This window comes from Corynebacterium sp. HMSC072A02 (assembly GCF_001810085.1).
Taxonomy (GTDB): domain Bacteria; phylum Actinomycetota; class Actinomycetes; order Mycobacteriales; family Mycobacteriaceae; genus Corynebacterium; species Corynebacterium hesseae.
The window spans coordinates 56,804-113,957 of the sequence record NZ_KV799847.1; the positions used below are offsets into that span (position 1 = coordinate 56,804).

Annotated in this window: 52 protein-coding genes, 1 pseudogene and 1 riboswitch (2 of these 54 cut by a window edge); of the genes and pseudogenes, 39 read left to right on the top strand and 14 right to left on the bottom strand. The window is 62.4% G+C overall.

What is annotated here, in order from left to right; translation table 11 throughout:
- A protein-coding gene (locus tag HMPREF2698_RS05490; protein WP_070562733.1) for a glycogen/starch/alpha-glucan phosphorylase crosses the window boundary here: on the bottom strand, positions 1-273 show its beginning. It extends 2,118 nt beyond the left edge of the window; 273 of the gene's 2,391 nt are visible here — the first part of the coding sequence; it begins with the start codon at positions 271-273; its stop codon lies off the left edge, out of view.
- Positions 274-418: 145 nt separating this feature from the next.
- On the bottom strand, positions 419-1,627 hold the full coding sequence (locus HMPREF2698_RS05495) for an amidohydrolase (RefSeq protein WP_070562736.1): 1,209 nt from the start codon (positions 1,625-1,627) through the stop codon (positions 419-421).
- 36 nt (positions 1,628-1,663) lie between these two features.
- Here HMPREF2698_RS05495 and HMPREF2698_RS05500 point away from each other — a divergent pair, with 36 nt between their 5' ends.
- The gene (locus tag HMPREF2698_RS05500) at positions 1,664-2,062 is read left to right on the top strand and encodes a hypothetical protein (RefSeq protein WP_070562739.1); all 399 of its coding nucleotides are present in this window, start codon (positions 1,664-1,666) and stop codon (positions 2,060-2,062) included.
- A gap of 31 nt (positions 2,063-2,093) precedes the next feature.
- Here the strand turns inward: HMPREF2698_RS05500 and HMPREF2698_RS05505 are convergent, their stop codons facing one another.
- Positions 2,094-3,212, bottom strand: coding sequence for a glycerate kinase (locus HMPREF2698_RS05505; protein WP_070563155.1), 1,119 nt, complete (start codon positions 3,210-3,212; stop codon positions 2,094-2,096).
- A gap of 171 nt (positions 3,213-3,383) precedes the next feature.
- Between HMPREF2698_RS05505 and gdhA the strand changes: the two genes are divergently transcribed.
- The 20 genes and pseudogenes from gdhA (at position 3,384) to HMPREF2698_RS05605 (ending at position 28,489) form a co-directional block, all read left to right on the top strand.
- Complete coding sequence (gene gdhA, locus HMPREF2698_RS05510; protein ID WP_070562742.1) at positions 3,384-4,730, top strand: NADP-specific glutamate dehydrogenase; 1,347 nt, start codon at positions 3,384-3,386, stop codon at positions 4,728-4,730.
- Between the two features lie 124 nt (positions 4,731-4,854).
- Positions 4,855-5,601 carry a DivIVA domain-containing protein gene (locus HMPREF2698_RS05515; protein ID WP_070562745.1) on the top strand — a complete coding sequence of 249 codons (747 nt, stop codon included), beginning with the start codon at positions 4,855-4,857 and terminating at the stop codon, positions 5,599-5,601.
- 175 nt (positions 5,602-5,776) lie between these two features.
- Entirely contained in the window at positions 5,777-6,316 is a 540-nt protein-coding gene (locus HMPREF2698_RS05520; protein ID WP_070562748.1) for a YceD family protein, read from the top strand.
- Positions 6,313-7,083: a ribonuclease III gene (rnc, locus tag HMPREF2698_RS05525; protein ID WP_070445456.1), complete on the top strand. Its 771-nt coding sequence runs from the start codon at positions 6,313-6,315 to the stop codon at positions 7,081-7,083. The genes HMPREF2698_RS05520 and rnc overlap by 4 nt, the downstream gene beginning before the upstream one ends.
- A 14-nt stretch (positions 7,084-7,097) precedes the next feature.
- Positions 7,098-7,946 (top strand): bifunctional DNA-formamidopyrimidine glycosylase/DNA-(apurinic or apyrimidinic site) lyase, encoded by an 849-nt coding sequence (mutM, locus tag HMPREF2698_RS05530; protein WP_070562751.1) that lies wholly within the window; start codon positions 7,098-7,100, stop codon positions 7,944-7,946.
- Between the two features lie 34 nt (positions 7,947-7,980).
- Positions 7,981-9,507 carry an alanine/glycine:cation symporter family protein gene (locus tag HMPREF2698_RS05535; RefSeq protein WP_070562754.1) on the top strand — a complete coding sequence of 509 codons (1,527 nt, stop codon included), beginning with the start codon at positions 7,981-7,983 and terminating at the stop codon, positions 9,505-9,507.
- Positions 9,508-9,816 carry an acylphosphatase gene (locus HMPREF2698_RS05540; RefSeq protein ID WP_070445466.1) on the top strand — a complete coding sequence of 103 codons (309 nt, stop codon included), beginning with the start codon at positions 9,508-9,510 and terminating at the stop codon, positions 9,814-9,816.
- A gap of 10 nt (positions 9,817-9,826) precedes the next feature.
- Positions 9,827-13,330, top strand: a complete 3,504-nt coding sequence (smc, locus tag HMPREF2698_RS05545) for a chromosome segregation protein SMC (protein WP_070562756.1) — start codon at positions 9,827-9,829, stop codon at positions 13,328-13,330.
- A 74-nt stretch (positions 13,331-13,404) separates the two neighbouring features.
- Complete coding sequence (ftsY, locus tag HMPREF2698_RS05550; RefSeq protein WP_070563158.1) at positions 13,405-15,282, top strand: signal recognition particle-docking protein FtsY; 1,878 nt, start codon at positions 13,405-13,407, stop codon at positions 15,280-15,282.
- Between the two features lie 188 nt (positions 15,283-15,470).
- Positions 15,471-18,452: a DUF4040 family protein gene (locus HMPREF2698_RS05555; protein ID WP_070562759.1), complete on the top strand. Its 2,982-nt coding sequence runs from the start codon at positions 15,471-15,473 to the stop codon at positions 18,450-18,452.
- Complete coding sequence (locus HMPREF2698_RS05560) at positions 18,449-18,886, top strand: sodium:proton antiporter (RefSeq protein ID WP_070519992.1); 438 nt, start codon at positions 18,449-18,451, stop codon at positions 18,884-18,886. Before HMPREF2698_RS05555 ends, HMPREF2698_RS05560 begins: the two co-directional genes overlap by 4 nt.
- Positions 18,887-20,428, top strand: a complete 1,542-nt coding sequence (locus HMPREF2698_RS05565) for a monovalent cation/H+ antiporter subunit D family protein (protein WP_070519994.1) — start codon at positions 18,887-18,889, stop codon at positions 20,426-20,428. It abuts the gene before it with no gap.
- Entirely contained in the window at positions 20,429-20,983 is a 555-nt protein-coding gene (locus tag HMPREF2698_RS05570) for a monovalent cation/H+ antiporter subunit E (RefSeq protein WP_070519997.1), read from the top strand.
- A gap of 14 nt (positions 20,984-20,997) precedes the next feature.
- The gene (locus HMPREF2698_RS05575) at positions 20,998-21,270 is read left to right on the top strand and encodes a cation:proton antiporter (protein WP_029158995.1); all 273 of its coding nucleotides are present in this window, start codon (positions 20,998-21,000) and stop codon (positions 21,268-21,270) included.
- A 4-nt stretch (positions 21,271-21,274) separates the two neighbouring features.
- Positions 21,275-21,643: a Na+/H+ antiporter subunit G gene (locus tag HMPREF2698_RS05580; protein ID WP_070519999.1), complete on the top strand. Its 369-nt coding sequence runs from the start codon at positions 21,275-21,277 to the stop codon at positions 21,641-21,643.
- Between the two features lie 157 nt (positions 21,644-21,800).
- Positions 21,801-23,185, top strand: a pseudogene (locus HMPREF2698_RS05585) (ammonium transporter).
- A gap of 3 nt (positions 23,186-23,188) precedes the next feature.
- Positions 23,189-23,527 (top strand): P-II family nitrogen regulator, encoded by a 339-nt coding sequence (locus tag HMPREF2698_RS05590; RefSeq protein ID WP_070533220.1) that lies wholly within the window; start codon positions 23,189-23,191, stop codon positions 23,525-23,527.
- Between the two features lie 3 nt (positions 23,528-23,530).
- The gene (locus HMPREF2698_RS05595; RefSeq protein WP_070562762.1) at positions 23,531-25,630 is read left to right on the top strand and encodes a [protein-PII] uridylyltransferase; all 2,100 of its coding nucleotides are present in this window, start codon (positions 23,531-23,533) and stop codon (positions 25,628-25,630) included.
- Positions 25,631-25,679: 49 nt separating this feature from the next.
- Positions 25,680-27,284, top strand: a complete 1,605-nt coding sequence (gene ffh, locus HMPREF2698_RS05600; protein ID WP_070562765.1) for a signal recognition particle protein — start codon at positions 25,680-25,682, stop codon at positions 27,282-27,284.
- A gap of 98 nt (positions 27,285-27,382) precedes the next feature.
- A complete protein-coding gene (locus HMPREF2698_RS05605) occupies positions 27,383-28,489 on the top strand; it encodes a TIGR04053 family radical SAM/SPASM domain-containing protein (protein ID WP_083303808.1) in 1,107 nt (368 codons plus the stop codon).
- 9 nt (positions 28,490-28,498) lie between these two features.
- On the opposite strand, the gene HMPREF2698_RS05610 is transcribed toward HMPREF2698_RS05605, so the two are convergent.
- The gene (locus HMPREF2698_RS05610; protein WP_070562770.1) at positions 28,499-30,760 is read right to left on the bottom strand and encodes an acyltransferase family protein; all 2,262 of its coding nucleotides are present in this window, start codon (positions 30,758-30,760) and stop codon (positions 28,499-28,501) included.
- Positions 30,761-31,054: 294 nt separating this feature from the next.
- On the opposite strand from HMPREF2698_RS05610, the gene rpsP reads away from it, so the two are divergent.
- On the top strand, positions 31,055-31,564 hold the full coding sequence (gene rpsP, locus HMPREF2698_RS05615) for a 30S ribosomal protein S16 (protein WP_070520013.1): 510 nt from the start codon (positions 31,055-31,057) through the stop codon (positions 31,562-31,564).
- Positions 31,565-31,607: 43 nt separating this feature from the next.
- Here the strand turns inward: rpsP and HMPREF2698_RS05620 are convergent, their stop codons facing one another.
- Together HMPREF2698_RS05620 and HMPREF2698_RS05625 are read right to left on the bottom strand one after the other, a co-directional pair.
- Positions 31,608-32,276 carry a TetR/AcrR family transcriptional regulator gene (locus HMPREF2698_RS05620; RefSeq protein WP_070562773.1) on the bottom strand — a complete coding sequence of 223 codons (669 nt, stop codon included), beginning with the start codon at positions 32,274-32,276 and terminating at the stop codon, positions 31,608-31,610.
- Positions 32,277-32,299: 23 nt separating this feature from the next.
- Positions 32,300-32,698 carry a cupin domain-containing protein gene (locus HMPREF2698_RS05625; RefSeq protein WP_070562776.1) on the bottom strand — a complete coding sequence of 133 codons (399 nt, stop codon included), beginning with the start codon at positions 32,696-32,698 and terminating at the stop codon, positions 32,300-32,302.
- A 33-nt stretch (positions 32,699-32,731) separates the two neighbouring features.
- Here HMPREF2698_RS05625 and rimM point away from each other — a divergent pair, with 33 nt between their 5' ends.
- Genes rimM through HMPREF2698_RS05645 form a run of 4 tightly spaced genes read left to right on the top strand, consistent with a single transcriptional unit; the run spans position 32,732 to position 36,785 of the window.
- Positions 32,732-33,232, top strand: a complete 501-nt coding sequence (gene rimM, locus HMPREF2698_RS05630; protein ID WP_070533207.1) for a ribosome maturation factor RimM — start codon at positions 32,732-32,734, stop codon at positions 33,230-33,232.
- On the top strand, positions 33,229-34,071 hold the full coding sequence (gene trmD, locus HMPREF2698_RS05635; RefSeq protein ID WP_070562779.1) for a tRNA (guanosine(37)-N1)-methyltransferase TrmD: 843 nt from the start codon (positions 33,229-33,231) through the stop codon (positions 34,069-34,071). The genes rimM and trmD overlap by 4 nt, the downstream gene beginning before the upstream one ends.
- A gap of 1 nt (position 34,072) precedes the next feature.
- Positions 34,073-34,441 (top strand): hypothetical protein, encoded by a 369-nt coding sequence (locus HMPREF2698_RS05640; RefSeq protein WP_070533206.1) that lies wholly within the window; start codon positions 34,073-34,075, stop codon positions 34,439-34,441.
- Positions 34,442-34,481: 40 nt separating this feature from the next.
- Positions 34,482-36,785, top strand: coding sequence for a Tex family protein (locus tag HMPREF2698_RS05645; RefSeq protein WP_070562782.1), 2,304 nt, complete (start codon positions 34,482-34,484; stop codon positions 36,783-36,785).
- A gap of 184 nt (positions 36,786-36,969) precedes the next feature.
- Here HMPREF2698_RS05645 and HMPREF2698_RS05650 read toward each other — a convergent pair whose 3' ends face one another.
- On the bottom strand, positions 36,970-38,109 hold the full coding sequence (locus HMPREF2698_RS05650; protein ID WP_070562785.1) for an HNH endonuclease signature motif containing protein: 1,140 nt from the start codon (positions 38,107-38,109) through the stop codon (positions 36,970-36,972).
- 332 nt (positions 38,110-38,441) lie between these two features.
- On the opposite strand from HMPREF2698_RS05650, the gene HMPREF2698_RS05655 reads away from it, so the two are divergent.
- The gene (locus HMPREF2698_RS05655) at positions 38,442-40,631 is read left to right on the top strand and encodes a YhgE/Pip domain-containing protein (RefSeq protein ID WP_070562788.1); all 2,190 of its coding nucleotides are present in this window, start codon (positions 38,442-38,444) and stop codon (positions 40,629-40,631) included.
- Here the strand turns inward: HMPREF2698_RS05655 and HMPREF2698_RS05660 are convergent.
- The 6 genes from HMPREF2698_RS05660 to thiC all read right to left on the bottom strand — a co-directional run bounded on the left by HMPREF2698_RS05660 (position 40,628) and on the right by thiC (position 46,273).
- Entirely contained in the window at positions 40,628-41,686 is a 1,059-nt protein-coding gene (locus HMPREF2698_RS05660; protein WP_070562791.1) for a ThiF family adenylyltransferase, read from the bottom strand. The two genes, HMPREF2698_RS05655 and HMPREF2698_RS05660, sit on opposite strands and share 4 nt — an antisense overlap.
- Before the next feature lie 25 nt (positions 41,687-41,711).
- Positions 41,712-42,491, bottom strand: a complete 780-nt coding sequence (locus HMPREF2698_RS05665; RefSeq protein ID WP_070562795.1) for a thiazole synthase — start codon at positions 42,489-42,491, stop codon at positions 41,712-41,714.
- Positions 42,492-42,689: a sulfur carrier protein ThiS gene (thiS, locus tag HMPREF2698_RS05670; RefSeq protein ID WP_070533194.1), complete on the bottom strand. Its 198-nt coding sequence runs from the start codon at positions 42,687-42,689 to the stop codon at positions 42,492-42,494.
- Entirely contained in the window at positions 42,686-43,831 is a 1,146-nt protein-coding gene (gene thiO, locus HMPREF2698_RS05675) for a glycine oxidase ThiO (protein ID WP_070533192.1), read from the bottom strand. Before thiO ends, thiS begins: the two co-directional genes overlap by 4 nt.
- Positions 43,828-44,478 carry a thiamine phosphate synthase gene (locus HMPREF2698_RS05680; protein WP_070562798.1) on the bottom strand — a complete coding sequence of 217 codons (651 nt, stop codon included), beginning with the start codon at positions 44,476-44,478 and terminating at the stop codon, positions 43,828-43,830. The genes thiO and HMPREF2698_RS05680 overlap by 4 nt, the downstream gene beginning before the upstream one ends.
- A complete protein-coding gene (gene thiC / locus HMPREF2698_RS05685; protein ID WP_070533188.1) occupies positions 44,471-46,273 on the bottom strand; it encodes a phosphomethylpyrimidine synthase ThiC in 1,803 nt (600 codons plus the stop codon). The genes HMPREF2698_RS05680 and thiC overlap by 8 nt, the downstream gene beginning before the upstream one ends.
- Positions 46,269-46,383, bottom strand: a riboswitch (TPP riboswitch). (Overlaps the previous gene by 5 nt.)
- 173 nt (positions 46,384-46,556) lie before the next feature.
- Here thiC and rplS point away from each other — a divergent pair.
- From rplS to HMPREF2698_RS05730, 9 genes are all read left to right on the top strand, one after another.
- Positions 46,557-46,901 (top strand): 50S ribosomal protein L19, encoded by a 345-nt coding sequence (gene rplS / locus HMPREF2698_RS05690; RefSeq protein WP_070533187.1) that lies wholly within the window; start codon positions 46,557-46,559, stop codon positions 46,899-46,901.
- A gap of 228 nt (positions 46,902-47,129) precedes the next feature.
- A complete protein-coding gene (gene lepB / locus HMPREF2698_RS05695) occupies positions 47,130-47,825 on the top strand; it encodes a signal peptidase I (RefSeq protein WP_246819444.1) in 696 nt (231 codons plus the stop codon).
- Positions 47,803-48,504: a signal peptidase I gene (gene lepB, locus HMPREF2698_RS05700; protein WP_070562804.1), complete on the top strand. Its 702-nt coding sequence runs from the start codon at positions 47,803-47,805 to the stop codon at positions 48,502-48,504. Before lepB (HMPREF2698_RS05695) ends, lepB (HMPREF2698_RS05700) begins: the two co-directional genes overlap by 23 nt.
- Positions 48,501-49,151 (top strand): ribonuclease HII, encoded by a 651-nt coding sequence (locus HMPREF2698_RS05705; protein WP_210386590.1) that lies wholly within the window; start codon positions 48,501-48,503, stop codon positions 49,149-49,151. The genes lepB (HMPREF2698_RS05700) and HMPREF2698_RS05705 overlap by 4 nt, the downstream gene beginning before the upstream one ends.
- 87 nt (positions 49,152-49,238) lie before the next feature.
- Positions 49,239-49,544, top strand: a complete 306-nt coding sequence (locus HMPREF2698_RS05710) for a DUF2469 domain-containing protein (RefSeq protein WP_070562810.1) — start codon at positions 49,239-49,241, stop codon at positions 49,542-49,544.
- A gap of 221 nt (positions 49,545-49,765) precedes the next feature.
- On the top strand, positions 49,766-50,203 hold the full coding sequence (locus HMPREF2698_RS05715; protein ID WP_070562813.1) for a YraN family protein: 438 nt from the start codon (positions 49,766-49,768) through the stop codon (positions 50,201-50,203).
- On the top strand, positions 50,190-51,713 hold the full coding sequence (locus HMPREF2698_RS05720; RefSeq protein ID WP_070562816.1) for a YifB family Mg chelatase-like AAA ATPase: 1,524 nt from the start codon (positions 50,190-50,192) through the stop codon (positions 51,711-51,713). Before HMPREF2698_RS05715 ends, HMPREF2698_RS05720 begins: the two co-directional genes overlap by 14 nt.
- Positions 51,710-52,888, top strand: a complete 1,179-nt coding sequence (gene dprA, locus HMPREF2698_RS05725; protein WP_070562819.1) for a DNA-processing protein DprA — start codon at positions 51,710-51,712, stop codon at positions 52,886-52,888. The genes HMPREF2698_RS05720 and dprA overlap by 4 nt, the downstream gene beginning before the upstream one ends.
- A 15-nt stretch (positions 52,889-52,903) precedes the next feature.
- Positions 52,904-53,815: a tyrosine recombinase XerC gene (locus tag HMPREF2698_RS05730; RefSeq protein ID WP_070562821.1), complete on the top strand. Its 912-nt coding sequence runs from the start codon at positions 52,904-52,906 to the stop codon at positions 53,813-53,815.
- Here HMPREF2698_RS05730 and HMPREF2698_RS05735 read toward each other — a convergent pair.
- Entirely contained in the window at positions 53,778-54,284 is a 507-nt protein-coding gene (locus HMPREF2698_RS05735; RefSeq protein ID WP_070562824.1) for a M23 family metallopeptidase, read from the bottom strand. The genes HMPREF2698_RS05730 and HMPREF2698_RS05735 overlap by 38 nt on opposite strands.
- Before the next feature lie 394 nt (positions 54,285-54,678).
- Between HMPREF2698_RS05735 and rpsB the strand changes: the two genes are divergently transcribed.
- The 3 genes from rpsB to pyrH all read left to right on the top strand — a co-directional run.
- Entirely contained in the window at positions 54,679-55,506 is an 828-nt protein-coding gene (gene rpsB / locus HMPREF2698_RS05740) for a 30S ribosomal protein S2 (RefSeq protein WP_070533169.1), read from the top strand.
- Positions 55,507-55,760: 254 nt separating this feature from the next.
- Positions 55,761-56,573: a translation elongation factor Ts gene (gene tsf / locus HMPREF2698_RS05745; protein ID WP_070533167.1), complete on the top strand. Its 813-nt coding sequence runs from the start codon at positions 55,761-55,763 to the stop codon at positions 56,571-56,573.
- Positions 56,574-56,817: 244 nt separating this feature from the next.
- Positions 56,818-57,154, top strand: partial view of a UMP kinase gene (gene pyrH, locus HMPREF2698_RS05750; RefSeq protein ID WP_070533165.1) — the 5' end (the start) only. It continues 401 nt past the right edge of the window; 337 of the gene's 738 nt are visible here — the first part of the coding sequence; its start codon is at positions 56,818-56,820; its stop codon lies off the right edge, out of view.

The following is a 57,154-nucleotide window of genomic DNA, read 5'->3' on the forward strand; positions in this document are numbered from 1 at the left end:
AGCGGCGCGGGCCTCATCGACGAGACCGACGTTGGTGAGGTTGTTGAGCAGGGCTCGACCCTGGAGGAACTCAGCAGAGAAGTAGTGCTGCTGGCGGGTGGCAGCGTAGGCGCTGCGGGTGGCCTCCCAGTTGTCAGCAATCTGCTCCATTACTGAAGAAGACAAGCCGGACCAGAACTTGCGGTTGGTCGCGGCAGAGGGGGAGACACCAGCAGCGGCGCGGACGTGTCCGGGAACTGCGGTCTGAAAATCGGAGTGCTGGGGTTGACTCATGAAAATCCCTTCACCTTAGGCATAAAAAATGCGGAAAAATACCAATACCCAAGCTTAACCAGTTCCGTATTCAGCTGCAGGCGAGAGCACTGCCAGCCACCGTGCGCTAATCATCACACACGGCGAAAACGTTGTGCCGGGAAGGTTAGCGCCCCAGAAAAGACAGGACGGCTGCAGCCCCGGCGCGGGTGGCCGAGCGCATGGTGGGCTCATAATCCGGCAGGAAAGTGGATTGGTGGTTGACCGGTGGGTTGTGCAGGAGGTGTTCCGGCGTGGAGCCGATGAACCAGAAGTTATAAGGCACGCCCCAGGCTTGTGGGAGATAGCAGAAATCCTCGGAGACGGTGGATGGGGTGGCGCTCACGGAGAGATCAGCAAAGACTGCGTCGAAGGCCGAGCGAATGGTCTCATGAGTGGAAGCGTCATTATCGGTGACTTCGCCATGGGCAAAGTACTCGAAGGTAGGCTCTGCTGGGCATCCCGAGGCTTCACACTCGGCGCGCACCATGCGCTCGAGGGAGGCATAGACGCGCTGCGCCAACTCTGGCTTGTAATAGCGGGTGTTAAGTACGAGTTCGGCGCTGCCCGGAATGATGTTGTTTTTATCGCCCGAATGCAGCTCGCCCACCGAGATGACAAAGAAATCATGGGGAGGGACTTCGCGGCCGACGATGGCCTGCAGGCGGGTGACCACCATGGCGGCCACGTAGGAAGGATCGATGGCCTCGTGCGGCATGGAGGCGTGCGCGGAGCGCCCCGTAATGCGGATGCGGAGGGAATCGCAGCCGGCCAGGATGGGGCCGGCGGTGGACTGCACCTGGCCGGCGGGGCCTGGCATGACGTGTTGACCAAAGCACACATCCGGTGCGGGAACGCGGTCGGTGAGCCCGTCAGCAATCATGTACTTGGCGCCCATGGATGATTCCTCTGCTGGTTGGAACAGTGCTAGGAAGGTGCCGTGCCAGGCCTCGCGGTGGGCGTCGAGAATCGCGCACGCGCCAAGTAATGCCGTCGTGTGCACATCGTGCCCGCAGGCATGCATCGCGCCATTGGTGGCGGCAAAGGGGACGCCGGTTTCTTCCGCAACGGGGAGGGCATCAAAATCCGCCCGCATTAGGGCGGTCGGGCCATCACCGTTGCGGAAGATAGCGACGATGCCGTGGCCGCCGATACCGGTGACCAGCTCGCACTCGTGCTTGTCTAGCTGTTCCAGAATCCGCCCGGCGGTGCGTTCCTCCTCGTGGGACAGCTCCGGGTGGGCGTGCATGTCTTCATAGAAGGCGCGCTGCCAGCTGAGATCGACGGAATCTTCTTTGAGGAGCGAGCTCAGCCGAGAAAGTGTGGGATCTGCCATAGTTACTGTCCTTCAAGTTTGGGTAGGGTTACCTACATGCCATTGATTCACTTTGATGTTCTGGTGCCGGATGCTCAAGCCGAGCGCGTGGCCGAAATCTTTAGCGCTGCTACCCACAAGCTGGTGGATAACGGCTCCTTAGCTTCTGCTGAGGTTACCCGTGTGCCCGATCCTGCACTCCCGGAGGGGCTGGAAGAACAGCTGCGCCAGACCTACCGCGATGAGCATGAAGAGCGTGATTTAGAGGATTCCAATGTCTACCGCTATGCCATCGATGTCGATGGCGTGAAGGGCTCCGTCAATCAGCTGACCATGGTCCTCGCGCGCCTGTTGACGCCCCATTCGGTCCTGCCGAAGGACCACGTGTTGCTGGAAGATGAGCTCGCCCACGAGCGTCCGGCAATTTTCCCGTGGGCGGTGCAGGTGACCCCGTAGTTCTGCTGAAAGCTATAGCCCTCAGAGAGCTTTAGCTCTGCAGAACGCTGCGGACGAGGCGTTCGGCCGCATTGCTTAAGTGCTGGGCGACGTCCCCGCCTTCCTCCCCGTCGAGTTCTTCCAGCAGTGCGCCCTCCGGCGCCGGTGCGGTTGCGGAGCCGGCGATGATGCCGAGGGTTGGTGGCCCAGTCATCTCAGCCAGCGTGCCTACCACTTTTCCGGTAAGCGATTGTTCGTCGAAGCGCCCCTCGCCGGTAAGGACGAGATCCGCCTCGGCGATACGCGTGGGTAGATTGAGTGCTTGGGCTACATACTGGCCGCCCGGCACGATACGGCAGTGCTCCGAGGTGCCCCAGAGCGTGCGCGAAAGCCAGCTCAGGGCGATGGGAATGCCGCCTGCGGCGCCAAAGAATTCGGCCTGTGGGTCGGTCTCCGTGACTTCGCAGAGCCGTAGCATCGCGCCCGCCAGTAGTGCTACTTGTTCGCCCTCAGCGCCTTTTTGTGGGCCGTACATCGTTGCGGCTTGGACGGGCACGGCGCGAGTATCGGTGACCAAGGTGTAGTCCAGCATGGCCGCCTTCATGTTGAGCTGCGCGGTGTCGATGTGGTCGAGGTTGACCAAAGGTGCGCCGCCCTTGGGCAGGGCGTATCCGCGGGCATCGTGGGCGGCGGCGCCGAGCGCGGCGAGGATGCCGAGACCGCCGTCGATGCTGGCGCTGCCGCCGAGGCCAAGAACGATGTGCTTGGCGCCGCGCGATTCGGCGTCGGCCACCAGCACGCCCGTTCCATAGGAATCCGCATGGAGTGGATCGAGGGCGTCGGAAACGGCAGGAAGGCCGGTGGCGGCGGCGACGTCGATGAAGGCTGTGTCACCAACGAGCTGGTAGCTGGCCTCGGTCAGGCGGCCAATGGCATCGGTGGTAGGCAGCGTAATCGTTTGCCCCGCCGTGCCGTGGCGATGAACAGCGGCGCTGGCGAGCACCTCCGCGGTGCCTTCGCCGCCATCGGCCATGGGCAGGGTCGTTACCTTCGCTGTGTCTGCGTGGGGCGAGGAGCTGAGAGCGCGCCGCGCGCCCAATGCAATGGCGGCGGCAGCTTCGGCTGCAGTAGCGGTGCCTTTAAAGGAATCGGGGGCAACAAGAATGCGCATGCCCATGAGTATATGGCAGAGATACGAGAAAAAATTTTCGCGCTCTGACCAGCCCTTAAGGCACGCCACAGTACGGCCATCTTGCAATTTAGGTCGATTGATAGAAAACTATTGCTTGTTCAATGGATGACGCACCGACCGTGAGGAACGGTGCCCAATGAAAGGATTGCCATGTCCATCGACCAGCAAATCTCCGATTACTACAGCAAGCTTCTCAAGCGTAATGCTGGCGAACCGGAATTCCATCAGGCACTCGCTGAGGTACTCGACTCACTGAAGATCGTCCTCAATAAAGACCCTCACTACGCTGATTACGGCCTGGTCGAGCGACTGTGCGAGCCCGAGCGTCAGCTCATCTTCCGCGTGCCGTGGGTGGATGACAGCGGCCAGATTCAGGTCAACCGCGGTTTCCGCGTGCAATTTAACTCCGCGCTCGGCCCCTACAAGGGCGGCCTGCGTTTCCATCCGAGCGTCAATCTGGGCATCATCAAGTTCCTCGGCTTCGAGCAGATTTTCAAGAACTCCCTGACCGGCCTGCCTATCGGCGGCGGCAAGGGCGGTTCTGACTTCGACCCGAAGGGTAAGTCAGAAGCCGAGGTCATGCGTTTCTGCCAATCCTTCATGACGGAGCTGCACAACCACATTGGTGAATACCGCGACGTCCCGGCCGGTGATATTGGCGTGGGCGGACGCGAAATCGGTTTCCTGTTCGGCCAGTACCGCCGACTGGAGGGCAAGCACGAGTCTGGCGTTCTTACCGGCAAGGGTCTGAGCTGGGGTGGCTCCCTCGTGCGTACCGAGGCTACCGGTTACGGCCTGGTGTATCTGACCTCGGAAATGATGAAGGCCCATGGTGAGTCTTTCGACGGCGCCAAGGTGATTGTCTCCGGTTCCGGAAATGTTGCCATCTACGCCGCCGAAAAGGTGCAACAGCTCGGCGGTACCGTCGTCGCGATGTCTGACTCCTCCGGCTACATCACCACCCCGAACGGTGTGGACCTAGAGCTACTCAAGGAGATTAAGGAAGTTCGCCGCGAGCGCATTTCCACCTACGCCGGCGAAGCGGGTGCGGGCGTGGAGTATCACGAGGGTGGCAACGTATGGGAGGTCAGCGCCGACGTTGCCTTGCCGTGCGCTACCCAAAACGAGCTCGACGGCGAGGACGCCAAGCTCCTGGTCAAGAATCAGGTGCGCTATGTTGCCGAAGGCGCGAACATGCCCTGTACCCCGGATGCCGCCCACTACTTTGTGGAAAATGGCATCGCCTTCGCGCCGGGTAAGGCCGCAAATGCAGGTGGTGTGGCGACCTCTGCGCTGGAGATGCAGCAGAACGCCTCCCGTGACTCCTGGACCTTCGAGTACACCGACCAGCGCCTCCACGAGATCATGTCCAATATCTTCCGCAATATCGATAAGACTTCTAAGGAATATGGCTTGGAGGGTGACTATGTCGCGGGTGCTAACATCGCTGGCTTCAAGAAGGTGGCTGATGCCATGCTGGCGCAGGGCGTGATCTAGCCCCAGCCTTTCCCTATTCCTCTCTATGCCTTGGTTTAACCTCCCCACTGAGTGGGGAGGTTTTCGCCGTTTCTTCCCGCGTGGGATACGTCGCGGTGCGTATGTGCTTGGTTAGGCTGGTGCCATGTACCGCGTATTTGAGTCCCTCGATGAACTTGTTCGCAACCTGGAACAGGCCTATGCCGTTCCCATGACCTCTAATTGCATGGTCCCGCGCCACGAGATGCTGGCGCTTCTCGACGATCTCCGCAACGCTCTCCCGGTCGAAATGGATGATGCCCAGGACGTCTTGGACAAGCAGGATGAGATCCTGCAGGGTGCAGAAGAACGCGCGGAGCAGATTATTTCTGAAGCCAATGCCGAGGCTGATGACACCGTGACCCGTGCGCGTGAGGATTCGGACGCCATGCTGGCCGACGCCCAACATCGCGCCACCACCCTTGTCGCCCAGGCAGAGGACGAGGCCAGCAACCTGGTGGACAACGCACGCTCCGACGCCGAGCGCACCCGCGCCCAAGCAGATGAGGAATACCAGCGTGCCGTCGCTGCAGGCCAAGCTGAACAAGACCGCTTGGTCTCCGAATCCGAGGTCGTGCGCCGCGCCGATGATGAGGCGCACCGTATCGTGGAGACCGCGCACTCTGAGTCCAACCGTCTGCGCACCGAGTGCGATGAATTCGTTGACGCCAAGCTCGGGGAATTCGAGACCACCTTGTCTGACCTCCTGCGCACCGTGAATAACGATCGCTCCGCTCTGCGCCGAGGTGCTGGTGTGCGCTCTCGTGGGGAAGCGCGTGGCGAGGGACGCGGCGCTGTGCGCGAGACTCGGGAACCGGCGCGCCGGGCGCCGCGTGCGCCCCGCGACTACTAGAGGGGACTAATGCGCGGCCGCTCCGCGCGCCAGGAGATGAGTGCAGCAAAAGCGAGAACAGCGCCGAGGACAGAATCGAGCTGTTAGGCCAAGTGCTTAAGCGCCTATGCCCCAGCATTCAGGTCTTTGCCAGTCTAGGGCGCGCGGGCCAGCACAGGGTAAGCTGGTGGGCGCTATGAAATCACCATTGAAGTTCGACGTGACGGAATTGCTCCGCAGCCAAGGAACCGACGCGCTGCCTGAGCACCGCGTGCAGACCGGACCCGCGCCAGAGCGCATCGGCGTGGAAATGATCGGCATCCCGGAAGGTACTGAGGTTAAGGTGGATGCCACCTTGACCCCGTTGGGCTCTGGTGTGTTGGTGGACGCTGATATCACCGGCACCCTCAGCGGCGAATGCGCCCGCTGCCTGGCAGAGCTGCACCCGGAACTGGATCTCCATGTATCCCAGGTGTTTTCCGCAGATGAGTCCTTCGTCAGCGGGGATGAGACCGAGGAGGAGGATCGCGGTTCCGGTGATGAGGTTCCCGAGATCAAGGATGGAATCCTCGACCTCCTCCAGACCGTGATCGATGAGGCAGGTTTATCCCTTCCCTTTGCGCCAACGTGCGAGGATGGTTGCGAGGCGGATGCTCCCGATGGAGTAACCACGGGGGTCTCTGGGGAAGAAGAGCGCGTGGATCCGCGTTGGTCTGGTTTGGAGAAGTTCCTATGAGCAAGAAGAAGAAACTCACTGGTGAACAGGCACTAGCCGCGGCCTTCGCGGAGGTAGATCACGCCCCGCTGCTAAAAGCACTCGGCGTGGAGATCAGCGATGAGCTGCTGTGCTTGGCACTGACCCACCGCTCCTTCGCCAACGAGAACGGGCACCTGCCCAACAACGAGCGCCTCGAGTTCCTGGGGGATGCCGTCTTGGGCTTGTCCATCGCGGCCAAGCTCTACGACAAGTACCCCTCGCGCCCCGAGTCGGATATTTCTAAGATGCGTGCCTCCATCGTGTCGCGCTATGGCCTGTCCGATGTCGCCCGCGAAATCGGCGTGGGTGAGCACGTCCTGTTGGGCAAGGGTGAGCAATCTACTGGCGGCCGTGACAAGGACTCCATCTTGGCCGATACCACCGAGGCCATCCTCGGGGCTATCTACCGCCAGCATGGTTTTGAGGTTGCCCGCGGGGTGGTGCTGAAGCTGTTCGCCGCCAAGATTGACAACGCCGTGGTGTCCGGCCGTCATATGGACTGGAAGACCACCTTGCAGGAGCTGTGCGCGGAGCTGAAGGCCGCGATGCCGGTGTACTCGGCCACCTCGACGGGTCCTGAGCACGATCAAACCTTCAACGCCGTGGCCACCGTGGCCGGTTTGACCGTGGGTAGGGGAACAGGGCATAACAAGAAGCTCGCCGAGCAGCAGGCAGCGGAAGAAGCGTGCCAAGCATTGCGCGAGACACCCTTGCTGGTGCAGGGCACCGCCGGCAAAGAGAGCTAAGCCACGAGAATTCGATGCCAGAACTTCCCGAAGTCGAGTCTGTTCGCAGCGGACTCGAGCCCTATCTTGTGGGGCGCTCCTTTGCTGCAGTAGATGTTCTCCACCCGCGCGCCAACCGGGGCCAGGAAGCCCCGCTGTCCGCGCTGCTGGTGGGCAGGAAGATTGCCGCGGTGGCGCGCCGCGGCAAGTTCATGTGGCTGGAGTTCGCCGACGAGGATCACACCGACCCAGCTCGCGATGTGCTCTTCATCCACCTCGGCATGTCGGGGCAGGTGCGGATCGGCGAGGTGGATTCGCCGCACGTGCGCATCGCCGCCGTGCTTGATGACGCCACCCGTCTCAGCTTCGTGGACCAGCGCACCTTCGGCTATTGGCGTCTCGGGCCGTGGCTGAGGATGGCACATATCGCTCCCGATCCTCTCGAAACAGACTTCGACCTGACCGCGGCAGGGCGGCGCCTGCGCGCGAAACGCACCGCGGTCAAGGTGGCTTTGCTCGACCAAACGGTGCTCAGCGGGGTGGGCAATATCTATGCTGATGAGGCGCTGTGGGCGGCCCAGATTTCTCCGCTGAAGAAGGCTAGTGCTCTGCGGCAGCGCGATGCCGTCGCTGTGATTTCTGCGGCCGCCGACGTCATGCGCTCCGCCCTCGCCGTTGGCGGAACCAGCTTTGATGCGTTGTACGTCAACGTTAACGGCGAATCCGGATATTTTGACCGTTCCTTGCACGTATATGGGAGGGGCGGTCAGCCCTGTGATCGCTGTGGCGAAGAAATCCTGAAAACCGTGCTAGGTGGGCGTGGTACTCACTATTGCCCGTATTGCCAGAGCCGCGCCGCGGGGAGGAAGTTGGCGGCCAACTAGGACGATTCTGGTGTGAGTTATTAATGTGTAACCCATGCAAGAAATCTTCAGCACCGTGATTGGTGTCATTAACGACAGCCTGTGGTCCTATGTCCTGCCATGGCTGCTTATCGCCGCGGGCCTCTTCTTCGGCATCCGCACCGCCGTGGTGCAGGTCCGCATGGTGCCGGACATGTTCAAGGCGGTCGTCGAGAAGCCCAAGGGCGTCGGCGTCGATGAGGATGCCGACTATGGCGGAATCTCTGCCTTCAAGGCATTTACCATTTCAGCGGCCTCTCGTGTGGGCACCGGCAACGTTGCAGGCGTGGCCGTGGCTATCTCCGTGGGTGGCCCCGGCGCGGTGTTTTGGATGTGGCTCATCGCCATCCTGGGTGGTGCGACAGCATTCGTGGAGTCGACCCTGGCGCAGCTGTGGAAGGTGCGTGAGGGGGACGCCTACCGCGGTGGCCCGGCCTATTACATGTCCCGTGGCCTGGGGTGGAAGCCTTTAGCAACCATCTTCTCCGTGGCCATCGCCATTACCTTTGGCTGGTTCTACAATGCGTTCCAGACCAACGCCATTTCCGATTCTTTGGCGGCCTCTTTTGGCCAGGATTCCGCGGCCTTCAAGGCAGGCGTGGGCATCGCAGTCGTCGCCGTGTCCGGGCTCATCATCATCGGTGGCGTGCAGCGCATCGCCTCGATGACCCAGTTTATCGTGCCGTTTATGGCGGGCGCCTATCTCATCTTGGGTCTCATCGTCGTTATTGTGAACTTTGACAAGGTGCCGGACATGGTCGTCTCGATCGTGGGCTCTGCCTTTGGCTTCCGGGAAGCTGCCGGTGCCACCGTGGGCATGGCGATGCTGAAAGGTATCCAGCGTGGTTTGTTCTCCAACGAAGCGGGCGAAGGTTCGGCGCCGAACGCTGCAGCGACGGCGACGGTGTCCCACCCCGTTAAGCAGGGCCTGGTGCAGACCCTCGGCGTGTACTTCGACACCCTGGTGGTGTGTACAATTACCGCCTTCATCATTCTCTTGGGCACCGATTTCGAGCGTTTCGGCTCTGATGCGATTGAGGGCGTGACGCTGACCCAGAATGCGCTCTCCGGCGTGGTGGGTGAGTGGGGCATCCACTTCGTCACCTTCATCCTGTTCTTCCTGGCTTTCTCCTCGATTCTGGGCAACTACTACCTTGCCGAGTCCAACGTGGAGTACCTCTCCGGGAAGAAGTGGGTGCTGTGGACTTTCCGTCTCATCGTTCTGGCCTTTGTTTTCTACGGTGCGGTGGCCCCGCTAGGTACCGTGTTCGACCTGGCCGATACCGGCGCTGCCATCATGGTTCTGCTCAACGTGTGCGCCATCGTGCCGCTGTCTGGCGTGGCTATCAAGCTGCTGAAGAACTACAACGAGCAGCGCCGCAAGGGCCTGGATCCCGTCTTCCACCGTGATATGCTGCCGGAACTGCACAACGTCGAGTGCTGGGATGGTACGGATCCGGTCACGCGCCGCAGCGCGGAGGACCGTCGCCGTCTCGATCACGAATTTGACTTGAGCGACCGCACAAACTTGAGGGAGTACTAGATGGCAGACACGGCAGCAGCCTCTGCAGGCCATGAACGCCTCACAGCTTTCGTTCTTGGACACGTCCAAGGCGTGGGCTTTCGCTGGTGGACGCGTTCCCGCGCCCTCGAACTAGGGCTGGCTGGGCACGCGACGAACCTCCAGGACGGACGCGTCCAGGTGGTTGCTGAAGGCCCGCGTGCTGACTGCGAGAAGTTGCTGGCCTTGCTGCGTGAAGAACCGTCGACCACCCACCGTCCAGGCGTGGTGAACGCCGTGGTGGAGCAGTGGGCCGCCCCGCGCGGTGAGTCGGGCTTCATCGAGCGCTAAACTTATTCGAATGCACCTCAAATCGCTCACGCTCAAAGGATTCAAGTCCTTCGCGTCCGCGACGAACCTGAAATTCGAGCCCGGTATCTGCGCCGTGGTGGGCCCGAATGGCTCAGGTAAATCAAACGTCGTCGATGCGCTCGCGTGGGTCATGGGTGAAGGCAGCGCCAAGACACTGCGCGGCGGCAAGATGCAGGACGTCATTTTTGCCGGTGCCGGGGACCGCAAGGCCCTCGGCCGCGCAGAGGTCACACTGACGATTGACAATTCCGATGGTGCCTTGCCCATCGAGTATTCAGAGGTTTCCGTCACCCGCCGCATGTTCCGGGATGGCGCGAGCGAATATGAGATCAATGGGGCGAAAGCGCGCCTCATGGATATCCAAGAGCTGCTGTCTGATTCCGGCATTGGCCGGGAGATGCACATTATCGTGGGCCAGGGAAAACTGGCGGAGATTCTGGAATCCCGCCCGGAAGATCGCCGCGCCTATATCGAAGAAGCCGCGGGCGTGCTCAAACACCGCCGCCGCAAAGAAAAAGCGCAGCGCAAGCTGACGGGCATGCAGGCCAATCTGGATCGCCTGCAGGACTTGACCGATGAGCTGGGCAAACAGCTCAAGCCGCTGGCGCGCCAAGCGGAGGCCGCCCAACGTGCAGCCACTGTGCAAGCGGATTTGCGCGATGCCCGCCTGCGCCTTGCTGGTGACCGTGTGGTGCGGTTGCGCGCGACATTCGATGACGCTGAGAAACGCGCGGCGGTGCTCGCCGAGCAGGTCGAGGAAGTGACAGCCCAGCTGGAAGAGGCGACCGAGATCCAGCTTGAGGTAGAGGCCGAGTTGGGGGATGTCACGCCGCGCGCGGAGGCCGCGCAGAAGCTGTGGTTCGAGTTATCGACCCTCAGCGAGCGAATCTCTGCCACGCAGCGCATCGCGGCCGAGCGCGCCAGCAACGTTGGCTCACAGGTGGCCTACGCGGGCCAGGATCCGGAGGAGCTCGAGGCACGTGCCCAGCGAGCCGATGAGGAGCACGAAGAGTTGCTGGCCGTGGCCGAAGAGGCTGCAGAGCGCTTGGAATCTATCCGGGAGGAAGTGGCCGAGCGCCGGGAAGCCTTCGAGGCTGCTGATAAAGAACACATGGCGCAACTGCGCGCCATTGCGGATCGCCGTGAAGGCGTGGTTCGCCTCATCGCCGCCGAGGAGAACTTGGCGGGTCAGGTCAGCTCCGCGGAGTCTGAGTTAGCGCGTCAGGAAGAGACTTTAGCGAATACGAAGTCGCGCACTAGGGGAGCACAGACGGAAGCCGATGAGGTGGCGGACAAGCTGGAGCACTTGGCTGCCGAGCGTGAGCCGCTGGAGGAAGCGCATGTGCGCGCGGCCAGCGAATCTGCCGCGGCCGATAAACGCTTGGAGCAGCTGCGTGATGCCCAGCGGGAGCACGAGCGTACCGTCTATAGTTTGCGCGCTCGGATCGATACCCTTGGCCAGACCGTTCCGGAAGCACTCGAGCTGGGGGAGGGATTCAAACCTCTCGCAGAGTTCATTTCTACTCGCTATGAGACAGCCGTTGCGGCAGCACTCGGTTCCTTTGCGGAGGCCCAAGCCGGCGCGGTGAGCGGGGACATCGTGCGCGACTTGGCGCAGGCGAGCCGCACGCCGCTGATCGACGTCGCTGCGGAACCCACCGGTTCAGCCTGGCGCCTTGACGCGGACTTGCCCTCCGGGGCGAGCTGGCTGCTGGATCACATGGTCTTGGTCCCGGAAGTATCGGCGGCGGTGACGCGGTTGCTCTCCGACGTGGTCCTGGTTGATGACTATGGCGCGGCCCGTGAACTTATTGCGGAGGATCCGCGCTTGCGTGCTGTGACCTCTGAGGGCCTGCTCGTCGGCGAAGGCTGGGTGGAGGCAGGAACAGGCGCCGTCTCCACCGTTGAGGTAAGCGGCCAGATTGCGGAGGCCGAGCAACAACTGGAATCAGCCACTCATGAGCTGGAGGAGCTATCCGGCACGCTCGAAGGCGCGAAGCTGGCGGCGGACGATGCACGCGTAGGTGCGGCGAGTGCCAAGGCCGCACTGCGGGAGCACGATCACGAACTCGAAGCGTGGAAGCGCGATCACCAGCGCTTGCTCAAGCAGTACGAGGCAAACAAGGCTGAGCATGAAAAAGCCGCCGCCCGCGCCACGGATATCGAGGTGCAGTTAGCCCGCCTGCGCGAAGAACTGGCGGAGGCGCGTGACCGCTTGTCGCGCGTGGACGCTGAAGAGCAGGCTGATGAACCCTCCTCGGTGGAACGCGATGCTGCCTCGACGGCCCTGGAACAGGTCAAGGCCATGGAGGTAGAGGCCCAGATGGCGGCCCGCAGTGCGGAGGAAAAGGTCGGCCAAGCAGCGGGCAGGGGAGAGGCCCTGCGGCGCCAAGCCCAGCACGAACGCCAGGCCAAAGCCCGCCACGACCAGGCGATGGCCCGCCGGCAAGCACAGGCGCGGTTGGCGGGGACTGTCGACAAGCATGCCCAAGATTTGGCTGCCCGGACCGCGCAGGCACTCGAGCGGGCCGCCGAGGAACGCGATGAGCTGGTCACCCAGCGCGGCGTGCTGCAGGGGCGTGCACAATCGGCGAAGCAGGCGGTCTCCTCGACCCGCCAGCAGCTTGATCGCCTGACCGACTCCGCGCATAACTCTGAGATTGCCCGCAGCCAGGCCCAAGTGCGGGTGGATGAGGCCGAGGGCAAGATCGTGGAGCAGCTCGGCATTGCTATCCCCGACCTGCTCAAGGAGTACACACCGGGTGAGGACTTCGATCGCTCCGCCGAAACCAAGCGGTTGAAGCAAGCCGAGAAGGACCTCAACTCCTTGGGCAAGGTCAACCCGTTGGCCTTGGAGGAGTACAAGGCTCTGGAGGAGCGCTATAGTTTCCTGTCCACGCAATTAGATGACGTGATTCAGGCCCGCAAGGATCTGACTGGCGTTATCGAAGATGTGGATGCGCAAATCTTGCAGCTGTTCACGGATGCCTGGCATGACGTGGAAGCGGAGTTTCCCAAGGTCTTCCAGACGCTGTTCCCGGGCGGCGAAGGTCGTCTCATCCTCACGGAGCCGGATGACATGCTGGCCACCGGCATCGAGGTGGAGGCCCGCCCGCCGGGTAAGAAGGTGAAGCGCTTGTCACTGCTCTCGGGCGGCGAGAAGTCCTTGACGGCCCTGGCTATGCTCGTGGCGATTTTCCGTGCGCGTCCCTCACCGTTCTACGTCATGGATGAGGTGGAAGCCGCGCTTGACGACGTCAACCTGCGCCGCCTCATCGCACTTTTCGAGGAGCTGCGTAAGGATTCTCAGCTCATCGTCATTACCCACCAGAAGCCGACGATGGACGTAGCCAACGTGCTCTATGGAGTGACGATGCGCGGCGATGGCGTGACGCGCGTGATTTCGCAGCGCATGTCCCGTGCTGGTGAGGCGCCGGGCACAGCACAGGCGGCGGAGGACGCCACACGTCTCGGCGTGGATGCCCCGCGCTAGGGTGGGGCTTGCGCCCAGCACTTTTCACCCTCCTTATCGTGCCGGATGTGGACAACCCTGGCACTATGGAGGGCATGAATACTACTTTTATGTGGATTGCGATAGCAGTCATCGTCCTGATTCTGCTCGTGGTCTTGTTCGTTGTCTTGGGCAAGAAGCGCGGCGAGTCAAAGAAGGTTTCCTTCGAAAAGCCTGCGGAGGAGCCTAAGGAGCTGACCCAGCAACAGAAGTCCGGCAACTACCAAGCTAAGTCTGGTTTTAATTTTGCCCCGGCTGGCGGCGGCGCTACCAAGGAACCTGTGCCTGCGGCTAAGACTGAGGAGCCCACACCGGCCGAGCCCAAAGCTCAGCCGCAAGCGGAGAAGAAGTCTGAGCAGCGTGATGCCACCGAGCTAGCGAACGCTCAGCTCAAGGGTGAGGAGGAGACACCGAAGGCAGCGAAGCCTGCGGCAGGACCGACGCCTGAGGCAGAGCCGAAGTCTCAGGCAGAGCCGAAGCCGGAACCCGTCGCAGACGCGAAGCCGGTGAGCGCGCCGGAACCGGCTGCACAGAAGGAGTCGGCAAAGGTAGAAGAAGAGAAAGATTCTTCCGCTGGCGTTGTCGCGGCAGGTGCCGCGGGCACTGCAGCCGCTGGTGCTGCCGTACCCGGTGTCGCTGCCGTTGAGAAGGATGAGAAGGACACGGAGGAAGCTGTCCCGGCCACCGAACCGGAGACTGCTGAACCGGAGATGGCCGAACCGAAACCGGTAGTCGAGGCCCCGAAGGTAGAGGAGGAGTCTCCGGAGGCACCTGAGGTTCCGGCTGAGAAGGAGCCTTCCGTCCAGTCTGAGGCCGACGAAGAAACAGCGGCAGAGGCAGAAGAAGTAGAAGCCGATGCCGATGCAGAGGCAGAGGAGGCTGCCGCGGCGGCGGGGGCCCAGGCGGCGTCGGCAAGCGCGGCACTTGAAGCTGAGCCGGAGGAGCTAGAGGTATCCGACGACGCTGAGGTGGTTGAGGCTCCGGCAGCCCAGCCGCAGGAGGATATTGCGCCGGCTGCCGGCCGCTTGGGCAAGCTGCGCGGGCGCCTGTCGCGCTCGCAAAACGCCATCGGCCAAGGCCTCATGGGTATTCTCTCCGCTGGTGACCTCGATGATGATGCCTGGGAGGAAATCGAAGACACCCTCATCATGGCGGATTTGGGTACGAAGTCCACGATGCAGGTCACTGATTCTCTGCGTGAGAAGATTGCGGAGCGCGGAGTGAGCTCTGAGGCAGAAGCGCGGGCGATGCTGCGCGAAGCCCTCATCGAGGTAGGCCACCCGGAGATGGACCGCTCCATCAAGGCCATGCCGAATGAGGGAAAACCCGCTGTCATCATGGTCGTCGGCGTCAACGGCACCGGCAAGACCACCACGACCGGCAAGCTGGCCCGCGTGCTCGTATCGATGGGCCACAACGTCTTGCTCGGCGCGGCGGATACCTTCCGTGCAGCAGCTGCTGACCAGCTGGAGACCTGGGGCCGCCGCGTGGGCGCTACCACCGTGCGCGGCAAGGAAGGCGCGGACCCGGCTTCCGTGGCCTTCGACGCAGTGGCCGCTGGCGTTGACCAAGGCGTGGACGTCGTTCTTGTTGACACCGCTGGCCGTCTACACACCTCCGTGGACCTCATGGACCAGTTGGGCAAGGTCAAGCGCGTGGTAGAGAAGAAGACGGACGTCGATGAGGTCTTGCTCGTCTTGGACGCGACGGTGGGGCAGAACGGTCTGACCCAGGCCCGCATCTTCCGCGATGTCGTCGACATCACCGGCGTTGTCCTGACCAAGCTCGATGGCACAGCTAAGGGCGGCATCGTCTTCCAGGTACAGGAGGAACTCGGCGTGCCGGTCAAGCTCGTGGGCCTCGGCGAGGGCGCAGATGACCTCGCACCGTTTGAGGTTGAAGGCTTCGTTGATGCCTTGCTGGGGGAGAAGTAAGACCTTATAGATCTCTGGGCTAGACCTAAGTTCTTTCGAGACGCAGCGCCTCCTTTGCGGGGCGCTTTCGTCATCTTCGTCCCATTAAAAATGTGCTTTGGGGGAGGTCACAATGGTAGTCTAGGACAGTCCTGTCTATGTGAGGCTGATTAAACAGCCCTAACAACGGTTCGTGAGGCTACTCTTTCGTGACACTCTTGTATGTCGTCCTCCTCGCAGCTGTCGCAGTGGCGCTAGCACCAGCAGCCGTCAAGGTTGCTGATCGCGCAGCCGGCTACCCGCTAGCCGGCATTTTTATTATCGCCGCGGCACTGTTAGCTAAAGAATTTCCGGCACTGGCCCGTGGCGAAGAACTGTCCTATTCCGTGACGTGGGTGCGTGATGTCATTGCACCTGGCGTCGACGTTAACCTCGCCTTCCGCGGCGATGCGTTGGGCGTTTTCTTTGCGATGTTGGCTCTCGTCATCGGCGCGGTGGTGTTCACCTACTCTGCGGCCTACCTGCCCAAGGGGAAAGGCAACGTCAGTTTTTATGTGCTGATGACGGCGTTTACACTGTCGATTCTCCTGCTCGTGCTGGCTAACGACGTCGTGGTGCTCTTCCTGGCTTGGGAGCTGGTATCGCTGGCGTCCTTCATGCTCATCGCACGCAGCGGTAAGTCCGGCGAGGCCGGTTCGCAGCGCACGCTGATCCTCACCTTCATCGGCGGCCTCACCTTGCTCTCGGGCGTGGCGATTGCCGCAACCGCAGCGGGGACGACGAACCTTGAGGGTATCCTCGCCTCCGACGTGTGGGCGGAACGCCCGGGCTTAACCACCGGAGTTGCCATTCTCATTGCAGCTTCGGCATTCACCAAGTCCGCGCAGTTCCCCTTCCACTTCTGGTTGCCTGAGGCCATGGCGGCTGCCACGCCGGTCTCGGCCTTCCTGCACGCGGCGGCCGTGGTCAAGGCCGGCGTGTACCTGTTGATTCGTTTCTCCACCATCTTCCACGACGTTGCGGCGTGGAACTGGCTGCTCATCGTCGCCGGTATGGGCACCGCCGTAATGTCTGCGGTCTTCGCCGTGCAGAAGACGGACCTGAAGAAACTGACTGCTTATTCCACCGTGTCCCACCTGGGATGGATCGTGGCCACGATTGGTGTGGGCACCCCCTTCGCCATCGCGGCGGCGCTCGTGCACACGCTGGCACACGCGCTGTTTAAGTCCTCCATCTTCATGCTCATTGGCGTGATTGACCATGAGGCTGGTTCACGTGATATCCGCCGCCTCGGCGTGCTGTGGAACAAGATGCCGTGGACCTTCGGCTCCATGCTCATCGGCGCTGCCTCCATGGCCGCGGTCCCGCCGCTCTTCGGCTTCGTGTCGAAGGAAGGCATGCTGACCGCTTTCGAGGACGCGCCCATCGGATCGGCCGGACAGGTGCTCTTGCTCATCGTTGCGGGCGTGGGTGCGTTCTTCACGTTTACCTACTCCGCCAAGATCATCTTTGGTGCTTTCTTCGACGGCCCGCGCGATATGTCGAAGGTCCACGAGGCGCCGGTGCGGTTGTGGCTGCCCGCGGCTCTTCCCGGCGTGATGTCGGTGCCGATCATCTTCGTCATGGGCGCGCTCGATGGGCCGCTTGATGACGTCGTGGCGGCCATCGGCATGGAGGGGCATTCTCACCTTGCTCTGTGGCACGGTCTCAACGTCCCGCTGTTTATTTCCGTCGTGGTGCTCATCGCTGGCGTCGTCGGTTTGTTCTTCCGCACGCCGCTGTGGACCGCGATGGAGGAGCGCCAACTGTTGCCGCGCACTGGTAACCAAATCCTCAAGTGGATTCAGGACGTGTGCGCAGCCTTCGGCCGCTTCGTCGGCCGCATGTCGGATACCCACAACCCGTCGAAGCTCATCCTGCCGATTGTCCTCCTCGTCATCATTCTTGCGGGCTCCACTCTGGTGTCGACGGGTGTCGACGGCGTGGCCTTGAACCCGCGCGTGGATGGCCTGGACAACCCGTGGGATCTGCTGCCGCTGGGCATCGTGGCGCTGTCGATGTTTGGTTTGGTTCGTACCCGCAACCGTCTTACGGGCGCGGTCATGATTGGTACCGCGGGTACCGGCGTGACCTTGCAGATGTTCCTGCTGGGTGCACCGGACGTTGCCTTGACTCAGTTCACGGTGGAGGCGCTGTCCGTCATCGTCATGATGATGGTCCTGCGCTACCTGCCGGAGAAATTCCACCCGGTACAGAACACCAACCGCAAGGTTGGCTCCATCGTGGTGGCGGTGCTCGCGGGTATCACCGCATTCCTTGGTGTGTGGGCGCTGATGGGCCGCCACGAGCGCTCCGACTTGTCCATGTGGTACCTCAATAACGCCCCGGACATCACTGGCGGAGATAACGTTGTGGCCACCATCATCGTGGAGTTCCGTGCACTCGATACCCTGGGTGAGCTGTCGGTGCTTGGCATGGCCGCCGTGGTGATTGCCGCGGTCACGTCGACGCTGCCTCGCTTCCCGTTCACCTCCGGTACGCGTCCGGCACCGTTCGGCCAGTCGCAGCTCAACTCGGTTCCGCTGCGCAAGGGAATTTCCATTGCCATCCCGATTCTGGTGGTCATGTCCTTCATCGTGTTCTACCGCGGCCACCAGGCTTCCGGCGGTGGCTTCCCGGCTGCTCTCATTATGGGCGCGGCCATTGGTCTGACGTATCTTTCTCGCGGCACCGATGAGATCGTCTTCGGCCGCATGACCCCAATTCACCTCACCGGCGTGGGCATCATCGTCGCACTGACGGCTGGATTCATCGGCTACATTCCGACTTCGCACGGCTCCGGTGGTTTCTTGACTGCCATCCACGGCCACGCCCTGGGGCAGCACTGGACCACGTCGCTCATCTTTGACCTGGGTATCTACCTGGCGGTCCTGGGCATGCTCACCATGGCCATCAACGCCTTGGGTGGCTACTTGCGCCCGGGTACTGAGCGGGACTTCCTGCCGTGGGTCCACGACGATGATTCGGCGCTGCCGAACACGCCGCGCGTGGTGATGGAGGACATCGATGATCCGTACCCTGAATCCATCAACCCATCCTCGGATCCACTGGCCTTGCTCAATGAATCCGAGGCGCGCCACCGCGCGTCTTCGCCCCACCACACTCCGGCTACAGAGGAGAAGAATTCATGATCCTCGCACTGACTATTGCACTGCTCATCGGTAGCGCTGTCTACCTCATCCAGCAGCGCGGCTTGGTCCACATCGTGTTGGGCATGATGGCCTTTGGCCACGGCGCCAACCTCATGCTCTTGGCCACCGGCGTGTACTCCTACCGCGGAGAGTCCTTCCCGTCGCAGGTCCCGGCGGACCAGATGGCGGATCCGCTGCCGCAGGCATTCGTTCTGACCGCCGTGGTGATCTCCATGGCCACCTCCACGATTCTGCTGACCATGGCGGCGATGGGCGCCAACGATGACACGGATGTTGTCGAACCGGTGGATGACAACACCATTGACCACGCCTTCTCCACGCTGGGCCGCGATACCCAAAACCGGGAGATTCTGCAGCGTTCGGCCAACAAGATGGACCGTCTGAAGGAACTTGACCACGAGGGGGAGAAGTAAATGTATGACACTGTAAGCGCTCTTCTTCCGCTCTTCCCAGCGGTTCCACTGGTATCGGCGGCGCTGGCGCTGCTCGCGCCGTGGCACCGCGTGCGCGATGCCATCATGCTCATCGTCCCGGGTGTGGGCATCTTCGCCTCCTTCGCGCTGCTGCTCTACACCATGAACAATGGCGTGGTGGCGCACACGGTGGGCAATTACGTGGGCAACGCGGGTATCGCCTTTGCTGCCGACACCTTCTCGGCTCTCATGCTCATCACGACGATGATCGTGGCCTTCGGCGCCAACTGGTTCGCCATCGTTGGCGGTGAGACCAAGTCACGCTATTACCCGTCGCTGACCCTTATCCTGATCACCGGCGTGTGCGGCGCTCTGCTCACCGCTGACCTCTTTAACTTCTTCGTGTTCATTGAGGTCATGTTGCTGCCGTCCTACGGCCTCATCACGATGTCGGGCACGTGGTCGCGCTTGGCCGCAGGCCGCGCTTTCGTGCTGGTTAACCTGTTCGCCTCCACGCTGCTTGTGGTCGGCGTGGGCTATATCTATTCGGTTACGGGCGTGGTCAACTTGGCAGCGCTGACGGGTGCTGCCGCCGGCAACGGTCCGGTGACGGTGGCCTCCGGCATCATCGTTATCGCCATCGCCGCGAAGGCCGGTGTGTTCCCCGTGCAGTCGTGGCTGCCGCGCACCTACCCGGGTACGTCGGCTGCCGTCATGGGCCTGTTCTCTGGCCTGCACACCAAGGTCGCGGTGTACATGCTCTACCGCCTGTGGGTGCAGCTCTTTGATATGGACCAGCGGTGGGGGACACTCATCATCGTCATCATGATCATCTCCATGCTGGTTGGTGCTTTCGGCGGCTTGGCTGAAAACTCCATCCGCCGCGTGCTGGGATACCAGATGCTCAACGGTATGCCCTTCATCCTCGTGATGATGGCCTTCACTACCCACGATGCGCAGCGCGCGTTGGCTGCCGGTATTCTCTACACGATTCACCACATGCTCACGGTGGGCTCCCTCATCCTGGCCTCCGGTGCCATCGAGGAGACGTACGGTACGGGCAGGCTCAACAAGCTTTCTGGCTTGGCGCGCCGTGATCCGATTATCGCGTGGATCTTCGCCGCCGGTGCCTTCTCCGTCGTGGGCTTCCCGCCTTTCTCCGGTATGTGGGGCAAGGTCCTCATCGTCGCGGAAATCGCCCGTACCGGCGGGGGATGGGCCTGGACCGTTATCGCGGTGATTATCATCGCCTCCTTCGCAGCGTTCCTGGCCATGTTGCGCGTGTGGCGCCGCGTCTTCTGGGGCAAGGACCTGCCCAAGGAGAAGGTGCCCGATGAACTTGTGATTCGCAAGAAGCTGATGGCTCCCTCGGCGGCGTTGATCTTGGGCTCGCTGACCATGTTCATCCTGTCCGGGCCGGTCATCAGTGTCACCATGGAGGCATCGGAGGATTTGTTGGACACGGAGGCCTACGCACACGCAGTGCTTGGCGACGACCCCGTAGCCCTACCCGATATCGACTCCCTTCAGGAGGGCCGTTAAATGAAGAGTGCTGTGCATGCAGTTGTCTACGCGCTGTGGCTCATTAAAGAGATCTTCGTCGCGGGCTTTTCGCTCGCCATGGAATCCTTCAAGCCGCATAACAACTATCGCCCAGTGGTGCTTCGGTACCCCTTGCGTGTGACGAGCGCCTGGGAGATCTTCTGGTTCACCTCGTCCATTACCGCAACGCCGGGCACCTTGTCGTTGGGTTTGCGCGAGCCGGTTGCCGAAGGCCTTCCGCGCATCGTGCTGGTTCAAGCCGTGATGGGCGATGACCCGGCCAGCGTCATGGCGGACCTCGCGGACATGGAGGAGCGCCTCGCACCACGAGTGAAGGGCATCGATTATGGCGTGCCTGGCCAGGGACCGACGGAGGAGCTCGCCCCAACGTTCTACGAGTATCCGCTGGATACGCTGGGCCGTCATATGCGCGCCCCCGATATCGCGAAGGCGGACGATACCCCGTTGGCGGCGAACGACGTGGAGAAGTATTCCGTGTGGCCGCTGCGTCAGGTCGTGCCGGGCAAGGACGCCCGAAAGGATGATAAGAAGTGATTGATTTTTCCTCGATGAGCGCCTTTCAATGGGTTGTCTTTGTCTGTGTGTTCCTCATTGGCGCATCGGTGTGCTCAGCGTTGGTGCTGGCGTTGCGCTCCCGCGATGAGCTCACCCGCACCGTGATGAGTGACATGGTCTTCTACGGCATGATGTGCATGTACTTTGCATGGGCCATGACCAATCACGCGTCCATCGTCTACGACATCGCGATGCTCGCGGGCATCGCGGCCGGCGTGCTGCCGACGTTGTCGATGGCGCGCATCATCTCGAAGGGCAGGAGGTAAAACCATGACTATCGCGGAGATTATTGCTTCGGTTTTGCTGGTTGTGGCCACGGTCCTGGTTATCGCGACGGCCATCGCTTTGTGGCGCGCGCCCGATGCTCTGACTCGAGTCAACCTACTGGGGCCGACGGTCGGGTTGGCCGTTCCTCTTCTGCTCGTGGCGAAGCTGGTCGTTGACTTTGCCGAGAACGGGTTCTCGCTGTGGTCGCTGGTCCGTGTCCTCATTGCTTGTTTCGGCGTGTGGATCATCGGTTCGGTGGGCTCTTTTTACATGGGCCGTTCCATCTACGGCGTGACCGTCACGGATGTGAAGTACGCCAAACGTATGCGCCAGCAAGCGCAGACCGTGGAAGCGTCCGAGGAGGAAATCTAGGGCGCACGTTGAAGTGAGCGGCGAGGGCAACAATGTTCTCGCCGCTTTTTTGGATCCCAAATGTGATCTAGGACTCATCCTTCTTCCTAAATCTATAGGCCTACAGGTATTTTGAGAACTGTATCTATCAATCTATAGAAAAGAGGTTAGTTGAAGTATGACTCCTGATGCATTCTCTTCCGGTGATGCAGCGTGGCTGCTGGTCAGCGCATCATTGGTGTTGCTCATGACCCCGGGATTGGCGTTGTTTTATGGTGGAATGGCGGGCAATCGCCATGTCCTTAACATGATGATGATGTCCTTCGGCGCGCTCGCGCTTGTGCCTGTGCTCTATGTCTTGTGGGGCTGGTCCATGTCCTATGCGGAAGCTCTTTTGCAGGTATCGTGGGCAACCCGTTTGAAGCGTGGGGCTTGCGTGGCCAGATTGCAGGACCTTCCAACGAGTATCTCCTTGGTAGTTCTGGTTACCCCGCCGTCATCGATATCGGCTTCCAAGCCACCTTCGCCATTATTTCGACGGCTATTATCTCCGGTGCCATCGCCGGCCGCGTGAAGTTTTCGGCCTGGTTAACCTTCGTGGGTATCTGGGTAACCTTCGCCTACTTCCCGCTCGCCCACATGGTGTGGGGCGGGGGAATTCTCTCCCACGCCCCGCGCTCGCTCGCGGCGTGGCTCTTCGGTGTCTCGAAAGGTGAGGCGCTCATCGCTCCCATCGACTTCGCGGGCGGTACCGTCGTGCACATTTCTGCCGGCGCAGCTGCCCTAGTTCTGGCCATCGTCGTGGGCCCGCGCGCGGGCTTCCCGAAGCACGTCGATAGGCCGCACAACCTCCCGATGGTGATGCTCGGCGCCGCGTTGCTGTGGTTCGGCTGGTTCGGTTTCAATGGCGGTTCTGCCTTCGCTGCGGATGGCCTTGCAGGTGTGGCGTGGTTGAATACCACCGTTGCTGCGGCCGCCGCGATGCTCGGCTGGATGTTGGTGGAGCGAATCCGTGACCGTGCCGCCACTTCACTCGGCGCTGCATCCGGAGCTATCGCAGGCCTCGTCGCCATCACCCCGGCGGCAGGAACACTGAATCCGCTCGGTTCCATCGCCCTCGGCTTCCTCGGCGGGATTATCGCCTGCCTGTGCATCAGCCTGAAGTACCGCTGGGGCTTCGATGATTCCTTGGACGTCGTCGGCGTGCACCTGTGCGCAGGACTGTGGGGCACGATTGGCCTAGCCTTCTTCGCTACGGATAACGGCATCCTCACCGGTCACTTCACTGAAGGGCTCAAGCTGCTCGTCGTTCAAACGCTGATTGCGGTTGTGGCGATGCTGGTGTCGGGGCTCGTCACCTTGCTTGCGGCGCTCCTCATCCGCGCCACCATGGGCTGGCGAATCGAGGATGAAGCGCAGGGCATCGACCTGGGCGAGCACCGCGAGACCGCATATGATTTCCGCGAATCCGTGGCGTCGCACCGCCGCCACGCCCACGACGCTAGGATTAGTCCTGCACCAACCGTCCAGCCGCGGGTCGACACCGCCGGAGCTAAGGAGTAACAGATGAAGCTCATCACTGCCATCGTCAAACCGTTCACGCTGCCGGATATTCGCGAGGCCCTCGAACAGCACGACGTGCATGGCCTGACGGTGACCGAGACCCAAGGATTCGGTCAGCAGCGCGGCCACAGTGAGGTCTACCGTGGCGCCGAGTACGCCACCGATTTCGTTCCCAAGGTCAAGCTCGAGGTGGTGACCTCTGACGAACAGGTGGAGGACATCGTATCCACCATCGTCGACGCCGCCTACACCGGCAAAATCGGTGACGGCAAGATCTGGATCACTCCTGTTGAGGACGTCATCCGCGTGCGCACCGGCGAGCGCGGCGAGGCGGCCCTGTAACACGTGACTACGGCCGCTCAACTGCGTGAGGACGCTTATGCTGCGGCGATGCACCTCACGCAGTCCCTGCAGCTCCCGCCCGGCTGCGCGCTTGCAGCCACCGGTTCCTTCGCGCGCCGCGCGATGACCCCATTTTCCGATCTCGACCTCATCCTCCTTCACCCGGATGACACGGAGCTGCCCGAGGAGGTCGTTTCCGAGGTCTGGTATCCCATCTGGGACGCCAAGTATCGGCTCGATTATGCGGTGCGCACCCCGCGCGAATTCGGCGCCATCGCCGGTTCCGATCCCGCCGCCGGCTTCGCGCAACTGGATCTGGCCTTCGTTGCCGGAGACAAGCAGCTGGTGGATTCCACCCGCGCCCAGGTCTATGCCTCGTGGCGCCGCCTGTTGCAGAGCAATTTCGATGCCTTCGTTGATCTCGCCATTGCGCGCTGGCGCCGTTCCGGCACCTTGGCCACGATGACCCACCCGGATATCAAGAATGGGCGCGGTGGTCTGCGCGATATCCAATTCCTCCGGGCCCTCGCCCTAGGAAACCTCGCGGACGCCCCAGCGCTCGAGGAGGAGCAGGCCCTGCTTCTCGACGTCCGCACGCTCCTCCACGTCACCGCCCGCCGCCACCGCGACATCCTCGACCCAGAATTCGCCGCGGAGATCGCACACGAACTGGGCTTTGCCGACCGTTATGAATTATCAGCGGCCGTCGTCACCGCCGCCGCGGCGGTGGATAGGGCCGTCGAGAGGGCGCTCGCGACGGCTAGGGGAGTGGTGGCCAAGCGCAGCCACAACCGCACCCGCAAGCCACTCGACATCGGTGTCGTGGATGTGGGCGGCGAAATCCGGCTCGCCCGCACCGCAGACCTCGACGAGCCGTGGCTGCTCCTGCGCGTCGCCGCCGCTGCGGCCCGTTCCGGCAGGAGCGTGCCCGCCCACGTTTGGGAACAACTACGCGAGCTGCCAGACCTCCCGCAGCGCTGGCCCGCGGGAGCAACGGATGCCTTCTTCAGCCTGTTGTCCTCGCCGCTCAATACCCCGCGCCTTATCCAAGAGATGGACGCCCATGGTTTGTGGGAGCGAGTTGTTCCGGAGTGGGAGCACATCCGCGGAATGCTGCCTCGGGAGCGCACGCACTCTCATACCGTGGACTATCACTCCATCCTTACCGTCGCTCGGTGCGCCGAAGCCCGCACCTCCGTAGCGAGGCCCGATCTGCTGCTCTTGGTGGGGCTCTACCACGACATTGGCAAAGGTTACGGACGCCCGCACGAGCTGGTGGGGGCGGAGATGGTGGCGCGCGCTGCCGCCAAGCTCGGCCTCGACCTGGCGGATCGCTCCCGCGTGCAAACCGTGGTGGCCGAGCACACGACTCTGGCGCGCATCGTCTCCCGCACGGACCCTTACTCCGACGAAGCCCGCGATGAGCTTCTCGAAGCCGTGCGTTATGACTACCTGACCCTGGCGCTCCTCGTCGTGCTCGCCCGCACCGATGCCGAATCCACCGGCCCAGGCGTGTGGAACCGCAGGCTCGAGAATGGAATCGAGGCGGTCAGCGCCCGCGCTTTTGCGCAGCTGGAGGCCCTGAGTCCGGTGCGGCCGCTGGTGGCCGTTGACCGCGACATCGGCCTGCGCCACAACCCGGAGGATGATAGCTTCACCGTCCTGTGGCGCGGCGGCTACCAGCGGGAGGCTGTGCGTCCACTAGCGCTTATCGCTGCCTTGGGATGGAACATCCTGTCCTCGCGCTTGGTGCGCACGGAGGAGGGCTACGCCGGCGAGTTCGATATCCGCGCGCTCCACGGCGCCATCGATCTCGCGACGGTGGAGGAGCGCTTGGTGCAGTCTTATAAGTCCGGAACCTATACCGTGCTGCCCGATTTCGTACCGGGACCTGCAACCGCCATGTGGACCAGAGGCGTCTTCGAGCTCAGAATCGATGACTACCCGGGTACCCTTGGACACGTGCTCGCGCTGCTTCCGGAGTGCGAGTGGCTATCCACCACCACACCGGGCGCCACGATGGTGCTTCACGCCGTGCCGCTTGGCGACGTCCCCCGTGCCACCCTCGTCCGGAATGTGACCCAAGCACTGGTCAACGGCTAAGCTGGGGAAGTTATAAATTTATCCACGATAGTTGAGGGAGCACTCTAACGTGTTTGAGTCTTTGTCTGACCGCTTGCAATCAGCCCTGTCCGGCCTGCGCGGCAAGGGCAAGCTGACCGAGGCGGACATCAACGCCACAGCGCGCGAAATCCGCCTTGCGTTGCTGGAGGCGGACGTCTCGCTCAACGTCGTGCGCGGCTTCATCAAGCGCATCAAGGAGCGCGCCGCCGGCGCCGAAGTTTCTGAGGCACTGAACCCGGCGCAGCAGGTAGTCAAGATCGTCAACGAGGAACTCATCGAGATCCTCGGCGGCGAGACCCGCCGCCTGAACCTAGCCAAGAATCCGCCGACGGTCATCATGCTCGCCGGCCTCCAAGGTGCTGGTAAGACCACCTTGGCGGGCAAGCTGTCCAAGCACCTGGCTTCCAAGGGGCACACCCCGATGCTGGTGGCCTGTGACCTCCAGCGCCCGGGTGCGGTGCAGCAGCTGCAGATCGTCGGCGAGCGCGCCGGGGTCGATGTCTACGCTCCGGATCCGGGCACCTCCCTGGATTCCCACGAGCATGAGATGGGTACCTCGCACGGGGATCCGGTGGACGTCTCCAAGCGCGGCATTGAGGAAGCCAAGCGCACCCAGCACGACATCGTCATCATCGATACCGCCGGCCGCCTCGGCATCGACGAAACCCTGATGACGCAGGCCCGCAATATCCGCGACGCCGTCAACCCGGACGAAGTCCTCTTCGTCATTGACTCCATGATCGGCCAGGATGCCGTGCAGACTGCCGAGGCCTTCCGCGACGGCGTCGACTTCACCGGCGTCGTTCTGACCAAGCTGGACGGCGACGCCCGCGGTGGTGCAGCCCTGTCCATCCGTGAGGTGACCGGCAAGCCCATCATGTTCGCCTCCACCGGTGAGAAGCTCGATGACTTCGATGTCTTCCACCCGGAGCGCATGTCCTCGCGCATCCTGGGCATGGGTGACCTGCTGACGCTTATCGAGCAGGCGGAGTCCAAGCTGGATCAGTCCAAGGCGGAGGAAGCCGCCAAGAAGATGGGCTCCGGCGAGATGACGCTCAATGACTTCTTGGACATGATGCTCATGGTCCGCAACCTGGGGCCGATGGGCAACCTGCTCAAGATGATGCCGGGCGGTAACAAGATGAACCAGATCGCCGACATGGTCGACGAGAAGCAGCTCGACCGCATCCAGGCCATCATCCGCGGTATGACCCCGGAGGAGCGCGAGAACCCGAAGATTCTCAACGCTTCGCGCCGCAAGCGTATTGCGCTGGGCTCTGGTGTAGCTGTCTCTGACGTCAACCAGCTCATCGAGCGTTTTACCGAAGCCAAGAAGATGATGTCCCAGATGGCCGGCCGTTTCGGCATGCCGGGCATGGGCGGCGGGCGCTCGGCTACCAAGAAAAAGCCGAAGGGCCGCAAGGGCAAGAACGGCAAGCGCAAGCCGCCGAAGCGTCGCGGTGGCGGCGGCATGCCAGGCATGGGCGGCGGTATGCCGTCGATGCAGGAGCTGCAGAAGATGCAGGAGCAGCTCGGCGGCGGCATGCCCGGGCTAGGCGATATCAAGATGCCGAAGGGCATGGAGAATATCGACCTCAACAACCTGGACTTTGGCCAAGGCAAGAAGAAGTAGGCGATTACCCACGCGACATTTTGTCCGACTAAAGTTGGATAAAACTGTTCTCGCGTGGAAAGGTCCTCACTGTGAAGGCCAGCCCTGTGGTGCGCCAGATGCGCCACGACATCACTACCAAACCGTTCATCGCCATCTGGGAGGTCACCCGTGCCTGCCAGCTGGTGTGCCAGCACTGCCGGGCCGACGCCCAGCACGACCCCGCACCGGGCCAGCTCACTACCGCCGAAGGCAAGGCGCTGCTGGATTCCCTGGCCAGCTACGACAAGCCACGCCCGCTCGTGGTGCTCACGGGAGGGGATCCGTTTGAGCGCGGCGATCTGGAAGAGCTCACCGCCTACGGCACGTCCCTGGGACTCAACGTGTCGCTTTCGCCGTCGGTCACGCCCCGTTTGACGCGCGAGCGCCTCGAGGGCCTGCGCGCGGCGGGAGGGTCCGCGCTGTCGCTGTCTCTCGACGGCGCGAGCGCTGCAACCCACGACTACTTCCGCGGCTTCTCCGGCATCTTCGACCGCACGATTGAGATGGCCAGCGTGGTCACCGACGTGGGCTTCCGCCTCCAAATCAACTCCACCATCACGAAGAACAACGTCCATGAGGCCCCGCAGCTGTTGGCGCGGGTTATCGAGATGGGTGCCAAGCTCTGGAGCGTGTTCTTCCTCGTACCCACCGGCCGCGGTACGGGCTTGGAGGCGCTGACCCCGCAGGAGCGCGAGGACGCGATGCAGTGGCTGCACAGCGTGTCCACGCGGATTGCCATTAAGACCACGGAGGGGCCGCAATATCGGCGCATCGTCCTGCAAGCCCAGCGGGGAGAGAAGTACGAGGGCGGCGAACTGTACCGCTTCCTTACCGCGGAGACCGAGCGGATTTTGGGCCCCGATCCCCATACGCGCCGCCCGCGGCCGCCGATGGCCATCAACGCGGGTTCCGGCTTCGTCTTCATCGACCACGTGGGGGACGTCTACCCAAACGGCTTCCTGCCGCTGCACTGCGGCAACGTCAAGAGTCACCTACTGCCGGACATCTACGCCAACTCGCCAGTGTTTAAGAAGCTTAGGGATCCCAATGCGTGGAGCGGCAAGTGCTCCGTGTGTGAGTTTGCTTCTGTGTGTGGCGGCTCGCGGTCCACGGCTTTTGCCATGACGGGCGACCCGCTCGCGTCGGACCCCACCTGCGCCTACGTGCCCGAAGCCCTGCGCTAGCGGCGGCTACTAGATGGCCTCGCCCGCAGGGAAGGCAGGGTAGGGGACCGGGTTGGCGGGAGTCGGCGCCGCCGGGGTGGACGGTGCTGGGCCCGCCTTCGTCGTGGAGGTAGACGTGGCGGTTTCCGGGGGCTGCTGTTGGACGGTCTCGCCATTGAGGAACGGGGTGATCGCTTCACGGATGAGCGGGATGGCCGAATCCGCGAATGCCGTGGTGAAGTGGTGCATATCGCGATACACCATGATATTGCCGATGATGACCGGGCAATCGCCGTTGGCATCGCAGAACCACTTCGAGGTGTCTACGGCCAGCATGTTCTTGTACTGGGAGAGGACCTCTGCGCCCGGATCGTAGGGCGCATAAACCTCCTCGAAACGCATACCGCACCCGAGGGAATCCTGGGTGGCCACGTAACACTCATCAAACTGGCGGCCATTGCCGTGCTCGTCGAATCCCCACGGGTTATCGCGGAAGCCGAGGAAAGGAATATCGTGCTTGGCCAGCTCGTCCCAGAAAGCCTGATATCCCGGCGGGACGGCGTCCGGGCCGTGGCCCAAGGCCTGCCCGGGGCGCGTCGAATTCGACACCACGAGGGCTGGGTCCGCGTCGATGATGCGCTTGACCACTTCCTTGCTCCACTCGGCGCAGGATGGCTTGACGCTGAGCTCATCGCCCAACTCGATGGGGCAACCCACGCGGGTGAGCGGCACCAGCTTGAATCCCATCTCGCGGCCCAAGTGATCCAGGGCTGAGGAATACTGCTCCGCGTGCGAACCGCCCACCAAGTAGACCTCAACGTCGGAGTTGACGTCGCCGAAGACACACGGCGTTACGCCGTCCTTTTGCGTCTCGATGAAATAGTCCGACGGCTCCTGCTCTGGAATGAAGCACCAGTTATCGGCAACCGGTGGCTGGATGCCGCGCGCGAGAATCGGATCTGGCTTAATCTCCACGTTCTCAGGCGGGGTGATGTTCTCCACGAAGGTCGTTGCCCCAGGGTAGAGCTGCGGATCAAGAATCTCTTGGTTTGCCTCCTGGAGGCTGCGCTGCCACAGCGGCTGAACGGCCACGAGCGCAACGGTGCACGCCGCGACGACAACTCCACCGACGCCGCGGAGGGCACCAGTCCGGGTGCGGAGGTCGGCGAGGCCGCGGTGGACGGGGAGGTCGTCGGCAAGCGGGCGTTTGCGGTGCTGGCGCAGGGGCTTCTCGACGAATCTGTGCGTCACATCCGCCAAGCCCAGCGACACCGCGATGATGATGGCTCCGAGCCACCATGGAGGGGTTTCATAGCCGAGGGCGGCGGTGGAGATGATGAGGAGCGGCCAGTGCCACAGGTAGAGCGGGTAGGCGATATCACCGAGCCAACGGGAGGGACGAACCGTCAGCACCCGCGAGAGGGAACCACCGGAACCAATAATGATGAGCACCGCGCCGCCGATGGGCAGAAGCGACAGCGGGCCCGGGAAAGCCAAGCTGTCGGAGATGAGCATGCCGGTGCCAGCCAGGGCGGCTAGGCCGAGGGCGGTGGCGACGTTGGACAAATGTTGCGGCATCTTTAGGCGCGAGCCGTAGATGACGAGGACCGCGCCCAAGGTTAGCTCCCACGCGCGAGACCACGTGGAGTAGTAATTCTCAGGGGTCCCGTAGAGACCGTCGCGCGAGGCGTAGGCAAAAGAGGCGACGGTGATCACGAGGAGGATCGGGCCGGCGATAGAATTTACGGAGGGGAAGCGCTGCGCCTTAAGCCCCGACTTCTTCGGGCGCAACCGCATAAAAGCGGCCAGGCCCAGGGCAAAAAAGATGCCCATGAGATAGAACTGCCCCTGGACCGCCATGGACCACATGTGCTGCAGCGGCGACGTGGTTGCAGAGGCAGCAGCGTAGTCGGCGTTTTGCCGTGCTAGCTCCCAGTTTTGGTAGTAAAAGACTGTCGCCGTGATCTGCTTGGTGAGCTCGGTGTTCATGAGCTTCGGGGTAAATATCCGAACAAGCACATAGCTCACACCGATGACGAGCACGAGGGCAGGTGCCAACCTGCGCAGCGTGCGCCAGATGGGCCACCACGGGTTCAGGGAGGCGTTCGGCCGCGCGGCATAGCGCAGCTGCGAGCCCAGGAAGAAGTACCCGGACAGGAGGAGGAAGACATCGACGCCACCGGAAACACGACCGACGAAGACGTGGTATAAAACAACCAAAGCGATCGCGATGCCGCGGAGGCCATCGAGGTCGTAGCGGTAGCGGAATGTAGATGGGGCTTGTTTATTCATAAAAAGAGGTTTGTGTGGCAGCGAAATAACCGCATTACAGGCTACCCCTTTCGCGGGGTAAGGCCTAACCATGCAAGCGGTAGGGGGGATTTCCTATTTTGCGTGCGTACCGCTAAAATCATTGGGGTTGTCCATGTGCAGCATGGAGGACACCTAAAACTTCATTTCTGCGTAACGCCGGTACCGCCCACGGACGGCCGGCATGTCACGCGCAGGATAAATCCAAGGGTTGAACCGGCGCGCCACCAAGCGGCGCGTGTCTGAACTGCCCGGTGACTAGAAAAGGAGCCAATCATGGCCGTTAAGATCAAGCTGCAGCGTATGGGTAAGATCCGCAACGCTGAGTACCGCATCATTGTTGCTGATGCACGCACCCGCCGCTCCGGCAAGGCTATCGAGAACATCGGTATCTACCAGCCGAAGCAGGAGCCGTCCCTGATCCAGATCGATTCCGAGCGCGCTCAGTACTGGCTGGGTGTCGGCGCGCAGCCGACCGAGCCGGTTCTCGCACTGCTCAAGGTGACCGGTGACTGGCAGAAGTTCAAGGGCCTGCCGGGCGCAGAGGGCACCCTGAAGGTTGCTGAGCCGAAGCCGTCCAAGCTGGATCTCTTCAACGCCGCTCTGGCTGAGGCCAACAATGGTCCGACTATCGAGGCCATCACCGAGAAGAAGCGCAAGGCCAAGGAAGAGGCTGAGGCAAAGGCTGCCGCTGAGAAGGCTGCTGAGGAAGCCGCTGCCGCTGAGGCTGCAAAGGCAGAGGAAGAGGCTGCTGAGGCTGACTCCGCTGAGGAGTCCGCAGAGTAAACTACTCGCCTAACAGAAACTCCCCGCTGGTGCGGGGAGTTTTCTAGTTTTGCGGGGCGGCGGGGCGTGCTTCTAAGGGGTTCTCGAAATCCAAACCGCGGATAGCAGAAGCGATGACCGACTGCGCAATCCTTTCCATCGATTCTTCCGATACTGATGCCAAGTGGCCGCTCAAACACAACACCGTAAAGCCGTGTACCGTGGACCAGCCAGCAAGACAATTTTGCATCATGAATTGCCGGTTAGGCTCCTGCCCAATGTAGCGTGCGTACTGCTCCATGTAGTCATAGAAGTTGAACGTGGCCTGGACCCGCGGATCCTCTCCCGGCCCCTCGGCGGCCGCAGCCAGCGCACCAGGGATGTCAAAGCCGCTCGTGGCCATCATGCACTCAAAGAAGCTTTGCTCCTCCAAGGCATAGTGGTAGTAGGCAAAGCCAGCCGCCATCATCTTGTCGACAATGCTTCCCTCCGTGTCCTGGAAGGCAGCGCTGAGCTTGGTGATGAGTTCGAAGGTGGCGACGTCTGCGACGGCGTCGAGAAGCGCGGCCTGATCCTTGAAGTGGCGGTAGGCGGCGGTGGGGGAGACGCCGACCGCGCGCGTCGCCGCGCGAATCGTTACTGCCTCTGGTCCACCCTCCCGGCCGAGCTTGATGGCCTCCTGGAGGATCTCTTCATGCAAATTTCCATGGTGATACGGCTTTGAACTACTCACAATCTAAAAATAATACTAAAAGTCTAGACATTCACGCCAGTGTTTGGCGTCAACATTGTGAGCAGCATTAGCGCAGGTTGATCGCTGCAGGACACCGCATGTGGGACATACGCTGGAAGGTGTACGATGCGCCCGGGAACGAGCACGTGCTCTTCATCTCCGCAACTAAAAGTCACCGCGCCCTGTAGCACCTGGACGGTGATGGGGTGCGCGGCTTTGTGATCGGGCAGGACCTGCCCGGGCAAGAATGAAAAGAGGATGAGGTTCGCTCCGTCGGCACTGAGGGCTCGCTTAACGGCTGGTCTCGGGCGCGATGGGTTCGGCTTAGGGGCCTCATCGAGCAGATTCAGCGTTGTGAGGGCGGCACTGTTGTGGGAGGCGTCGCCAAAGGTGGTTGCATCATTGATGGGAAGCTCAGTCATGCCACTCCAGCGTAGCCCGTTAAGCTAGCAGTCATGGAACTACTCATTGGTCGCGTGGTGAAATCCCACGGCATTAAAGGCGAGGTCTCCGTCGAGGTGACCACCGATTCCCCCGAGACCCGTTTCGCCGTCGGCGAGGTTCTCCACGGCAAACAAGGCAAGAAGGAACACGAGCTCACCATCACGGCGGTGCGCGCTCATAAGGGGCGCCTGCTCATCACCTTCAAGGAAATCCCGGACCGCACGGCCGCAGATTCCCTGCGCGGCACCCAGTTCTTCGCCGAACCTTTGGATGATCCCGAGGATGACGGCTTCTATGACCACGAACTGGAAGGTCTGCGCGTTCTCCTCGATGGCAAAGAGGTAGGCGAGGTGACCGGCGTGACGCACGGTCCTACGCAGTCCCTTCTGGAAGTCACGCTCACCGATGGCAAAGAGGCGTTGGTCCCCTTCGTTGAGCAGATCGTGCCCGAAGTCGATCTGGAGGCCGGGACCTGCACCATCACCCCGCCGGAGGGGTTGCTCGACCTATGAGGATAGACGTTCTCACCATTTTTCCGGAGTACCTCGACCCGCTGCGCCACGCGCTGCTGGGCAAGGCCATCGAGCAGGGAAAGCTCGCGGTGGGGGTGCATGATCTGCGCCAGTGGGCCACCGACGTGCACAAATCCGTCGATGACTCACCCTACGGGGGCGGCCCAGGAATGGTCATGAAGCCTGAGGTGTGGGGGCCGGCGCTTGACGACGTCTCCTCCGGCACCGCCTCCACCCAGGACCTCCAAAGCGCGCTGCCGCACCTGAGCAAGCCGCGCCACGACGATATCCATGGCGTCGAGGCGCGCTCCTATGGTGAAAGCGAGGGTTCGGATAAGCCGCTGCTCATCGTGCCGACACCTGCCGGAACGCCCTTTACTCAGGCCGACGCGCAAGCCTGGTCTAACGAGGAACACATTGTCTTTGCGTGTGGGCGCTACGAGGGCATCGATCAGCGCGTCGTCGAGGATGCCGCGCAGCGCTACCGCGTGCGCGAGGTGTCCATCGGCGATTACGTGCTCATCGGCGGAGAGGTCGCCGTGCTGGTCATTGCTGAAGCGGTGGTGCGCCTCATCCCAGGCGTGTTGGGGAACCGGCGCTCGCACGAGGAGGACTCTTTCTCCGATGGCTTGCTGGAAGGTCCTAGCTACACCAAACCGCGAGAGTGGCGCGGCCTGGCAGTTCCGGATGTACTGACTTCCGGGGATCATGCCAAGGTGGACCGGTGGCGCCGCGAGCAGTCGCTGGCCCGGACGTGGAAGCGCCGCCCGGAGCTGCTGGACGCGGCGGACCTGAGCGATGCCGACCGCGCGTACGTGGAATCCTTGAAGGAGGAATGAGATGGACATCAGTACTGACTTGTCAATACTTATGACCGAAGCCGAATGGGACAAGGTTCTCAAAGATATGCCGCAGCGTTTGCGCGAAGGCGGCGTCGAGCCGCTCGATATCAACGCAGAGATCATCTCCTTTACCTGCGAGCCCGACAACATCCTGGTCAACGAGTACATGGATAAACACGGCCAGCCGCCGGTGGGTGAGCACGTGTGGAGGGTCATCGTCAACGGCTCCTCTGAGCTGCCGTTGACCAAAGTCACCGCGGCCGTCGCGGACTGCTTGCCGCCGCACACGCTGTGGTACGGCACCTCCGAAATCGGCCACACCGAGTTTGGGTTGGGTACTTCCTGCGCGTGGCAGGGCGGGGTATAGGGTAGGGAGGTCTTTTAGTCCCCGACCAAAAAGAGGTTTTGTGAATATCGCAGCCACCATCGCCGGAGAGCTGGGTGTTAAAGAAGCACACGTTGACGCCGCCCTGAAACTCATGGCGGAGGGCAATACCGTCCCGTTTATTGCCCGTTACCGCAAGGAAGCCACCGGCGGGCTGGATGACTCCCAGCTGCGTACCATCGAGGAACGCTCGACGTACCTGCGCGAGCTGGAAGAGCGCAAGGAAACGGTGCTCGCCGCGATTGAGGAACAGGGCAAGCTCACCGATGAGCTGCGCGCACTGATCCAGGGTTGCGAGACCAAGGCGCGCCTGGAGGATCTGTACCTGCCATACAAGAAGCGCCGCAAGACCAAGGCGGATATCGCGCGCGAGGCAGGACTGGAGCCGCTGACGGACAAGCTCATCGAGGACCCCTCGGCGGACCCGGCCGAGCTGGCGGGGGAGTATCTCACCGAAGGTTTCGAGGAAACGAAGAAGGCCCTCGATGGCGCCCGCGCCATTCTGGTGGACCGCTTCGCACTGGATGCGGATCTGGTGGGCGAGGTGCGCGAGCGCATGTACACCAGCGGTTCCATGAACGCCGGCGTGGTCGAGGGTAAGGAAACCGAGGGCGCGAAGTTCAAGGACTACTTCGAGTTCTCTGAGCCTTTCGAGAAGCTCCCCTCGCACCGCATTTTGGCGCTGCTGCGCGGCGAAAGCGAGGGCGTGCTGCACCTCAACCTCGACGCAGGCGATGACGCCATGTACGAGGGCATGATCGCAGACCGCTTCGACCTGGACGTGTCTACCTCCCGCTGGCTTGCCGACGCCGTCCACTGGGGCTGGCGCACCAAGCTTTCCATCTCTTCCGGTCTGGACGTGCGCATGCGCCTGAAAGAGAAGGCGGAGGAAGGCGCGCTCAAGGTCTTCGCGACAAACCTGCGCGACGTTCTTCTGGCCGCCCCGGCCGGCCAGCGCGCGACGCTGGGCCTGGACCCGGGCTACCGCAATGGCGTCAAGTGCGCGGTCGTTGACCCGACGGGCAAGGTGCTGGCCACCACGATTGTCTACCCGCACCAGCCGCAGCAGAAGTGGGCTGAGGCGGTGAGGGAGTTGGCGTCGCTAAGCGCTGCCCATTCGGTCGACCTCATGGCGATTGGCAACGGAACCGCATCGCGTGAGACGGAGAAGCTGGCGGGGGAGGTCGCCGACCTCATCGCGCAGGCCGGCGGTGCTCGCCCCACGCCGGTGGTGGTCTCCGAGGCTGGCGCGTCGGTGTATTCGGCCTCCCAGTTGGCGGCCGATGAATTCCCCGACATGGACGTTTCCCTACGTGGTGCGGTCTCGATCGCGCGCCGCCTCCAGGACCCGCTGGCGGAGCTGGTGAAGATTGACCCGAAGGCGATTGGCGTGGGGCAGTACCAGCACGACGTCAACCAGGTCGCGCTCGCCCGCACCCTCGATGGCGTGGTGGAAGATGCCGTCAACGGCGTCGGCGTGGACCTGAACACGGCGTCCGCCCCGCTGCTGGAGCGCGTGGCCGGAGTGAACTCCACGATTGCGGCCAACATCGTGGCATATCGCGATGAGAACGGCACGTTTGCCTCGCGCAAGGAGCTGAAGAAGGTGCCGCGCTTGGGGCCGAAGGCTTTTGAGCAGTCCGCGGGCTTCTTGCGCATCAATGGTGGCAAGGATCCGCTCGATGCTTCGGCAGTGCACCCGGAGGCCTACCCGGTGGTGGCGCGCATTGCGGAGAAGACCGGCCTCGAGGTCTCAGCGCTCATTGGTAATTCGCGCGTGTTGTCGAAGCTGTCGCCGGCGGACTTTGCTGACGATACCTTCGGTGTGCCGACGGTGACGGATATCATCGCGGAGCTGGATAAGCCGGGCCGCGACCCGCGTCCGGAGTTCAAGACGGCTACCTTCAAGGAAGGTGTGGACAAGGTCTCGGACTTGAAGCCGGGGATGATTCTGGAGGGCACCGTGACCAATGTTGCGGCCTTTGGTGCCTTCATCGACGTTGGCGTGCACCAAGACGGGCTTGTGCATGTGTCCGCGATGAGCCACAAGTTCGTCTCCGACCCGCACGATGTGGTCCGCTCGGGCCAGGTGGTGAAGGTGAAGGTTATGGAAGTCGACGTGGAGCGTCAGCGCATTGGCTTGTCGCTGCGGCTTGACGATGAACCCGGCCAGCCCGCTCCCAAGCGCCGCAACGGCGGTGGGCGTTCCGAGGGTCGCGGCGGCCGCTCCGACCGTCGCAACTCCCGCCGCGACGGTGGGCGTGGCCGCTCGGACCGCGGCGGCGGTGGTTCGATGGCCGATGCCCTCAAGAAGGCCGGCTTCTAACCGTTCAAACGGTTGGGGGTTTGTGAGTTTTTCGGCGGACTGTTCTGCGCGGACGGTGCATTGGACAAGTCTGTGGGATGAAGCGATCGCCGAAGGCGCGGAAGGCCTCATGAACGTTGAGGTTTCCGCGTGGCGCCGAGCTGAGTCCGGCGTGTGGACGTGCACGGCTAAGCTGCCGCGAAGATTATCCGGGCGGCGGCGCAATGCTGGGTGGCGATGGGTGTATGTCCGGCGGGTCAGGTGGTTGGCTTGGGGGAGCGCCCGTCGGGCTCGTGGCCTGTCGGTTCAAGGCCTCTTGGTAGGCCGGCTGCGCGGTAATCGGCGTTCCCCAGGGCGGGATGTAATCAACCGGTCCCTTCAGCCGAAAGACATAGCCTCTGCCGGTCGGGCTGGTGGGGTCATCGTCGTTAATGCCGTTGTGGTAAGCGCACAGCATGGTGAGGTTGGGCGGATTGGTTTCCCCGCCCGCTTGCCAGGGGACGATGTGGTGGACTTGGCAGTAATCGGCTGGCTTGTTGCAGTCTTCGATCGCGCAGGTGGGGTGCTCCGCGCTGGCCATGATGCGCTGCTCGAGGCTGGCAAAGCGCGAAAGCCGGTGCAGCCACACCGGGCCGATGGTGGGGTGGACCAGAGTGGCGTAGCCAGTCTCGGCGAATTTGTAGGTTAAAAACTCTGCGCCGCTCATGCGCCCGCCGTTGGTGAGTTCGAGCTCGATGTCGTCGCCGTCGTGGTGGATGATTTTGTCAAGCTCGTCGAGTGTTATCACGACGTTTGTTCCCACCGCCGGACGGGAGCCAACGCCCTCCTTGAAGAAGACCTGGCGGGTGGCGTCTAGGAGGTCGGTAGGGTTAATGGATTCCAGGGTGCTGCGCATGGTGGAGATGTTGAGCGCGGAATCAGTAACCGTAAGCGAGTATGGACCATTCTTGCGGTAAGTCAGCCGCACACCTGGCGACGGCACGCGTTTCGGTTTGAGTTCCTTCAAACGCTGCGCCGCCACTGAAGAAACCCGCTCTGAAGGCGTGGATGCGAGCGCAACGCGTAAATTCCAGACGTCAACCTGCTTCTTCAGCTTCGCGGTGTAAGACTCAATCAGGCTCAGCGTGGCCAGGTCGTGGCCTTGGCGTTGAGCCGCCTGGCGGGCTGTGCGCTGCCTACCTGTGAAGCGGGTATCGCCGAAATAGATGGCATGAAGCGACGCCAGCTCCGCCGCATCGCCGTGTGAGGCGCCCAGCGCGCGCAAGCTTTCGGGCGTGCTGGTTGCTGCTTCCACCAGCGCAATCCCCGAGTTGCGAAGGCGGATGTAGGTTTCAATATCCCCCATGTGCACAGAGAATAAAGCGGGTTAGCCCATCCCGCAACCGGAGAAGGAAACGCCCTGCCTACAGACAGTAAAGGACAGGGGCTTGCCGGGTGAAAGCCCGATTCGAATGCACTCGCTCGCCCGTCACAAGGGAGTGCGGGGTGATGTAATTCAGGTGGTGCGCAGCGCGGCACAACATGACGAATGGTTATAAGTTCACAATGCCAACTTATTCGGTGGTATGTTTGTTGAAACAAATGACCTAGTGGCCTCGCTCACGTTTGCGTGCCTAGCTTAAAAGGCTGGATAAACGAATAAAAGCGGACCTCAACCATCACGCTAAGGAGGCGGACATGAGCCGTGAGGCTGAATCCAACTGGGAAGTACGCGCGAATAGCGCTTCGCCCGGCCCGGTGAGTGAGGGGAGCGTGGCTACTCAAAACGCGGCAGGCCACGACAGCGAGGCCATGGGGTGGCACCGCGTCCTCGATTGGCGCCCCACCAGTACCTTGTCGCGCGTGCTCATCGTCTTTCTCCTCGTCGCACCCATCGTTATCGCCGGCACCATGATGTGGGCCATGTGGGACCCTTCCAAGTACATGCGCAACATTGACTTGGCGGTGGTGAATGAGGATGCGGGCGTCGAGAAGCAGGGCACCTACACCAACTACGGTGATCAGGTCGTGGAAGGCCTGATGGAGACGCAGTACCTGAACTTTGCCGAGGTCAACAAGGCGGACGGTGATGAGGGCCTGCTCAAGGGCAAGTACCTCATGGTCGTGACCATCCCGAAGAATTTCTCCGAGCAGGCCGTTACCATCATCAGCGATAAACCGGTCAAGCCGGAGATTCACTTCGCCACCAATGATTACTACGGCACGAATGGCTCGGTGATTTCCTCCAGCCTCATCCCGCAGGTGCAGACCAGCGTGGAGAACGCGATTTCCAAGAAATATGCCGATCAGGTCATCGAGGGGCTGAATAAACTCAGCGATGGCCTGGGAACCGCGGCTAAGGGCGCGGGCCGGCTCGACGAGGGCGCGGGCAAGCTGCAGGAAGGCGGCGGGCGCGCGGTCGAGGGAATTGCCAAGCTGGACGCCGGCGCGGGCGATCTCAACAACGGTACTGGTCAGCTGCTCGACGGCACGACCCGTCTCAACGAGGGCGTGGGGCGCTTGAGCGGCGGTGCCGCGCAGCTGGATGATGGCGCCGCCCAGCTTGCCGACGGCTCCGACAAACTGCTCGCCGGCACCGGCCGCCTGGCGGATGGCGCGGGCCAAATCGATGGGGGCGTCAACCAGCTCACCGGGATGCTCATCCCGCTGCTCAAACAGGCGCAAGCTGTGGCCCCGGCGTTGCTGCAGCTTGTCGACGTCCTCCGCGGTCTCGGCATGCACCAACAAGCCGATCAACTCTATTCCTTGGTCTCCAAGTTGGACCCAGCAGCCAGCGGAAACATGGTGGCGCAACTGGAGAAGCTCTCCGCCGGCACCGGCCAGCTCTACTACAACCTGTCCGATCCCAATTCGGAGTACCTGGGCGGCATGATGGCGCTCAATGACGGCGCGCACCGCTTGTCCGATGGATCGCAACAGTTGCGGGCAGGCGTCGGAGAGCTGAGCAACGGTGCCGTCCAGCTGCAGGACGGAGCATCCCGCCTGCATGAGGGAACCGGCACGTTGAAGGACGGCACGGGCCAGCTGGCTGCCGGCGGCACGGAGCTCAAGGACGGCATGGACCAGCTCAAGGCCGGCTCCAATGAATTGGCCACCAAGCTTGCCGACGGTGCCGCCAAAGCCCCCTCCATCACCCAGCCGGATACGTCGGCGCAGAACATGGCCGTGCCCATCAACTTCACCTCCTCTAACCTCCACCCAGTACAGACGGTGGTCAGCCCGGTTGACCCGACCGAGAAGAACATCACGGGCGGCGCCTCTTTGCTCTTCGTGCTGGTCTTCGGTTTCCTCGTCATGCTGCTCCTGGCGATGACGCTGCCGTATTACCTGGGCCGCCGCGGCGAGGCAGTTACGAGCCCGGTGCGCGGCATCCTCGCGGCCTTCGGCGTGGTGGCGGGCCTGAACTTCCTGGTCTTGGCGTTCATGGGGCTGATGTCCTCCACGATGGGCTGGAGCCCCGCCAGCTGGCCGATGATGCTGCTCGTCATCGCAGCGATTGCCGCCGTCGGTGCGGCGACCTACCAGTTCTTCCTCGTAACCTTTGGTCGCAAGATTGGTGCTGTCTTCGCAGTCGGTGCTTTTGCCTTAGGCGTCATGGTCTTCGGCGGCGTGTGGCCGGTGGCAGCTATTCCGCGGCCGCTGAGTTTGCTGCATCCTTTCCATCCGATGTCCTATGCAAAGAATGCCTTTACCCGCGCTACCGACGGCATCCACGATGGCACCTTCTGGGCGGGAATCGCGGTGCTGTTCATCGTGACCGCCCTGGCGTTGGTGGCCTCCTGCGTTATTTTCCGGGCCCGCCACCATGGCACCGCGCGCATCCTCGACGAGCACCTCTTCCGCAGGCCGGCGGTGGCCGGCGCCTAGAAATCGTGTGCTGCGAGCCCGCCGGGCAGGTTGCGCAGCTCGATGCCCATGTCCGCGGCGAGATCGGCGTAGCGCAGGACAAAGCCCGCGCTGCGCCCGCCGGAGGGGCAGGCCACGTAGACCAATTCGGAGCCGCAGGCTGATAGCGCTCGGCGCACGGAATCGTCATCGGTGACGGTGTGCCAGGGCAGCGACACCGTGGCACGAGGAAAGTTCGGGTCCTCGGAGATATCGAGGAGGGCAGCGCGGCCGGTAATAAGTTCCGGCGGCAGGGTGTGCCGGGCCGGTAGAGCAGTAACGAGGGGGCGGTCGGGATCGGCGCCCACCCGTAGTGTGCGGAAGCTACCGGGGAGCGCGTCGTAGGAGGTTACGCGCCCTACCATGTCCCGATGATCTGGGAGTGCGCCGAGCATGGCGACCGCCGCGGTGGCCATGAGCCCTGCGATCACCGATGTCGTCGCGCCCAGCACCCCGGCTGTCGAGCACTCGAGCGCCTCGCCGCTGGGCGGGGCGGGGAAGAGGTCGCGCAGGCCCACCCCGCGCCCATCTGCGCAGTCTCTCCCAGAGTGCCACAGCGCGGCTTGCCCGCCGTAGCGCAGCACGGTACCCCAGGCCAGCGGGGTAGAGGTGAGCTCGCAGGCATCGGCGACGAGGTATTTCGTGTCGAAGGTATCGGAGCCGTCGAGGACGAGGTCAGCCTCGGAACACAGGTCAAGAACGTTGGAGGAATCGAGGCGTTCCTTAAACGCGGTGATGGTGAGCTCGGGGGAAATCTCGCGGGCGCGCGCGGCGGCTACTTCCGCCTTGGGCTTGCCGACGTCCCCCGCACCAAACAGCACCTGCCTGTGCAGGTTGCTGATATCGATGCTATCGGAATCAATAAGAGTGATGCGCCCGATGCCTCCTGCGGCGAGCTGTTGGATAGCCGGGCAGCCCAGCCCGCCGGCGCCGACGACGAGCACGTGTGCGGCATGAAGCCGCTCCTGGGCCGCATCGCCGAAGCCGGGCAGGAGGCGTTGGCGCGCGGTCCGGGCGCGTTCGGTTTCGCTGAGCATGATGTCTGTCCTTTTAAGCAGTGGGCTACAGGACCTGGTCCGCCCAGCTGGCCAGGCCTTCGAAGGTGGAGGAAGCCTGGGCATGTTCGCGCTGTGGGATGCGCCCTGCACTTCGGGCAAGTCTGCCGGCTTCGACGGCGTGGCGCATGGCGGTGGCCATCGCTTCCGGGTTCTGGCAGCGGTTGACCGCGCTGGCGAGCAGCACGCCGGAGCAGCCGAGCTCCATGGCGAGGGCGGCGTCGGAGGCGGTGCCGATGCCGGCGTCGACAAGCACGGGCACTGAGGCGCGCGAACAAATGAGCTCGAGGTTGTGCGGGTTGAGGATGCCCAGACCGGTGCCGATGGGGGCGCCGAGCGGCATGACGGCCGCGGCGCCAGCATCCTCGAGGCGTTGGGCAGACACGGGATCGTCGCTGGTATAGGCCAGCACGGTAAACCCCTCGGCGGCAAGCAGCTCGGTGGCGTCGAGGGTTTCCACGACATCGGGCAGTAGCGTGTGTTCGTCGGCGATGACCTCGACCTTGACCCACGTGGTGCCCAGTGCCTCGCGGGCCATGCGGGCGGTGAGGACGGCCTCGCGGGCCGTGCGGCAGCCGGCGGTGTTGGGCAGTGGAGCGATGTCCAGGCGGCGCAGCAGATCGAAGATGCTCTCACCGTCACGGGTGCCAGCGTGGCGGCGCATGGCCACGGTGGTCAGCTCGGTCCCGGAGGCGACGAGCGCGCGTTCCAAGGCTTCGTGGCTCGTGGTGCCACCGGTGCCCATGATGAGGTGGGAAGAAAAGGTGGTATCGGCGATGGTGAGCATTTAGCCTCCTTGGACTGCGGTGAGGATTTCCACGGCCGCGCCTTCGTTGAGTGGGGTGGTTTCCCATTGCGAGCGGGGGATGACCTGTTCGGCCACGGCCACCGCAGTGCCGTCAGGAGCGATGTCCTTTTCCTTGAGCAGCTGGGCGACGGTATCGGCCGCCGTGTCATAGGGCTGGCCGTTGAGGATGAGGATCATTGTTGCTCCTTGAGGTGTCGCAATGGGTTACAGGCCGCGAGATCGATGCTGGGATCGGTTCCTTCGATGAGCTCGCGGGCACAGCGCGCGGCCAGTGCCGTGAGCAGGATGCCATGGCGGAAATAGCCGGTAGAGATGACGAGCCGCTCGCTGACGCGGCCAAGATAAGGAAGGTCATCCGGGGTGCCGGGGCGAGCCCCCGCGCTGGCCTCGAGGAACTCGCATTCTTCGACGGCGGGGAGGACGCGGATGGCGTCGCGAAGCAGCGCGTAGACGCCTCCGGCCTGCGCTGAGGACAGGGAATCCTCGCGGGTCGTAGCGCCGACGGCGAGGGTGCCATCGCCGCGCGGGATGAGGTAGATGGGGCGGTCCTCCACGAAGCCGCGCACCACTCGGGTCAGCAGCGGCTGCAGGTGATCCGGAACCCGCAGGCGCAGGATATCGCCGTACACCGGGCGCAGGTGCAGCGGGGACTGTTCAAGCCCAGCTGAGTCAGCCCACTCGATCTCACGCGCGCCTAGTCCGGCTGCGAGCACAACCTGTTCTGCTTCGAAGTCGCCGACGGCCGTGGTGACCACGCCCGTTGCAGCATCAATCGATTGGGCTGCCGTACGGAAGAAACGTACGCCGAGTCCTTGGGCCGCGCTCAGCAGTGCAGCCGCCCATTGGCGGGGGAAGACCTGCGTGTCGCCCGGGATGCTGACGGCACCGGCCAGACGCGGGGACAGCAATGGTTCCGCGCGCCGGGCTTCACGCACGGTGATGCGCTCGACCTCCATGCCGTGGAGGGATTGATACTCGGCCAGCTCGGTGAGGTGCTGGGCATCCGCGCGATCGGCGGCGACGACGAGCGTTCCCTCGGCACGGTAGCCGGTGGGCACCTCTGTGTGTGCGGCGACCAGATCGATGAGCTCCGGGTACCACGCGCCGGAGGCGCGCATGAGCGGGAAGAGCGGATCCTGCTGGTAGACCACCTCGGCGGCGGGGGCGAGCATGCCGCCGGCGAAGTGGGTAGCCCCGGAGGCTGGTGCCGGATCCAGCACCGTGACCTCGTGGCCCCGCGCGGCCAGTTCCACCGCGGTGGCCAGGCCGATGACGCCCGCGCCGATGATGATGACGGATGAATCAGAGCTAGTACTCATCGCGCACCTTCATCGAAGCCGGACAGCAGCTTGCGGCAATAGGCTTCCGGGTCATCGGCATGCATGATGCCACGCACGACAGCTAGGCCGGCCATGCCGGTTGCCGCAAGATCGGCAGCATCCTCGGCGGTAACATCCCCGATGGCCACGAGCGGTACGCGGGAGAGCTTCACCAAATCCGGGTAGGCATCAAGCCCCAACGGGGTGCGCTCGGAGTCCTTCGTCGGTGTGGCGCGGAACGGGCCGCAGCCGATGTAATCAATCAGGTCTGCTACCTCATTTGCGGCCTCGACCAACTCGCGCGTGCCGGTGGTCAGCCCAATAATCGCGTCCGGCCCCAACAACGCGCGGGCGGCGGCCACAGGCAGATCGTCCTGGCCGATATGCACGCCGTGCACCGGCTCGCCAGCGTGGCGGAGAGCGGCGGCGACGTCCACGCGGTCGTCGATAAGCACGCGCGTTTCTGGGTTGGTCTGCGCCACCGCGCGGGCTACGTCGCGGCCCAAGTAGTAGAGATCGCGGGCCGTAATCGGCTTGGAGCGCACCTGTACCACCCCGGCGCCGCCGCGCGCCGCTGCGGCAGCGATGCGCACGACGTCCTCATGCGAGCCCGCGCCCGTGACGAAGTAGCAGCGAAGATCAGGCATGTGCGGTCTCTTCTTCCTGATAGAGCTGTGAGCCCTGGGCCTTGAACTCCTCCGACATCTGCTTCTCGCCCGCGCGGGCAGCTGCCACGACCTCCGGATCGATGGCTCCCTTACCCGGGAAGCTTGGCATCCCTAGCGAATCGGAGAAGGTATCCCGGATGTCCTGGCTGATGCGCATGGAACAGAACTTCGGCCCGCACATGGAACAGAAATGTGCGGTCTTCGCCGGCTCCGCGGGCAGGGTCTCATCGTGGTAGGCCTGCGCGGTGTCCGGGTCGAGGGAAAGCGCGAACTGATCGTGCCAGCGGAACTCGAAGCGGGCCTTGCTCATCGCATCATCCCAGGCGCGCGCCCCTGGGTGGCCCTTGGCCACATCGGCCGCATGGGCGGCCAGCTTATAGGTGATCACGCCGGTCTTGACATCATCGCGGTTGGGCAGCCCCAAGTGCTCCTTCGGGGTGACGTAGCACAGCATGGCCGTTCCTCCCATGGCGATGTGCGCCGCGCCAATGGCGGAGGTGATGTGGTCATAGCCCGGCGCAATATCGGTGACCAGTGGGCCTAGCGTGTAGAAGGGAGCGTCCGAAGCCCAGTCCTGCTCCAGCTCATTGTTTTCCTGAACCATGTTGAGCGGGACGTGGCCCGGGCCCTCCACCATGACCTGGACGTCATACTCCCAGGCGCGCCGGGTGAGCTCACCGATGGTCTTGAGCTCAGCGAATTGGGCGGTGTCGTTGGCATCCGCCAGCGAGCCGGGGCGCAGGCCATCGCCCAGGGAGAAGGCGACGTCGTAGCGCGCGAAGATCTCACACAGCTCATCGAAGTTCTCGTAGAGGAAGGACTCCTTGTGGTGTGCCAGGCACCAGCCCGCCATGATGGAGCCGCCGCGGGAAACAATGCCGGTGACGCGGTCCGTGGTCAGCGGGATATACGGAAGCAGGACGCCGGCGTGGATGGTCATGTAGTCCACGCCCTGCTCGCACTGCTCGATGACGGTGTCGCGGAAAATCTCCCACGTCAGGTCCTCAGCCACGCCATTGACCTTCTCCAGCGCCTGATAGATGGGCACGGTGCCGATGGGCACAGGCGAGTTGCGCAGGATCCACTCGCGCGTGGTGTGGATGTCATCGCCGGTGGAGAGATCCATGACGGTATCCGCGCCCCAGCGCGTGGCCCAGCGCAGCTTCGACACCTCTTCCGCAATGGAGGAGGTCACCGCTGAGTTGCCGATATTGGCGTTGATCTTGGTGAGAAACTTCCGCCCGATGATCATCGGCTCCGACTCCGGGTGATTCACGTTATTGGGCAGGATGGCGCGGCCGCGCGCGATTTCGGAGCGCACAAACTCCGGATCGCAGTGCTCGCGCAGGGCCACGAACTCCATCTCCTTGGTGATGATGCCCTGGCGCGCGTAATGCATCTGGGTGACGCGCTTGCCCTCCTTCGCGCGCAGCGGCTGGCGACGCTCCCCCTTCCATTCCTGGGAAGCGGCACCGCGGCGCTCGGCGGAGCGGCCATCATCGGCGAGGTTGCGGGCGCGGCCCTCATACTCGTCGACGTCCCCGCGCTCCGCAATCCACTCCGCGCGTAGCGCCGGCAGACCTACCTCTGGCTCGCACTCCGGGCCGCGGGTGCGGTAGACGCGGAAAGGTTCATTCGGGCCGGAAGGGGAATCATCCAACTGAATCTCGGTCTCGGGTACCTCGAGGCCGTGCTCCCGGATGGGGGAGTAGGAGTGCTTGGGGTGAATCTCGCCGGAGTCAGAATTGTGAATGGGGGTATGGGTAGCCGTCATGGCTGCTCCTCTCTTCCTTCGCTGGTGCTAACCAGACAGGTTCAAACGGTGCAGGCGCGGTATCAGCGCCACTCTCAGCCCACTTCCCGTGGGCACCCGTGGGGTATCAGTGCGCCACCCACCTTAGAGCCCGCAACGAGGAGATGTCAGGCGTTTGGCACAATTTGTTCTGCGGGGGTGGGGTGTGGAAAGATAGCGATGTTCTGTGTAATAGGCACGAACCGGTCAGCCGCCGCGAGGTGGCGCCAGGGTCCTCTGTCTTAAACTGAAAAGGAAAACACCAATGGCAAACCTCATTGACAAGGTTGATGCAGCTTCGCTGCGCGACGATATCCCGTCCTTCCGCCCGGGCGATACCCTTGACGTCAACGTCAAGGTGATCGAGGGCTCCACCGAGCGTACCCAGCTCTTCAAGGGTGTCTGCATCCGCCGTCAGGGCGCTGGCATCCGCGAGACCTTCACCGTGCGTAAGGTTTCCTTCGGCATCGGCGTTGAGCGTACCTTCCCGGTTCACTCCCCGAACATTGCCTCCATCGAGGTAGTCCGCCGCGGCCGCGTTCGCCGCGCCAAGCTGTACTACCTGCGCGACCTGCGCGGCAAGAAGGCCCGCATCAAGGAGCGCCGCTAGTTCTAGCTGCTCTGTAGCCCTCAGCCCTCCGCTTCCCACCGATTCTTGTGGGTAAGGCGGAGGGCTTTGTGCTTTCAGCAGCCTCCGGCCGAGCCGCATACCGGGATGTCGGCGCGCATTGCTAGGATTTAGCCCGTGGAAAAAGAAAACGACATTACTGAAGGTTCCCAGGGCGTGGGGAAAGAGGCGTCGGAAAGCGCAGCACCCCCAGCTGAGGAAAAGAAGCAGATGCCTTGGTTGCTGGAGACCGCACTGGTGGTGGTTTCCGTGCTTGCGGTCGTTGGTGTTTTCCAAAACTTTGTGGGCCGGCAGTACGTCATTCCATCAGGGTCGATGGAGCCGACCTTGCATGGCTGTGAAGGCTGCAATAACGACCGGATTTTTACCGAAAAGGTCTCGTACTATGGCGACAAGGACCCAGAGCCCGGTGATGTCGTGGTGTTCAAGGGAACGCCGGACTGGGACAGGAATTGGGTATCGCCGCGTTCCGACAACCCGGTCATCCACCGCATTCAGGACGCGCTGAGCTACGTTTCGCTCACCCCGCCAGATGAGAACACCTTGGTCAAGCGTGTTGTTGCTACCGGTGGCCAGACTGTGTCCTGCCAGGAGGGTGATCCGGCGGTCATGGTGGATGGCAAGCCCATCGAACAGGACTATGTGCAGGACCCGCCGACGTATCGCGTTGATGAGACCACCGGTTCTTACGCCTGTGGCGGCGCGTATTTTGGCCCCGTGACCGTGCCAGAGGGCAATATCTGGGTGATGGGAGATAACCGCACGGCTTCCGCGGATTCGCGCTATCACATGCAGGATGAGTTCCAAGGAACGATCCCGCTGGAGAACGTCCGCGGCAAGGTCATGTTCATCTTCTTCCCCTTCAACCGCATTGGTGGAGTCGATGACCCGGACATCCAGTCCTAGAGGGCGCGATGTCCTCACGGCGCTAGCACTCACCTTCGTGGTGCTGGCGCTAATTCAGGCTTTAGTGGGGCGGATGTATCTCATCCCGTCTTCCTCCATGGAACCCACCCTGCACGGCTGCCCGGGGTGCACGAATGACCGCATCGCCGTGCAGAAGGTGAGCTATTACTTCAGCGATCCGCGCCCCGGCGAGGTTGTTGTCTTTGCCGGTCCTGACTCGTGGAACACGTCTTTTGAGGTCAAGCGGTCCCGCAATGTAGTGCTGCGCGGACTGCAAAACATTGGCGCCGTTGTGGGGCTGGTGCCTAATGGCGACAACATCCTGGTTAAACGCGTCATCGCTACAGGCGGCCAGACCGTGTCGTGCCAAGAAGGGGATCCGGCCGTCATGGTGGACGGCAAACCCACTAACCAGGACTTCGTTCTGGATCCGCCGGAGATTCCGATTGATGAACGCGTGGGATCACAAGCTTGTGGCGGCGCCTACTTCGGCCCCGTTACCGTCCCGGAAGGCCATCTGTGGGTGATGGGAGATAACCGCACGAACTCCTTGGATTCGCGCGCGCACCTCGGGGATAACCTGCAGGGCACAGTTCCTGTTGAGAACGTGCGCGGAAAGGTCGCCGCCGTGGTGGTTCCGGTTAGCCGTGCGCAAACTATCGATGACATGCCGTTATAAACGCTATGCGCCGACTGAAACAGAAGAGAACCTATGAGGTCGCGCTCTCCAAGGCAGGGCTCGGTCCAGTTGCAGGGGTGGATGAAGCTGGGCGCGGGGCATGCTGCGGGCCAGTGACCATCGCCGCGTGCATCTTGCCGGAGCGCATCCTGCCCGGCTTGGAACGGCTTGATGATTCGAAGAAACTCACGCCGGCGGCCCGGGAAAAGCTGGAGCCGCTGATTAAACGCCGCGCGCTAGCGTGGTCGGTGGTGCACGTGGGCGCGAAGGACATCGATACCTTTGGCATCCAACACGCGAATGTCTCAGGGATGCGCCGGGCGGTGGCACGACTGGGGGTCCGCCCGGGTTACGTGCTAAGCGACGCCCTCTTCGTCCCCGGTCTGCCCGCCCCGCAGCTGCCGATCATCGGTGGTGATGCCGCCGCACGATGCATTGCGGCGGCAAGTGTCCTAGCCAAGGTGTCCCGTGATCACCTGATGATGGAGTTGGCCAAGCAGTACCCGGGATATGCCCTGGAAAGCCATAAGGGTTATGGCACGGCAATACATCAGGAAGCTATCGCCCGGCTGGGGGCGACTCCTGAGCACCGCATGAGCTATCGCAATGTAGCTGACGCACATGCGCGATTCCTCGCGCGCGCCTGAAGCCTTGTTCAGGACGCGGGAACTAAGCTGGTGCTGATTCTGTGACACCGTGAATCCGGGTAATTGTGAGCGAAGGAGAAGCACACCGTGAGCGCTGAGGAACTCGATAACTACGAGGCTGAAGTCGAGCTGTCGCTGTACCGCGAATACCGCGATGTGGTCAGCCAATTCTCCTATGTAGTGGAGACTGAACGTAGGTTTTATCTGGCCAACGCTGTGGAGCTTATCCCGCATACGTCGGGTCCGGACGTCTACTACGAGGTCCGCATGTCTGATGCTTGGGTCTGGGATATGTACCGCTCGGCGCGTTTTGTGCGCTACGTCCGTGTAATCACCTACAAGGACGTCAATATTGAGGAGTTGGATAAGCCGGGTTTTGTCCTACCGGAATAGAGCTCTAGGTAAGTGATCTAGATATAAGTGGGTGGGGAACGCCACGTTGGTGACCCCGGACTAGTTATCCACAGATTTGCGGTGGCGAGGCATTAAGTCCTCGCCACAACGCAGCTAATGGGGTGTTCTGGAAGTGCCGTAAGGGGGTGTGCGGCACGGGAATTGTCTTGTGTCGTGCTTGCGGCGTGTTGTGTACACGTTCAATTCCAAGGAGCACCATAGTGACAAGAAATCTAGCAACCACTTTGCATTCACCGACAGTGGGCCAGACCATCCGCCCGGCGGATGCACTGGGAAAAGCGGGGGAGAAATTCGCCGCTGACTTTTATCGTGCGCGCGGGGCGCAGGTCATCGCTGCGAACGTCCACTACCGTGTGGGCGAGCTCGATCTCGTCGTGCGTGAACCCGATGGGACCATTGTCTTTTGCGAAGTAAAGACTCGGGCAAACCGCATTTTCGGCGTCGCGGAAGCAGTAACCCCACGCAAGTTAGCGCGCTTGCGCAAGGCGGCCGCGCAATGGCTGAGCGCCGCACGGAGCGAAGGGCAGGCGTTGAGCAAGGTCCGTTTCGACGTACTCGGGCTGGTAGCCACCGGGGCGAAGTCGGGGGAGGCGTTCGAGGTGGACTACTTCCAGGGAGTCGATCATGGCTCTCGGTAGGTGCGACACGATAGCGCTGGATGGGGTCCTGGCCCGGGTGGTCACGGTGGAGGCCAACGTTGGCCCCGGGCTGCCGGGGGTTCACGTGGTGGGGCTGGGGGATGCCGCAATCTCAGAGTCGCGGGATCGCATCCGTACTGCGGTAAGCAATTCGCACTTGCCGTGGCCCAAGACGAAGGTGGTGGTGTCCATGTCACCGGCCTCGCTGCCTAAAGCAGGGGCGCACTTTGATCTCCCGATGGCCTTGGCAATTCTAGGAGCAGGCCAGGCGGAGAAGAGTCGCCTTAGCGGGGCGCTGGTTCTTGGTGAGCTGGGGTTGGACGGGCAGGTACGCCCGGTCTCCGGCATCATCCCGGCCATTCTGGCTGCGCGTTCACAGGGCTATGACACCCTGATCATTCCGGTGGGAAACGCTGCGGAAGCAGCATTGGTGTCCGGCATCACGGTACTCGTGGCTGAAACGCTGTGGGATGCTTTTGCGTGGGCGTGCGGGAGTGATTGCCTGCCGGACGCGCACCTCATTGCGCATGCGGCAGCGCCTGCGTGTGAGCAAGTCGCCGATTTCAGCGAGGTGGCAGGCCAGAAGGAAGCCAAGTGGGCGGCGGAAGTTGCCGCTGCCGGCGGCCACCACGTGATGATGGTGGGTCCACCCGGCTCCGGTAAGTCGATGATTGCCTCGCGTTTGCCGGGGATTCTGCCGCGCCTGAGCACAGAGCAAGCAGTGGAAGCCACGGCCATCCACTCGGTGGCGGGAGCCGTCGGCACCGCCATCTCACGGGCTCCGTTCATTGCGCCGCACGCTTCGGTAACGAGGGCCGCGCTGATCGGTGGCGGCTCAGGGCGCCCACGGCCAGGAGCAGTGAGCTTGGCGCACCATGGCGTGCTCTTCCTCGACGAGGTCAGTGAGGTGCCTGCGCAGGTACTCGATAGTTTGCGCGCCCCCTTGGAAGAAGGACAGGTGCGCCTGACGCGGGCGAGCCGGGAGGTTATCTTCCCCGCCCAATTCCAACTAGTGCTGGCTGCAAATCCCTGCCGGTGTGGAGCCGAAGAACCGGCGCGTTGCGAGTGCCGAGTATCAGACAGGATGAATTACTTATCCAATCTGTCGGGGCCGCTGCGGGACCGCCTCGACATCATCGTGTCCCTGTCGGGGCAATCAGCGGTGCTCCAAGCGGAAGGTGAAGAGACCTCTGAGGTCATCGCTCAGCGCGTGGCCGCAGCCCGGGAACGCATGAAGGCGCGCTGGGAGGGCGACGGGTTGGGAAGCGTGGTCAATGGAGCAGTTCCGGCTTCATATTTGCGGCGCCACCGCCCAGCAGCGGAGTCTGCGATGATCATGCTCGCCGCCTACCTGGCGGAAGGGGAGCTGAGCCAGCGCGGGGTCGACCGTGTTCTGCGCCTAGCCTGGACGCTGGCAGACCTCGACGGCTCATCTCGCCCTGAGCTCGAGCACGTCAGCCGGGCGCTGGATCTCCGCGGGGCTGGGACGATCGAAAGGCTGGCGGCATGAGTGAGCTCAATCTATCGAGTAGCCGGCATACGTGGGCCTATCTCAATCGCGTGGTGGAGGGTCCTTCACCAACTCTTCACGGGCTGTTGACCCAATACTCGGCTGAGGAGATTGCTCGGGGAATCTACAAAGGAGAGGATTGGATTGGGCCCCTGAGGCAAGCCACGGCTTCGCGGCGTGAGTGGCTGCGGCAAGACGAAGACCTGGCTGTAGCAGATGCGGAAGGCGCTCGGCTTATTACGCCCGCGGACGCTGAGTGGCCCGGGGAAGAGTTCTCCCGTGCCTTCGGTTTCTATCATCAAGGGGTGGTTGATGCCCCGGCAACGTTTGATGACCAAGCAGTTCCACCGCACAGTCTGTGGGTACGCGGTGGAAACCTGCGCGAAGCGGTATCTCAATCTGTGGCCCTCGTGGGCACGCGCGCGGTGAGCAGGTATGGCTGGGAGGCTGCGTCACTCTTAGCGGGTGGCCTTGCGGCTCATCAATGGACAGCGGTGTCCGGCGGAGCGGTAGGCGTTGATACGGCGGTCCATGAAGCAGCCCTCGATGCGGGCGGACTGACCGTCGCTGTGGCGGCCTGCGGCATCGATATTTCTTACCCAGCGCGAAATGCGAAACTCTTTGACAGAATCGCCGAGAAAGGATGCATCGTGTCTGAATTCGCGCCGGGCACGCGGCCACAGCGATTCCGCTTCTTATCCCGCAACCGTCTCGTGGCGGCGATGACGAGTGGCACTGTGGTGGTTGAAGCGGGGTTCCGCTCTGGTGCTCTTAACACGCTGAATTGGGCGGAAGCGCTGGGCAGGGTTGCCATGGCCGTACCGGGGCCTATTACGACATCTGGTTCCTTGGGGTGTCATCAACGAATTCAGGATGGGCGGGCCCAATTGGTGGCGTCTGCGGATGAAGTTCGGGGGTTGGTCGGCAAAGCAGGAGAGGTAGATGTGGTGGGACAGTATGAGCTCGAGTTTCAGCCGACTGCTGTGCAGCGCCTGTCCCGCAATGAGCTTCGGGTGTATGACTCCACTCCACCGGAAAGCGCGGAGGAAGGCGCGAGCGCTGAGGACATCGCGGCGGCCGCGGGAATGCGGGTGGCGTTGACCATTCACCTTCTCGTGGCGATGCAGAAGATGGGGGTGATTACTCGCTCGGGGGCGATGTGGCAGCGCACCTGAGTACACTCATGAGACATGAGTGGTGCAAGTGGTAACGGTGAGCGGCACGTGGGCGGACAGCTGGACGAGGCGATCGAAGACTTCGCGGAATTCCAGCGCATCGTCCGCGGCCGTTCCGATGCGACCGTTCGCGGCTATTGCTCCGACCTGCGCTTGCTGGCGACGGAGGTTCCGGACTTCTCAGCGTTCACACTGAATTCCCTGCGCGAATGGTTGGCCCACGCCGTTTCCGAGGGCAAGTCCCGCTCCACACTGGCGCGCCGCACCGCCGCGGTGCGTGCTTTTTCCACATGGGCTGCGCGTGAAGGCTATTTAAAAACTGATGTGGCGCAGCGTTTGGCCACGCCAAAGGTGGGCAAACACTTGCCGACGGTGATGTCGCCTTCAGCGGCGGGGGAGCTGATGGGCAATGCCGTCTCCGCCGATGAGATCCATTTCCTGCGTGATAGTGCCATGCTCGAATTCCTCTACGCCACCGGTGCGCGCGTGGCTGAGCTCGTCGGTCTCAACATCGGGGATATCGATGTGTCCCGGCGTACTGCCCGCGTCACAGGTAAGGGCAATAAACAGCGCGTCGTCCCGTTCGGGGATGCAGCTCACGATGCGCTTTGTGCCTGGTTGGAAACGGGCCGTCCCCAGCTTGCGGGTGATACGGACGCGGTGTTCGTGGGGACCCGCGGCGGGCGTATCGACCCCCGCCAAGTCCGCCGTGTTGTCGAGCGCGCCGCGCAAGTGACGGGAACGCCGGGTTTGACCCCGCACGGATTGCGTCACTCGGCGGCAACGCATCTGCTCGAGGGCGGAGCGGATTTGCGTATTGTCCAGGAGCTGCTCGGGCACTCTTCATTACAGACCACGCAGGTCTACACGCACGTCTCCGCCCAGCGGCTTAAGGACGTCTACGCCCGCGCCCACCCACGGGCTTGAGGCGAATGACAGGTTCCCCAAGCAAATCCAGCGGATTGATGTAATCCTCGCGTCCTTCAATCGCGCCCCAATGCAGTCCCGGATAGCCGTCCACGGACGGAGCGAGGGTGCCAATCACGTCTCCTTCCTGTACCCGGTCACCTTTCTTGACTCTCGCAAACACTGGTTGATAGGTCGTGCGCAGGCCGTTTCCATGAGCAATTGATAGGGCCGGTTTGCCCGCGATCGAACCGGCGAAGTATACGACGCCATCGCCGGCCGCGAGGACCACCCCGCCGACAGGCAGGTCTAGATCGACACCGCGGTGGCCCGCCATCCAGCGCTTTTCGGGAGGCTCGAAGCCGCGCAAAACACGCGAAACGACAGGTTCCCCGGTGGTGGGGTCGACGTAGGCGGCGGCTAGGGGGACGTCGACAAGCGCGGCCCAAGTACACAGCAAGACGGATACATAAAGAAGACGGTGACGCATGCCTCCAAGCCTGCGCTCGGACGCCTCTTCAGAGAAGAGGTGCAGCCACTGTTGTGGATAACCTGTTAAAGAAGAGGCCACTGTTGCAGCAGGGGAGAAGACCGTAGAGTCATCAACAATCCTGCTGAGATAAATCAGGCCCGTCGTTTGGAATCACCATGTGTGCAGTACTAAGCTAGCCCATAGCAGTCTGTGCTCAAGCCTAAAATGCTGGCGCATGGATTGACTACGCGCGGCGAAGCAGTCGCTTCCTGGGTTAAGGAAGAGGCAGCCTGTGGTTGACGTGGTCCCCGCAATAGTGGGGTGTTGACCAGGGCCTTCGTTGCTAGGGTGCGGAATAAAACACCGCACAATTTTTGCAAAACCGAAACAACATATAGAAAGCGAGCGAAACATGGCAGTCGTAACCATGCGCGAGCTCCTCGACGCTGGCGTCCACTTCGGTCACCAGACCCGTCGCTGGAACCCGAAGATGAAGCGCTTCATCTTCACCGACCGTAACGGCATCTACATCATCGACCTGCAGCAGACGCTGACCTACATCGATGAGGCCTTCGAGTTCGTTAAGGAAACCGTCGCACACGGCGGCACCATCCTCTTCGTTGGTACCAAGAAGCAGGCTCAGGAAGCCGTTGCTGAAGAGGCAACCCGCGTGGGAATGCCCTACGTTAACCACCGCTGGCTCGGCGGTATGCTCACCAACTTCCAGACTGTCTCCAAGCGCCTGAAGCGCATGAAGGAGCTGCAGGCTATGGATGCGGCTGAGGACGGCTACAAGGGCCGCACCAAGAAGGAAGTTCTGATGCTGACCCGTGAGCGCACCAAGCTGGAGCGCGTCCTGGGTGGTATCTCCGATATGACCAAGGCTCCGTCCGCACTGTGGATCGTTGACACCAACAAGGAGCACATCGCGGTCAAGGAAGCTCAGAAGCTTAACATCCCGGTCGTCGCCATCCTGGACACCAACTGTGATCCGGATGAGGTTGACTTCCCGATTCCGGGTAACGACGACGCCATCCGCGCTACCAAGCTGCTCTCCGGCATCATCGCCACCGCTGTGGAAGAGGGCAAGAAGGCTCGCGAGGAGCGCCAGCTGGCTCAGGCCAAGGAGGCCGCCGGCGACAGCGCTGAGAAGGACGCCCGCGACGCCGCTGAGGCCGCCGCTGCGTCTGATCCGGCTTCCGCAGAGAAGTCTGAGGACGCTGAGAAGTCCGCAGAGTAATCTGCACACCTTAAGCCCCCGTACCGCACGGCCCACAGTGTCCGCGGCGATGGGGGCTTTTTCTCACGTGTTTTCTTAGCGTGCTAAGACGCGTGGCACATTAAAGGGTTGAAAACACCACGCTGAAGGTCTTCAGATTCTTCGCTGGGGGAGCTGGCGAAAAACTAGCACCCCCTCAACGCGACGTGGTGGTAGTGATTCCGCTACGCTGTTTCAACGAATACCGTTCAATTCCAAGGAGGATCGCTCCAACTATGGCGAATTACACTGCTGCAGACGTAAAGGCATTGCGTGAGGCCACCGGCTCCGGCATGCTCGATTGCAAGAAGGCTCTCGAAGAGTCCCAGGGTGACTACGACAAGGCCGTTGAGTACCTGCGCATCAAGGGCGCAAAGAACGTGTCCAAGCGCGCCGAGCGTGAGGCCACCGAGGGCCTGATCGCCGTTTCCGGCAACACGATGGTCGAGATCAACTGTGAGACCGACTTCGTGGCTAAGAACGAGGCTTTCAAGGCTTTTGCCACCAAGATCGCTGAGGCTGCCGGTGAGGCCAAGGTCAACTCCGGTGAGGAGCTCAACAACCTGGAGATCGACGGCAAGAAGGTCTCTGAGATCGTTGACGAAGAGTCCGCAAAGACCGGCGAGAAGCTGCAGGCCCGCCGCGCAGTCACCATCGAGGGCGACAACGTTGCTGTCTACCTGCACCAGCGTTCCGCTGACCTGCCGCCGGCAGTGGGTGTCCTGGTCTCCTACGAGGGCAACGCAGAAGGCGCTCACGCAGTGGCACTGCAGATTGCGGCTATGAACGCCGAGTACCTCACCCGCGAGGACGTTCCGGCTGAGGTCGTTGAGAAGGAGCGCGAGATCGCTGAGGCTACCACCCGCGAGGAGGGCAAGCCGGAGGCAGCCCTGCCGAAGATCGTGGAAGGCCGTCTCAATGGCTTCTACAAGTCTGTGGTTCTGCTTGAGCAGGCAGCTCTGTCTGACTCCAAGAAGACCGTCAAGCAGGTCGCAGACGAGGCCGGCACCACCATCACCGGTTTCATCCGCTACGAGGTTGGCGCTTAAGCTTTACTAGAGCTTTCGTAGCTAGGGAGTATTGCTCCGTAGCTGCGGTTTCTCCCTCCTCCTCTTCATCCCTGTGGCCGCCTGGCCGGTGGGGAAGAAGCGGGGGAGGGAATTTGCTGTTTTCTGCCGCCCCTTAGGGTGGGGGTTGTGCGCAGCTGAATATATAAGAGCGGCTTCCTATGGTTAAGATGGAACGGAATTATTCGTGCGCTTAACTGAAGCGTCGCCATGCGTGAAGGAGACGATGAAGACCGTGACTAACCCTGAACCGAAGCGAACCGGATACAAGCGAGTCATGCTGAAGCTGGGCGGTGAGATGTTCGGCGGTGGCAAGGTCGGCATCGATCCTGATGTCGTAGAAAACGTCGCCCGCCAAATCGCCGAGGTGGCCGAACAAGGAACTGAGATTGCCGTCGTTATCGGTGGCGGTAACTTCTTCCGCGGAGCGGAGCTGTCCCAGCGCGGTATGGACCGCGCTCGCTCCGACTACATGGGCATGCTGGGTACAGTCATGAACTCCCTGGCGCTGCAGGACTTCCTCAAGCAGCAGGGCATCGACTGCCGTGTGCAGACGTCCATCA

Coding starts and splice junctions, on each gene's coding strand:
- HMPREF2698_RS05650 (WP_070562785.1), bottom strand. CDS start 38,109: ATGGGGGATATTGAAACCTACATCCGCCTTCGCAACTCGGGGATTGCG.
- HMPREF2698_RS05655 (WP_070562788.1), top strand. CDS start 38,442: ATGAGCCGTGAGGCTGAATCCAACTGGGAAGTACGCGCGAATAGCGCT.
- HMPREF2698_RS05730 (WP_070562821.1), top strand. CDS start 52,904: ATGAGTGGTGCAAGTGGTAACGGTGAGCGGCACGTGGGCGGACAGCTG.
- trmD (WP_070562779.1), top strand. CDS start 33,229: ATGAGGATAGACGTTCTCACCATTTTTCCGGAGTACCTCGACCCGCTG.
- HMPREF2698_RS05720 (WP_070562816.1), top strand. CDS start 50,190: ATGGCTCTCGGTAGGTGCGACACGATAGCGCTGGATGGGGTCCTGGCC.
- HMPREF2698_RS05680 (WP_070562798.1), bottom strand. CDS start 44,478: ATGCCTGATCTTCGCTGCTACTTCGTCACGGGCGCGGGCTCGCATGAG.
- rpsB (WP_070533169.1), top strand. CDS start 54,679: ATGGCAGTCGTAACCATGCGCGAGCTCCTCGACGCTGGCGTCCACTTC.
- rnc (WP_070445456.1), top strand. CDS start 6,313: ATGAGCAAGAAGAAGAAACTCACTGGTGAACAGGCACTAGCCGCGGCC.
- HMPREF2698_RS05665 (WP_070562795.1), bottom strand. CDS start 42,491: ATGCTCACCATCGCCGATACCACCTTTTCTTCCCACCTCATCATGGGC.
- HMPREF2698_RS05570 (WP_070519997.1), top strand. CDS start 20,429: ATGAAGAGTGCTGTGCATGCAGTTGTCTACGCGCTGTGGCTCATTAAA.
- HMPREF2698_RS05610 (WP_070562770.1), bottom strand. CDS start 30,760: ATGAATAAACAAGCCCCATCTACATTCCGCTACCGCTACGACCTCGAT.
- thiO (WP_070533192.1), bottom strand. CDS start 43,831: ATGAGTACTAGCTCTGATTCATCCGTCATCATCATCGGCGCGGGCGTC.
- rplS (WP_070533187.1), top strand. CDS start 46,557: ATGGCAAACCTCATTGACAAGGTTGATGCAGCTTCGCTGCGCGACGAT.
- lepB (WP_246819444.1), top strand. CDS start 47,130: ATGCCTTGGTTGCTGGAGACCGCACTGGTGGTGGTTTCCGTGCTTGCG.
- HMPREF2698_RS05575 (WP_029158995.1), top strand. CDS start 20,998: ATGAGCGCCTTTCAATGGGTTGTCTTTGTCTGTGTGTTCCTCATTGGC.
- tsf (WP_070533167.1), top strand. CDS start 55,761: ATGGCGAATTACACTGCTGCAGACGTAAAGGCATTGCGTGAGGCCACC.
- HMPREF2698_RS05540 (WP_070445466.1), top strand. CDS start 9,508: ATGGCAGACACGGCAGCAGCCTCTGCAGGCCATGAACGCCTCACAGCT.
- HMPREF2698_RS05590 (WP_070533220.1), top strand. CDS start 23,189: ATGAAGCTCATCACTGCCATCGTCAAACCGTTCACGCTGCCGGATATT.
- rpsP (WP_070520013.1), top strand. CDS start 31,055: ATGGCCGTTAAGATCAAGCTGCAGCGTATGGGTAAGATCCGCAACGCT.
- thiC (WP_070533188.1), bottom strand. CDS start 46,273: ATGACGGCTACCCATACCCCCATTCACAATTCTGACTCCGGCGAGATT.
- HMPREF2698_RS05605 (WP_083303808.1), top strand. CDS start 27,383: ATGCGCCACGACATCACTACCAAACCGTTCATCGCCATCTGGGAGGTC.
- gdhA (WP_070562742.1), top strand. CDS start 3,384: ATGTCCATCGACCAGCAAATCTCCGATTACTACAGCAAGCTTCTCAAG.
- HMPREF2698_RS05560 (WP_070519992.1), top strand. CDS start 18,449: ATGATCCTCGCACTGACTATTGCACTGCTCATCGGTAGCGCTGTCTAC.
- HMPREF2698_RS05625 (WP_070562776.1), bottom strand. CDS start 32,698: ATGACTGAGCTTCCCATCAATGATGCAACCACCTTTGGCGACGCCTCC.
- HMPREF2698_RS05535 (WP_070562754.1), top strand. CDS start 7,981: ATGCAAGAAATCTTCAGCACCGTGATTGGTGTCATTAACGACAGCCTG.
- lepB (WP_070562804.1), top strand. CDS start 47,803: ATGACCCGGACATCCAGTCCTAGAGGGCGCGATGTCCTCACGGCGCTA.
- HMPREF2698_RS05565 (WP_070519994.1), top strand. CDS start 18,887: ATGTATGACACTGTAAGCGCTCTTCTTCCGCTCTTCCCAGCGGTTCCA.
- mutM (WP_070562751.1), top strand. CDS start 7,098: ATGCCAGAACTTCCCGAAGTCGAGTCTGTTCGCAGCGGACTCGAGCCC.
- smc (WP_070562756.1), top strand. CDS start 9,827: ATGCACCTCAAATCGCTCACGCTCAAAGGATTCAAGTCCTTCGCGTCC.
- HMPREF2698_RS05580 (WP_070519999.1), top strand. CDS start 21,275: ATGACTATCGCGGAGATTATTGCTTCGGTTTTGCTGGTTGTGGCCACG.
- dprA (WP_070562819.1), top strand. CDS start 51,710: ATGAGTGAGCTCAATCTATCGAGTAGCCGGCATACGTGGGCCTATCTC.
- HMPREF2698_RS05495 (WP_070562736.1), bottom strand. CDS start 1,627: ATGGCAGATCCCACACTTTCTCGGCTGAGCTCGCTCCTCAAAGAAGAT.
- HMPREF2698_RS05640 (WP_070533206.1), top strand. CDS start 34,073: ATGGACATCAGTACTGACTTGTCAATACTTATGACCGAAGCCGAATGG.
- ftsY (WP_070563158.1), top strand. CDS start 13,405: ATGAATACTACTTTTATGTGGATTGCGATAGCAGTCATCGTCCTGATT.
- HMPREF2698_RS05735 (WP_070562824.1), bottom strand. CDS start 54,284: ATGCGTCACCGTCTTCTTTATGTATCCGTCTTGCTGTGTACTTGGGCC.
- HMPREF2698_RS05520 (WP_070562748.1), top strand. CDS start 5,777: ATGAAATCACCATTGAAGTTCGACGTGACGGAATTGCTCCGCAGCCAA.
- HMPREF2698_RS05515 (WP_070562745.1), top strand. CDS start 4,855: ATGTACCGCGTATTTGAGTCCCTCGATGAACTTGTTCGCAACCTGGAA.
- thiS (WP_070533194.1), bottom strand. CDS start 42,689: ATGATCCTCATCCTCAACGGCCAGCCCTATGACACGGCGGCCGATACC.
- rimM (WP_070533207.1), top strand. CDS start 32,732: ATGGAACTACTCATTGGTCGCGTGGTGAAATCCCACGGCATTAAAGGC.
- HMPREF2698_RS05660 (WP_070562791.1), bottom strand. CDS start 41,686: ATGCTCAGCGAAACCGAACGCGCCCGGACCGCGCGCCAACGCCTCCTG.
- HMPREF2698_RS05500 (WP_070562739.1), top strand. CDS start 1,664: ATGCCATTGATTCACTTTGATGTTCTGGTGCCGGATGCTCAAGCCGAG.
- HMPREF2698_RS05505 (WP_070563155.1), bottom strand. CDS start 3,212: ATGCGCATTCTTGTTGCCCCCGATTCCTTTAAAGGCACCGCTACTGCA.